Source organism: Paraburkholderia fungorum, from assembly GCF_902833645.1.
GTDB lineage: Bacteria > Pseudomonadota > Gammaproteobacteria > Burkholderiales > Burkholderiaceae > Paraburkholderia > Paraburkholderia fungorum.
In genome coordinates, this window is the sequence record NZ_CADFGE010000016.1 from 172,865 (window position 1) to 228,776 (window position 55,912).

General features: G+C 63.3%; 54 protein-coding genes and 1 pseudogene (2 of these 55 cut by a window edge). 31 read left to right on the top strand and 24 right to left on the bottom strand.

The window, feature by feature from the left end:
* Positions 1–51, top strand: partial view of an amino acid permease gene (locus HWX91_RS35780; RefSeq protein ID WP_028200021.1) — the final stretch only. It extends 1,377 nt beyond the left edge of the window; only the last 51 of its 1,428 coding nucleotides appear in the window; its start codon lies beyond the left edge, outside the window; its stop codon occupies positions 49–51.
* Positions 52–164: 113 nt separating this feature from the next.
* Here HWX91_RS35780 and HWX91_RS35785 read toward each other — a convergent pair whose 3' ends face one another.
* Positions 165–1,001 (bottom strand): IclR family transcriptional regulator, encoded by an 837-nt coding sequence (locus tag HWX91_RS35785; RefSeq protein WP_028200020.1) that lies wholly within the window; start codon positions 999–1,001, stop codon positions 165–167.
* Positions 1,002–1,223: 222 nt separating this feature from the next.
* Between HWX91_RS35785 and HWX91_RS35790 the strand changes: the two genes are divergently transcribed.
* From HWX91_RS35790 to HWX91_RS35805, 4 genes are all read left to right on the top strand, one after another.
* Positions 1,224–2,885, top strand: coding sequence for a GMC family oxidoreductase (locus tag HWX91_RS35790; protein ID WP_028200019.1), 1,662 nt, complete (start codon positions 1,224–1,226; stop codon positions 2,883–2,885).
* A 206-nt stretch (positions 2,886–3,091) separates the two neighbouring features.
* The gene (locus HWX91_RS35795; protein WP_028200018.1) at positions 3,092–4,396 is read left to right on the top strand and encodes an MFS transporter; all 1,305 of its coding nucleotides are present in this window, start codon (positions 3,092–3,094) and stop codon (positions 4,394–4,396) included.
* A 155-nt stretch (positions 4,397–4,551) separates the two neighbouring features.
* Complete coding sequence (locus HWX91_RS35800) at positions 4,552–5,541, top strand: AAA family ATPase (RefSeq protein ID WP_028200017.1); 990 nt, start codon at positions 4,552–4,554, stop codon at positions 5,539–5,541.
* Positions 5,541–7,328 carry a cobaltochelatase CobT-related protein gene (locus HWX91_RS35805; RefSeq protein ID WP_042277066.1) on the top strand — a complete coding sequence of 596 codons (1,788 nt, stop codon included), beginning with the start codon at positions 5,541–5,543 and terminating at the stop codon, positions 7,326–7,328. The genes HWX91_RS35800 and HWX91_RS35805 overlap by 1 nt, the downstream gene beginning before the upstream one ends.
* Before the next feature lie 31 nt (positions 7,329–7,359).
* Here the strand turns inward: HWX91_RS35805 and pta are convergent, their stop codons facing one another.
* The 5 genes from pta to tauA form a co-directional block, all read right to left on the bottom strand.
* The gene (pta, locus tag HWX91_RS35810) at positions 7,360–8,397 is read right to left on the bottom strand and encodes a phosphate acetyltransferase (RefSeq protein ID WP_042277063.1); all 1,038 of its coding nucleotides are present in this window, start codon (positions 8,395–8,397) and stop codon (positions 7,360–7,362) included.
* Positions 8,398–8,519: 122 nt separating this feature from the next.
* Entirely contained in the window at positions 8,520–10,322 is a 1,803-nt protein-coding gene (xsc, locus tag HWX91_RS35815) for a sulfoacetaldehyde acetyltransferase (RefSeq protein WP_028200015.1), read from the bottom strand.
* 186 nt (positions 10,323–10,508) lie between these two features.
* Positions 10,509–11,429 carry an ABC transporter permease subunit gene (locus HWX91_RS35820; protein ID WP_028200014.1) on the bottom strand — a complete coding sequence of 307 codons (921 nt, stop codon included), beginning with the start codon at positions 11,427–11,429 and terminating at the stop codon, positions 10,509–10,511.
* Positions 11,422–12,237 carry a taurine ABC transporter ATP-binding protein gene (locus tag HWX91_RS35825; protein WP_028200013.1) on the bottom strand — a complete coding sequence of 272 codons (816 nt, stop codon included), beginning with the start codon at positions 12,235–12,237 and terminating at the stop codon, positions 11,422–11,424. The genes HWX91_RS35820 and HWX91_RS35825 overlap by 8 nt, the downstream gene beginning before the upstream one ends.
* A 32-nt stretch (positions 12,238–12,269) precedes the next feature.
* Positions 12,270–13,328 carry a taurine ABC transporter substrate-binding protein gene (gene tauA, locus HWX91_RS35830; RefSeq protein ID WP_042277061.1) on the bottom strand — a complete coding sequence of 353 codons (1,059 nt, stop codon included), beginning with the start codon at positions 13,326–13,328 and terminating at the stop codon, positions 12,270–12,272.
* A gap of 298 nt (positions 13,329–13,626) precedes the next feature.
* Between tauA and pdxR the strand changes: the two genes are divergently transcribed.
* A complete protein-coding gene (gene pdxR / locus HWX91_RS35835; RefSeq protein ID WP_028200011.1) occupies positions 13,627–15,153 on the top strand; it encodes a MocR-like pyridoxine biosynthesis transcription factor PdxR in 1,527 nt (508 codons plus the stop codon).
* Positions 15,154–15,213: 60 nt separating this feature from the next.
* Here the strand turns inward: pdxR and HWX91_RS35840 are convergent, their stop codons facing one another.
* Together HWX91_RS35840 and HWX91_RS35845 are read right to left on the bottom strand one after the other, a co-directional pair.
* Positions 15,214–15,966: an IclR family transcriptional regulator gene (locus HWX91_RS35840; protein WP_028200010.1), complete on the bottom strand. Its 753-nt coding sequence runs from the start codon at positions 15,964–15,966 to the stop codon at positions 15,214–15,216.
* Between the two features lie 151 nt (positions 15,967–16,117).
* Positions 16,118–16,882: an IclR family transcriptional regulator gene (locus HWX91_RS35845; RefSeq protein WP_028200009.1), complete on the bottom strand. Its 765-nt coding sequence runs from the start codon at positions 16,880–16,882 to the stop codon at positions 16,118–16,120.
* Between the two features lie 201 nt (positions 16,883–17,083).
* Between HWX91_RS35845 and sauS the strand changes: the two genes are divergently transcribed.
* The 3 genes from sauS (at position 17,084) to HWX91_RS35860 (ending at position 21,671) form a co-directional block, all read left to right on the top strand.
* The gene (gene sauS, locus HWX91_RS35850; protein ID WP_028200008.1) at positions 17,084–18,535 is read left to right on the top strand and encodes an acylating sulfoacetaldehyde dehydrogenase; all 1,452 of its coding nucleotides are present in this window, start codon (positions 17,084–17,086) and stop codon (positions 18,533–18,535) included.
* Positions 18,532–20,196: an AMP-binding protein gene (locus tag HWX91_RS35855; RefSeq protein ID WP_028200007.1), complete on the top strand. Its 1,665-nt coding sequence runs from the start codon at positions 18,532–18,534 to the stop codon at positions 20,194–20,196. Before sauS ends, HWX91_RS35855 begins: the two co-directional genes overlap by 4 nt.
* A 92-nt stretch (positions 20,197–20,288) precedes the next feature.
* Positions 20,289–21,671 carry an MFS transporter gene (locus HWX91_RS35860; RefSeq protein ID WP_028200006.1) on the top strand — a complete coding sequence of 461 codons (1,383 nt, stop codon included), beginning with the start codon at positions 20,289–20,291 and terminating at the stop codon, positions 21,669–21,671.
* 77 nt (positions 21,672–21,748) lie between these two features.
* On the opposite strand, the gene HWX91_RS35865 is transcribed toward HWX91_RS35860, so the two are convergent.
* Positions 21,749–22,666, bottom strand: a complete 918-nt coding sequence (locus tag HWX91_RS35865; protein ID WP_028200005.1) for an NAD(P)-dependent oxidoreductase — start codon at positions 22,664–22,666, stop codon at positions 21,749–21,751.
* 240 nt (positions 22,667–22,906) lie between these two features.
* Between HWX91_RS35865 and HWX91_RS35870 the strand changes: the two genes are divergently transcribed.
* The 3 genes from HWX91_RS35870 to HWX91_RS35880 are packed head-to-tail and all read left to right on the top strand — an operon-like array spanning position 22,907 to position 24,198.
* The gene (locus HWX91_RS35870; RefSeq protein ID WP_028200004.1) at positions 22,907–23,368 is read left to right on the top strand and encodes a VOC family protein; all 462 of its coding nucleotides are present in this window, start codon (positions 22,907–22,909) and stop codon (positions 23,366–23,368) included.
* 3 nt (positions 23,369–23,371) lie between these two features.
* Positions 23,372–23,710, top strand: coding sequence for an ArsR/SmtB family transcription factor (locus HWX91_RS35875; RefSeq protein ID WP_028200003.1), 339 nt, complete (start codon positions 23,372–23,374; stop codon positions 23,708–23,710).
* Positions 23,707–24,198, top strand: a complete 492-nt coding sequence (locus tag HWX91_RS35880) for an SRPBCC family protein (RefSeq protein WP_028200002.1) — start codon at positions 23,707–23,709, stop codon at positions 24,196–24,198. The genes HWX91_RS35875 and HWX91_RS35880 overlap by 4 nt, the downstream gene beginning before the upstream one ends.
* Before the next feature lie 75 nt (positions 24,199–24,273).
* Here the strand turns inward: HWX91_RS35880 and HWX91_RS35885 are convergent, their stop codons facing one another.
* Both HWX91_RS35885 and HWX91_RS35890 read right to left on the bottom strand, forming a co-directional pair.
* Complete coding sequence (locus tag HWX91_RS35885) at positions 24,274–24,885, bottom strand: LysE family translocator (protein WP_028200001.1); 612 nt, start codon at positions 24,883–24,885, stop codon at positions 24,274–24,276.
* Between the two features lie 64 nt (positions 24,886–24,949).
* Positions 24,950–25,597, bottom strand: a complete 648-nt coding sequence (locus tag HWX91_RS35890) for a VTT domain-containing protein (protein ID WP_028200000.1) — start codon at positions 25,595–25,597, stop codon at positions 24,950–24,952.
* A gap of 133 nt (positions 25,598–25,730) precedes the next feature.
* Between HWX91_RS35890 and HWX91_RS35895 the strand changes: the two genes are divergently transcribed.
* On the top strand, positions 25,731–26,258 hold the full coding sequence (locus HWX91_RS35895) for a GNAT family N-acetyltransferase (protein ID WP_028199999.1): 528 nt from the start codon (positions 25,731–25,733) through the stop codon (positions 26,256–26,258).
* 165 nt (positions 26,259–26,423) lie between these two features.
* On the opposite strand, the gene HWX91_RS35900 is transcribed toward HWX91_RS35895, so the two are convergent.
* Positions 26,424–27,485, bottom strand: a complete 1,062-nt coding sequence (locus HWX91_RS35900; RefSeq protein ID WP_028199998.1) for an alkene reductase — start codon at positions 27,483–27,485, stop codon at positions 26,424–26,426.
* Between the two features lie 86 nt (positions 27,486–27,571).
* Positions 27,572–27,874 (bottom strand): ArsR/SmtB family transcription factor, encoded by a 303-nt coding sequence (locus HWX91_RS35905; RefSeq protein ID WP_028199997.1) that lies wholly within the window; start codon positions 27,872–27,874, stop codon positions 27,572–27,574.
* A 555-nt stretch (positions 27,875–28,429) separates the two neighbouring features.
* Here HWX91_RS35905 and HWX91_RS35910 point away from each other — a divergent pair.
* From HWX91_RS35910 to HWX91_RS35940, 7 genes are all read left to right on the top strand, one after another.
* Positions 28,430–29,914, top strand: a complete 1,485-nt coding sequence (locus tag HWX91_RS35910; protein ID WP_028199996.1) for a sensor histidine kinase — start codon at positions 28,430–28,432, stop codon at positions 29,912–29,914.
* Complete coding sequence (locus HWX91_RS35915) at positions 29,899–31,278, top strand: sigma-54-dependent transcriptional regulator (RefSeq protein WP_028199995.1); 1,380 nt, start codon at positions 29,899–29,901, stop codon at positions 31,276–31,278. Before HWX91_RS35910 ends, HWX91_RS35915 begins: the two co-directional genes overlap by 16 nt.
* 167 nt (positions 31,279–31,445) lie before the next feature.
* Complete coding sequence (locus tag HWX91_RS35920) at positions 31,446–32,258, top strand: hypothetical protein (RefSeq protein ID WP_028199994.1); 813 nt, start codon at positions 31,446–31,448, stop codon at positions 32,256–32,258.
* Positions 32,259–32,319: 61 nt separating this feature from the next.
* Positions 32,320–32,883, top strand: coding sequence for a hypothetical protein (locus HWX91_RS35925; protein ID WP_028199993.1), 564 nt, complete (start codon positions 32,320–32,322; stop codon positions 32,881–32,883).
* Positions 32,884–32,903: 20 nt separating this feature from the next.
* Complete coding sequence (locus tag HWX91_RS35930) at positions 32,904–34,136, top strand: MFS transporter (protein ID WP_028199992.1); 1,233 nt, start codon at positions 32,904–32,906, stop codon at positions 34,134–34,136.
* On the top strand, positions 34,133–35,386 hold the full coding sequence (locus tag HWX91_RS35935; RefSeq protein WP_028199991.1) for an arsenic transporter: 1,254 nt from the start codon (positions 34,133–34,135) through the stop codon (positions 35,384–35,386). The genes HWX91_RS35930 and HWX91_RS35935 overlap by 4 nt, the downstream gene beginning before the upstream one ends.
* Positions 35,387–35,628: 242 nt before the next feature.
* Positions 35,629–37,134 (top strand): sensor domain-containing diguanylate cyclase, encoded by a 1,506-nt coding sequence (locus tag HWX91_RS35940; protein WP_042277055.1) that lies wholly within the window; start codon positions 35,629–35,631, stop codon positions 37,132–37,134.
* A 203-nt stretch (positions 37,135–37,337) separates the two neighbouring features.
* Here the strand turns inward: HWX91_RS35940 and HWX91_RS35945 are convergent.
* The 5 genes and pseudogenes from HWX91_RS35945 to HWX91_RS35965 form a co-directional block, all read right to left on the bottom strand.
* Positions 37,338–37,562, bottom strand: a pseudogene (locus tag HWX91_RS35945) (acetate/propionate family kinase); the annotation flags it as partial.
* Positions 37,559–38,500, bottom strand: a complete 942-nt coding sequence (locus tag HWX91_RS35950; RefSeq protein ID WP_028199989.1) for a phosphate acetyltransferase — start codon at positions 38,498–38,500, stop codon at positions 37,559–37,561. The gene HWX91_RS35950 and the pseudogene HWX91_RS35945, both read right to left, overlap by 4 nt.
* A 296-nt stretch (positions 38,501–38,796) precedes the next feature.
* The gene (locus HWX91_RS35955) at positions 38,797–40,803 is read right to left on the bottom strand and encodes a bifunctional DedA family/phosphatase PAP2 family protein (protein WP_028199988.1); all 2,007 of its coding nucleotides are present in this window, start codon (positions 40,801–40,803) and stop codon (positions 38,797–38,799) included.
* A gap of 103 nt (positions 40,804–40,906) precedes the next feature.
* Entirely contained in the window at positions 40,907–41,626 is a 720-nt protein-coding gene (locus HWX91_RS35960; protein ID WP_028199987.1) for a ribonuclease E domain-containing protein, read from the bottom strand.
* A gap of 138 nt (positions 41,627–41,764) precedes the next feature.
* On the bottom strand, positions 41,765–42,409 hold the full coding sequence (locus HWX91_RS35965) for an HD domain-containing protein (RefSeq protein ID WP_028199986.1): 645 nt from the start codon (positions 42,407–42,409) through the stop codon (positions 41,765–41,767).
* A gap of 182 nt (positions 42,410–42,591) precedes the next feature.
* On the opposite strand from HWX91_RS35965, the gene HWX91_RS35970 reads away from it, so the two are divergent.
* On the top strand, positions 42,592–42,957 hold the full coding sequence (locus tag HWX91_RS35970) for a hypothetical protein (RefSeq protein ID WP_028199985.1): 366 nt from the start codon (positions 42,592–42,594) through the stop codon (positions 42,955–42,957).
* Between the two features lie 25 nt (positions 42,958–42,982).
* Here HWX91_RS35970 and HWX91_RS35975 read toward each other — a convergent pair whose 3' ends face one another.
* The gene (locus tag HWX91_RS35975) at positions 42,983–43,735 is read right to left on the bottom strand and encodes a GntR family transcriptional regulator (protein WP_244144182.1); all 753 of its coding nucleotides are present in this window, start codon (positions 43,733–43,735) and stop codon (positions 42,983–42,985) included.
* On the opposite strand from HWX91_RS35975, the gene HWX91_RS35980 reads away from it, so the two are divergent.
* On the top strand, positions 43,734–44,210 hold the full coding sequence (locus tag HWX91_RS35980) for an OsmC family protein (protein ID WP_028199983.1): 477 nt from the start codon (positions 43,734–43,736) through the stop codon (positions 44,208–44,210). The genes HWX91_RS35975 and HWX91_RS35980 overlap by 2 nt on opposite strands.
* A gap of 243 nt (positions 44,211–44,453) precedes the next feature.
* Here HWX91_RS35980 and HWX91_RS35985 read toward each other — a convergent pair whose 3' ends face one another.
* On the bottom strand, positions 44,454–44,687 hold the full coding sequence (locus tag HWX91_RS35985; protein WP_028199982.1) for a hypothetical protein: 234 nt from the start codon (positions 44,685–44,687) through the stop codon (positions 44,454–44,456).
* Positions 44,688–44,752: 65 nt separating this feature from the next.
* Positions 44,753–45,220: an Lrp/AsnC family transcriptional regulator gene (locus HWX91_RS35990; RefSeq protein WP_028199981.1), complete on the bottom strand. Its 468-nt coding sequence runs from the start codon at positions 45,218–45,220 to the stop codon at positions 44,753–44,755.
* A 154-nt stretch (positions 45,221–45,374) separates the two neighbouring features.
* Here HWX91_RS35990 and HWX91_RS35995 point away from each other — a divergent pair, with 154 nt between their 5' ends.
* Together HWX91_RS35995 and HWX91_RS36000 are read left to right on the top strand one after the other, a co-directional pair.
* The gene (locus HWX91_RS35995; RefSeq protein WP_028199980.1) at positions 45,375–46,004 is read left to right on the top strand and encodes a LysE family translocator; all 630 of its coding nucleotides are present in this window, start codon (positions 45,375–45,377) and stop codon (positions 46,002–46,004) included.
* Between the two features lie 206 nt (positions 46,005–46,210).
* A complete protein-coding gene (locus HWX91_RS36000) occupies positions 46,211–46,531 on the top strand; it encodes a YnfA family protein (RefSeq protein ID WP_025647716.1) in 321 nt (106 codons plus the stop codon).
* Between the two features lie 125 nt (positions 46,532–46,656).
* Here HWX91_RS36000 and HWX91_RS36005 read toward each other — a convergent pair whose 3' ends face one another.
* Complete coding sequence (locus HWX91_RS36005) at positions 46,657–47,166, bottom strand: DUF1993 domain-containing protein (RefSeq protein ID WP_025647714.1); 510 nt, start codon at positions 47,164–47,166, stop codon at positions 46,657–46,659.
* 304 nt (positions 47,167–47,470) lie between these two features.
* On the opposite strand from HWX91_RS36005, the gene HWX91_RS36010 reads away from it, so the two are divergent.
* The 6 genes from HWX91_RS36010 to HWX91_RS36035 all read left to right on the top strand — a co-directional run bounded on the left by HWX91_RS36010 (position 47,471) and on the right by HWX91_RS36035 (position 53,005).
* Complete coding sequence (locus HWX91_RS36010; protein WP_028199979.1) at positions 47,471–49,027, top strand: S53 family peptidase; 1,557 nt, start codon at positions 47,471–47,473, stop codon at positions 49,025–49,027.
* Positions 49,028–49,294: 267 nt separating this feature from the next.
* Positions 49,295–50,953 carry a S10 family peptidase gene (locus HWX91_RS36015; protein WP_025647710.1) on the top strand — a complete coding sequence of 553 codons (1,659 nt, stop codon included), beginning with the start codon at positions 49,295–49,297 and terminating at the stop codon, positions 50,951–50,953.
* A gap of 257 nt (positions 50,954–51,210) precedes the next feature.
* Positions 51,211–51,864, top strand: a complete 654-nt coding sequence (locus tag HWX91_RS36020) for a hypothetical protein (RefSeq protein WP_025647706.1) — start codon at positions 51,211–51,213, stop codon at positions 51,862–51,864.
* A 91-nt stretch (positions 51,865–51,955) separates the two neighbouring features.
* Positions 51,956–52,306 carry a hypothetical protein gene (locus HWX91_RS36025; protein ID WP_025647701.1) on the top strand — a complete coding sequence of 117 codons (351 nt, stop codon included), beginning with the start codon at positions 51,956–51,958 and terminating at the stop codon, positions 52,304–52,306.
* 277 nt (positions 52,307–52,583) lie between these two features.
* A complete protein-coding gene (locus HWX91_RS36030) occupies positions 52,584–52,730 on the top strand; it encodes a hypothetical protein (protein ID WP_167346800.1) in 147 nt (48 codons plus the stop codon).
* A gap of 5 nt (positions 52,731–52,735) precedes the next feature.
* Positions 52,736–53,005: a hypothetical protein gene (locus HWX91_RS36035; protein ID WP_025647699.1), complete on the top strand. Its 270-nt coding sequence runs from the start codon at positions 52,736–52,738 to the stop codon at positions 53,003–53,005.
* Between the two features lie 133 nt (positions 53,006–53,138).
* Here the strand turns inward: HWX91_RS36035 and nadE are convergent, their stop codons facing one another.
* The gene (gene nadE, locus HWX91_RS36040) at positions 53,139–53,999 is read right to left on the bottom strand and encodes an ammonia-dependent NAD(+) synthetase (protein ID WP_028199978.1); all 861 of its coding nucleotides are present in this window, start codon (positions 53,997–53,999) and stop codon (positions 53,139–53,141) included.
* Between the two features lie 414 nt (positions 54,000–54,413).
* Here nadE and HWX91_RS36045 point away from each other — a divergent pair, with 414 nt between their 5' ends.
* On the top strand, positions 54,414–55,466 hold the full coding sequence (locus tag HWX91_RS36045) for a L,D-transpeptidase (protein WP_028199977.1): 1,053 nt from the start codon (positions 54,414–54,416) through the stop codon (positions 55,464–55,466).
* 24 nt (positions 55,467–55,490) lie between these two features.
* Here the strand turns inward: HWX91_RS36045 and HWX91_RS36050 are convergent, their stop codons facing one another.
* Positions 55,491–55,912, bottom strand: partial view of a DMT family transporter gene (locus HWX91_RS36050; RefSeq protein ID WP_028199976.1) — the 3' end only. The gene runs 451 nt beyond the window's last position; only the last 422 of its 873 coding nucleotides appear in the window; its start codon lies beyond the right edge, outside the window; its stop codon occupies positions 55,491–55,493.

Sequence of the window (55,912 nt, forward strand, 5' to 3'; positions counted from 1 at the left end):
GCAGTTTCCACTGAGCCGGAATTCGTCGACTATCGGCCCCGTACGCATTGACGCATTGTCTATTGCACGTGGTCGGCGACATGCAGCGGCGGTTCGCTTGAGATCGCCGCTGCAAGGCAAACTGCAGCGATGCGCGGGCGGGTCTGCCGGGCGGCATCTCCCCGTTACTTCGACGCGCCCACTGCCGCTGCCGTTGCAGGCTGAAGCAGCGGTCCGATGCGCAACGCGACCTCCTTGAGCCGCGGCACCGCTTTCAGCAGATCTTCCAGACTGGCCCGCGCCGTGGGGGCATGAACGGCCAGTGCCGCGAGCACACGGCCATCGTCGACGTGGCGCACCGGCACCGCGACCGCCACCATTCCGCGTACGAATTCCTCGTTGTCGACGCCGATGCCGCGCACGGCGAGGCGGTCGAGTTCGGCCTCCAGCAGATCGATATCGGTCAGGGTGCGATACGTCATCGACTTGAGCGGCAAGCGCCGGATGACGAGCCCACGCTCGGGCGCTGCCATTTGCGAAAGAAACAGCTTGCCGCTGGCGGTGCAGTGCAGCGGCACGCGCGTGCCGGGTTGCAGATGCAGGCGCAACGGTTCGCTCGTCTCGACGCGTTCGACGTACAGCACGGTGTCGCCGTCGAGCACGGTGAGATTGCAGCTTTCGCCAAGCGACTCCACGAGTGTGCGCAGCAATGAGCGGCACGCCCGCGTGAACGTGCCGTTGGCGAGCGTGGTCAGCGCGAGCTGCGCGGCGCGTGGGCCGAGCGCGATGGCGCGATCGGCGCCGCGCGAGTCCGGCATATGGGTGACGTAGCCGCGCGCTTCGAGCGACTCGATCAGGCGCATCAGCGTTGCCTTCGGAATCTGCAGACGTGAGGACAACTGGGAAAGCGACGACGGTTGTCCCGCCGATGCAAGTTGTTCCAGCACGCTGAGCGCGCGCAGCACGCGGGTGTCGTCGGCGGGTTCGTGGGCAGGTGAGGGGAGATGCGTGGTGTCTCTCATTGTCCTTCCCGAGGCGGATGAGGGGGAATGCAGCCCGAACGGATCAGTGACAACCCGGATGAACGCGTTCGGACAGATTGAATAGTGAAACGAAAAAGTCGGTTTTCGTACCGGTTTATTCAATCGTAACCGGATTTGCTTGAAGTCGAAACTCTCATCCAATAAATTGGGACGAAATGATCCGGTTTTAAAAGAAAAGATATCGGCACGGAGACGTCATCAATGGTACGGAGTTTCGACTACGTGGTTGTCGGCGCGGGATCGGCGGGCTGTGTCCTCGCTAACCGCCTTTCCGAGAATGGCCGCTACTCGGTATGCCTGCTCGAAGCCGGTCCGCCTGACCGTTTTCTGTGGATCCATATCCCGATCGGTTACGGCAAAACCATGTTTCATCCGGTCTACAACTGGGGCTTTTATACCGACCCGGATCCGAACATGAACGGCCGCAAGCTCTACTGGCCGCGCGGGCGCACGTTGGGCGGCTGCAGTTCCATCAACGGCCTGATCTATATTCGCGGTCAGAAAGAGGATTACGACCAGTGGGCCGCGCTCGGTAATCGCGGCTGGAGCTGGAAGGACTGCCTGCCTTTCTTCCGGCGGCTCGAACACAACGAACTCGGCGAGTCGCCGACCCGTGGCGTGGATGGTCCGTTGTGGGCCTCCACGATCAAGCAGCGCCACGAACTGGTGGATGCATTCATTGCCGCGTCGAATCGCCTGGGTGTCCAGACGGTCGACGACTTCAATCAGGGCGATCAGGAAGGGGTCGGCTATTACCAGTTGACCACGCGGCGTGGCTGGCGGTGTTCGACTGCGGTCGCTTATCTGAAGCCCGCGCGCAAGCGTCCGAATCTGCAGATCGAGACTGACGCGCTGGCTTCGAAAATTCTCTTCGACGGGACGCGCGCAACGGGTATTCGCTATGAGCAGCACGGCAAGGTTCACGAAGTGCGCGCGCATCGCGAGGTGGTGCTGACGGCAGGCGCGTTGCAGTCGCCGCAATTGCTGCAGGTGTCGGGCGTCGGGCCGGCGAAACTGCTCAACCAACTGGGTATTCCGGTGGTCGCCGATCGGGCCGGTGTTGGAGAGAATCTGCAGGATCATCTGCAGATACGTCTGACCTATGAGGTGGCGCGGCCAATCACGACCAACGACCTGCTGCACTCCTGGACTGGCCGCGCCAAGATGGGGCTGCAATGGGCGCTGTTTCGCGACGGGCCGTTGGCCGTCGGCATCAATCAGGGCGGCATGTTCTGCCGCGCGTTGCCGGATGAGGCGAAAACGCCGGACATCCAGTTTCACTTCTCCACGCTGTCGGCCGATACCGCGGGCGGCGATGTGCACGCGTTTCCCGGCTGTACCTATTCGGTCTGTCAGTTGCGTCCGGAGTCGCGCGGAAACGTGCGGATTCGCACGGGCACTATGCGCGACGCTCCTTCGATCCAGCCCAATTATCTGGCGACCGATCTCGATCGCCGCACCACGGTTGCAGGGGTGCGTTTTGCGCGCCGCGTCGCTGCCACGGAGCCGATGGCATCGCTGATGAAGCGCGAAGTCCGGCCGGGCCGCGAAGCGCAAAGCGACGACGAACTGCTGCACTTTTGCCGCGAGTACGGCCAGACGATTTTTCATCCGTCCGGTACCGCGAAGATGGGTGTCGCGAGCGATCCGGGCGCCGTGGTCGACGAACGGTTGCGTGTGTACGGCACGCAGGGCTTGCGGGTGGTCGATTGTTCGATCATGCCGACGCTGGTTTCGGGCAATACCAATGTGCCGATCGTGATGGTCGCCGAAAAGGCGTCCAGCATGATCCTCGAGGATGCGCGCGCGGGCGACAGGCCGGCCGCACAGGTGCGATCGCCAAGCATGGAAGCACAGTATTGATGCGGGAACCTACGCAGGAGCGGACGCGAAAGCACCGAACCGAAGTAGCTGCAGGCAGTAAAAAGATCACCACCTGACTCGCTGCATCCGAAGCCGATAACAACAGCGTGCAGGCGGTGAAATTCGCGCCCCAGGAGGAGACAGACGGGGGCCTAGAAGTGCTGCGTTGCCGGCACGGCGCGCGGCCATCCATTGGAGGAGGCGCTATGGCAATCGATAAGCGGGTTATCCGCCGCGTTGCATTCGCGAGCGTGATTGGAGCGACGGTCGAATGGTATGACTTTTTTCTGTACGGTGTCGTGGCGGGCATCGTCTTCAACAAGCTTTATTTTCCTGCGCACGACCCGCTCGTCTCGACGATGCTGGCCTATGCCACATTCGCCGTCGGTTTCGTGACGAGGCCGCTCGGCGGCGTGATCTTCGGGCACTTCGGCGACAAGGTCGGACGCAAGTCCGCGTTGATCTGCACGCTCATCATCATGGGGATTTCGACGGCGGGCGTCGCCTTCGTGCCGACCTTCGCCCAGATCGGCATCTGGGCGCCGATTCTGCTGCTCGCCTTGCGGGTGTTGCAGGGCATCGGGCTCGGCGGCGAATGGGGCGGCGCGGTGCTGATGGCCTATGAGTATGCGCCGCCGAACCGGCGCGGTCTGTACGCGAGCTTGCCGCAGATCGGCTTGTCGATTGGCTTGTGCCTCGCGTCGGGCATCGTGGCGGGTATCTCCCGCCTGCTGCCGGAGGCGGCGTTCCTCGCCTGGGGCTGGCGGGTCGCGTTCGGCGCTTCGCTGCTGCTGGTGGTGCTCGGCCTCTACATTCGCCTCAAAGTGATGGAGACGCCCGAGTTTCTCGCGCTCAAGCGCAATCGCCGCGACGTGAAAATCCCCTTCGTCGACATGCTCACGCGCTATCGCAGTTCGGTGCTGCTCGGCATGGGCGCGCGCTGGATCGACGGGGTGTTCTTCAACATCTTCGCGGTGTTCATGATCGGCTACCTCACGCAACGTCTTTCGATGAGCCGCACGGAAGCGCTCACCGGCGTGATGATCGCGGCAATGGTGATGTGCTTCTTCATCCCGTTCTTCGGACGGATGTCGGACCTGATGGGCCGCGCGCGCGTGTATCGCTGGGGTTCGCTGATCTGCGGTGTTTCGGTGCTGCCGGCGTTCTGGCTGATGGAGACGCAGGCCGGCAATACGCTGGCCGTCTGGCTCGGCGTGGTGATCCCATTCGGCATCTTCTACGCGATGGTCTACGGCCCGGAAGCCGCGCTCTTTGCCGAGCTGTTCGACCCGGAGGTGCGCTATACCGGCATCTCGTTCGTGTACCAGTTCTCGGGCATTTTCGCGAGCGGCCTCACGCCGATCATCGCGACGGCGCTGCTGCGGCTGGATGGCGGCAAGCCCTGGTATGTGTGCGGTTATGTGATTCTGTCGGCACTGCTGTCGGCATGGGCCGCGCGGGCGATGGAACGGCGCGCGAAACCCTTCGACGAAATGGCGACCGTGCGTTGACGGCGAGGCCTGTGGGGTGAATGTGGACGGAGCGCTGCTCGAAGCGCCACCTGAAGCGTGAGATTCTGCGTATAATAAAACGGAACAAAACGTACCGAAAATTATCGTAATTCGGCGTCGCCCCATCTACATCCCGCAGCAGGGAGGAGCATGAAGTGACTGATATCGTGACTGGCAAACCCGACAGAATGGTCTCGGTGCGCACTGTGTTCGGCATTGATTCCAGTCTGATGGTGCCCGCTTTCAGCGAGCGCGACGACCACGTGCCGGAGATCGACGAGGTCTACCGTTTCAATCCGGAAGTGACGCTGGCCATTCTGGCCGGCTTCAGCCGGGATCGCCGGGTGATGGTGCAAGGCTTGCACGGTACCGGGAAATCGACGCATATCGAACAGGTGGCGGCCCGCCTCAATTGGCCCTGTGTGCGCGTCAATCTCGACGGTCATATCAGCCGTCTCGACCTGGTCGGTAAAGACGCGATCGTGGTGCGCGACGATCTGCAGGTCACGGAGTTTCAGGAAGGGATCGTGCCGTGGGCCTTGCAGCGTCCGGTCGCGCTGATCTTCGACGAATACGATGCGGGGCGCCCGGACGTGATGTTCGTGATCCAGCGCATTCTCGAGCGCGACGGCAAGTTCACGCTGCTCGACCAGAATCGCGTGATTCATCCGCATCCGTATTTCCGCATGTTCGCTACTACCAACACGGTCGGGTTGGGCAATCTGAACGGCCTGTATCACGGCACGCAGGTGCTCAATCATGCGCAGATGGACCGTTGGAACGTGGTGGCCACGCTCAACTATCTGCCGCGCGCGGAAGAGGCGGGCATCGTGCTCGCGCGGGTCCCGGAGCTCGGCGATGCAGCGGGGCGCGCGCTGATCGAATCGATGGTGAGCGTGGCGGAACTGACCCGCAAGGGTTTCGCCGCCGGCGACCTGTCGACGCTGATGTCGCCGCGCACGGTGATCAACTGGGCCGAGAACTGCCAGATTTTCCGCGATCCTGCGATGGCGTTTCGTCTGACCTTCCTGAACAAGTGCGACGAAGCCGAGCGTTCGATCGTCGCCGAGTATTTTCAGAGGTGCTTCGGTACCGAACTCGAGGCCGACGTTAAGGTTGAAGGCCACCCGGCGGGTAGTCGCTGATGACGCTGGACAGGCCCTCGCAGCAGGATCAACAGCAGACCCCGCAGCAGACCCAGCGGCAAGCGATCCTCCGCGCGGAGCAGCGTGAGGCGCTGTGCGCGGCGGCCGTGCGCGCGCTCACCGGCGACGCCGCGTTGCACTACCGCGAAGGCCGCCTATGCCGCGATCTGCGACCGTTGCCCCTGCATGCCCCCCATCTGCGCACCGACCCGCAACTGGACGATTTCGCGTCCTTGCGCGGCGCCGCCGATGGCGCGGCATTGCGGCTGATGCACTCCGACGCGGCGCTGCACAACCGGCTATGCCCGGCCGACTCCGTCGAACGGTTGCTATTCGAATTGCTTGAGCAGTTGCGCTGCGAGACCCGGACGCCACCCGGCATGCCGGGCCTCGTGCAGAACCTGCGCGAGCGTTTCGAGGCCTGGTCGCGGGCGTTCTATCGTTCCGGACTCGCCGAGGACCATCTCGGCATTCTCCTGTACACGGTCGCGCAGATTGCCTGGTCGCGCCTGACGGGCTGGCCTGTGCTCGAAGACACCGAGGGCCTGATCGAAGCCACGCGCGCGGCGATCGTGCCGGTGCTGGGCGTGTCGCTGGCGGGTTTGCGCCGGCATCGGGACGAGCAGGAGGCGTTTGCGGTTCATGCGCTTGAACTGGCGCGGCTGGTGGCCGGGATGATCCGAGCCGCTCGCGCCGCAACACTGGACGGTGCCGAAGATGACCCGCAGGAGAGCGACGATAAGGCGCCGCGCACGGCGTTCTCGCTCTGGTTCGACGTCGAGGACGACGAATACAAGGACATGGCCGTTGCGCTAACTGGGCAAAGCCGCGTGCTCGAGGCGTCGGAACAGGGTTATCGCGCCTATACGACACGGTACGACCGCGAGCTATTTGCGGGACCGCTGGTGCGCAAGGCCTTGCTCGGCGAGTTTCGCGAGCGGCTTGACGAACGCGTCGCCGCGCAGGGCATCAACGTGGCGCGGCTTGCTCACGCGCTGAAAGCGGCGCTGGCGCTGCCGCAACGCGACGGCTGGTCGTTCGGCGAAGAGCATGGCCGCATCGACGGGCGGCGTCTCGCACAGCTGGTTAGTTCTCCCGCTGAACGGCGCCTGTTCCGGCTCGAACGGAATACGCTCATGGCGGACTGCGTGATCGGTTTTCTGATCGACTGTTCGGGCTCGATGAAAGCGCATATCGAGCCGGTGGCGACCATGGTGGATATCCTCACGCGCGCGCTCGACCAGGCGGGCGTGACGACCGAGGTGCTGGGCTTCACCACCGGCGCGTGGAACGGCGGCCGCCCCCGGCTCGACTGGCTGGCGCAGGGCCGCCCGCATCACCCGGGCCGGCTCAATGAGCTGTCGCATCTGGTATTCAAGGACGCCGACCGCAACTGGCGACGCGCCCGCGCGGACATTGCCGCGCTCTTCAAGGCGGACCTGTTTCGCGAGGGCGTGGATGGCGAAGCGGTCGACTGGGCCTGCGCGCGTCTTCTCGCCCGTCCCGAGGCACGGCGGATTCTGATCGTGATTTCAGATGGCAGCCCGATGGACAGTGCGACGGGCCAGGCCAACGACGCGTTCTATCTCGACAACCATCTCAAGACCGTTGTGGCGCGCCATGAAGCGTCGCGCGATGTGGAGGTGCTGGGTCTGGGCGTCGGGCTCGATCTCAGCCCGTATTACCGCCGCTGTCTGGCAGTCGATCTCTCAGTGCCGCCCGACATGAAACTGTTTGCGCGGATCGTGAACTGGATTGGCGCGCGCGGGCAGGGCGGCAGGCGCTAGCCACGCCCGCGGCTGGATGACCGCGGCCGGGTCACGACGCGAGCGGTGTGGCGCGCGCGGTGAGCGGTTCAGCAGCGCTTTGCGCCTGCACCGCGGTGACCGCGATCACGTAGTAGATGTCGTCGGCGCTACAGCCGCGCGAAAGATCGTTGGCAGGCTTTTTCAGGCCTTGCAGCAAAGGGCCGATGGCTTTCGCATCGCCGATCCGCTCGGCCAGCTTGTAGCCGATATTGCCGGCTTCGAGGCTCGGGAAAATCAGTACGTTGGCGTGGCCTTGCACCTGCGAGTGTTCGATTTTGCGCATCGCGATCTCGGAGACGAGGGCCGCGTCCAGTTGCACGTCGCCGTCGATCGCCAGATGCGGGCGCGCGGCTCTCACCTGGCGGGTCGCTTCCACGACCTTGTCGACGGCCGCGTGCCGGGCGCTGCCGCTGGTCGAGAATGACAGCATGGCCACGCGCGGTTCCTCCATCAGCAGGCTTTGCGCGCTGTCAGCCGCGGCCATGGCAATCTGCGCGAGTTCGCCGGCGTCCGGATCCACCACCAGCCCGCAGTCGGAGAAGATCAGACCGCCTTTGAGCGTGTGGAAGGGCTCGCACAGCATCATCAGAAAGAAGCTCGACACCAGCTTGAACGACGGGTGAATACCAATGATCTGGATCGCCGTGCGCACCACGTCGGCGGTGGTGTGGACAGCGCCGGCCACCGAGCCGTCCGCGTGGTCGAGCCGCACCATCAGGTTCGCGAAGCAGAGCGGCTTGAGGATTTCCTGTTGCGCTTGCTCGAGCGTCATGCCTTTTTTGCTGCGCAGTGCGAAGAGTGCTTCGGTCAACGAGGGGGCGAGTGGCGAGGTCGCGGGGTCCACCAGCTCCATGCCGCTCAAGTCGATGTTGTGCCCGGCGGCCGCTGCGCGGATTCGCTCGCTCGGGCCTACCAGCACGATGTGGGCGATGCCTTCACGGCTCGCGCGTTGCGCGGCCTCCAGCATGCGGGGATCTTCCGCCTCGCAGAGCACGATGCGTCTCGGCGAAGTGCGGGCGCGTTCGATGATGCGATTGATGGCTTTCATGGCACAGGGCGGCGGTCACGGTTGAAAAAAACGGCCGGAAACGGCAGGGGAAGCCCCGTTTCCGGCCTGCCGGGCACGCAGCAAGCTGCGCCTTGCGCCCGGGCCTTCAGACAACGGATGAATCAGACATAGTCCTTGTACTTGTCGAGCAGGCGTACCGGTTTGGCCAGCGCATCGCGGCGGAACGGATCGCCGAGCTCGCGGGTGCACATGATTTCAATGATGGTGGTCTTGCCGTGGTTCATCTGCGCATCGATCGCCCGCTTCAGTGCCGGGCCGACGTCCTCGAGCCGGTCCACCGTGACACCCTCGGCGCCCATCGCGCGCGCGATGCCGGCGAAGCTCTGGTTGTCGAGTTCACCGGCGACGAAGCGGCGGTTGTAGAAGTCGACCTGGTTTTTCTTCTCCGCGCCCCATTGCCGGTTGTGGAAAACCACGGCGGTGACCGGAATGTTGTGACGCACGCAGGTCATGGTTTCCATCAGGCTCATGCCCCACGCCCCGTCGCCGGCATAGGAGATCGCCGGGCGATGCGGTGCCGCGACCTTGGCGCCGATGATGGTCGGGAACGCATAGCCGCAATTGCCCCAGCTCATCGCGGCGAAGAAGCTGCGCGGCTTGTTGAAGCGCAGATAGCTGTTGGCCACGGAGTTGATATTGCCGATGTCGGTGGAGACCATCACGTCTTCCGGCATGGCCTTTTCGAGTTCGCGCAACACCTGGCGCGGATGCAGATAGTTGCCGCCGCCGGGAGTGCGCTCGCCTTTTTGCTCCTCGATCATGTCCATGCTGTAGGGGTCGCGCTCATGCGTCCAGCCATCCAGTTCCTTTTCCCAAGCAGCCTTCTCGGCGGCGATCTCGCCGGCGCGTTCTTCACGCGAGGCGTCGCAGACGAGGGTGCGGCCTTCGAGGCGCTGCGTGAGCGCTTTCGCGGCGGCCTTGGCGTCGCCGCAGATGCCCACCGAGATCTTCTTCACCAGGCCGAGCATTTTGTGATCGGCATCGATCTGGATGATCTTGGCGTTTTGCGGCCAGTAGTCCATGCCGTGCTGGGGCAGCGTGCCGAACGGTCCGAGCCGCGAACCGAGCGCGACCACCACGTCGGCGCGCTGAATCAGCTTCATGGCCGCCTTCGAACCCTGATAGCCGAGTGGGCCGCACCACAACGGGTGGTTGGCGGGGAACGAGTCGTTGTGCAGATAGCTGTTGACGACCGGCGCGCCAAGACGCTCGGCCAATGCCTTGCATTCCTCGATCGCGTCGCCCATGACCACGCCGCCGCCGGAGATGATGACCGGGAACTTCGCCTGAGCGAGCAGTTCGGCCGCTTCGTCGAGACGTTGATCGCCGCCGGGGCCGCGGTCGAGGCGTTGCGGTTGCGGAATCTCGGCCTTGATCTGGCCGTAGAAGTAGTCGCGCGGAATGTTGAGCTGGGTCGGGCCCATTTCGGCCAGTGCGCGGTCGAAGCAGCGGCCGGTGAATTCAGCCATGCGCGCCGGATGGGTGACGTGGCCCTGATACTTGGTGAACTCCTGGAACATGGGGAGTTGCTTCGCTTCCTGGAAGCCGCCGAGGCCAATGCCCATGGTGCCCGCTTCGGGCGTAATCATGACCACGGGGCTGTGCGCCCAGTAGGCCGCGGCGATGGCGGTCACGCAATTGCTGATGCCCGGGCCGTTCTGGCCGATCACCACACCGTGGCGGCCCGACACGCGGGCATAACCGTCGGCCATGTGGCCGGCGCCCTGTTCGTGCACCACGGGAATCAGCCGGATGCCGGCGGGCGCGAAGATGTCCATGGCGTCCATGAAGGCCGAGCCCATGATGCCGAACATCTCGGTCACGCCGTTTGCGGCCAGGGTTTCGACGAACGCTTCCGACGGGGTCATGGCCTGCGGGCCGCTGATGGGGGTGTGATCGCTCATGGGTTGCCTCCGATGTTTAATGAAACCGGAACAATTTGTTCCGAAAAGTAGTTATCTAAAATGTAGAGCATGCACCGGGGATGGTCAATAGGTGATGAGAAATAAACGGTACGTTTTGTTCTGAAAATTAGTGGGGAATATGAGGGGGCGAGAGGCGCGCCGCTCGCTGGCGGCCGCGCCCGACCATCAGACCTTGCCTTTCCACGGCACCAGCACGCGTTCGAGGTGGCGCATCAACAGGTCGAAGCACAAGGCAAAGAAGCCAATCACGATGATCCCCATGATCACCACGTCGCTCGCGAGGAACTCCGCGGCGTTGAGCACCATGAAGCCGAGGCCGCTGGTGGACGCCACCATTTCCGCGGCAACCAGCGTGGTCCAGCCGACCCCGATGCCGATTCGCATGCCCGTGAAGATCTCCGGCAGCGCGGATTTCAGAATTACGTACAGCACGACCTGGGTGCGCGAAGCGCCCATCGAATAGGCTGCATGAATCTGTTCGATCGACACGGAGCGCACGCCCGAGCGCGCGGCGATGGCGAGCGGCGCAAAGATGGCGAGGTAGATGAGAAAGACCTTGGAGAATTCACCAATGCCGAACCAGATGATGATGAGCGGCAGATAGGCGAGCGGCGGCAGCGGCCGGTAGAACTCGATGGGCGGATCGAAGACGCCGCGAGCAAACCGCGAGACACCCATCATTACGCCGATCGGAATCGCGGTCACGCAGGCGAGTGCAAAAGCGCCGAACACGCGCAGCAAGCTGATGCCGGTATGTTGCGCGAGCGTGGAATTGGCGAAACCCTCGGTGGCCACGAACACAAACTTGGCATACACCGCTTGCGGCGACGGCAGAAAGAGCGGCTTGATCCAGTGCAGGTTGGTCGCGGCAAACCATAGTCCGACGAATAGCGCGACCGTCACGAGGCTCGTGACGACGCTGCTGCCCTGGCCGGGTACGCCGAAGGTGTCGCCTGGCCGCGCCGGCTTCTTGGCCAGAAGCCGTGGACGTTGACCAGGGGTGCGAGGCGGTTGGACAGGCAGGTCGGTTCCGAGTGGGGCGTCATGGCCGCGAGGGAAGGCCGGGGCCCGTTTTGAGCTAAACATGTGTCACCTCGGCTGCGGCGCCGTGCATTTTCTCGTCGCCGTAAATGATGCTGAGCACGCGCTCGCGCATTTCGATGAAATCGGGACTCGACTTGATGGCGCGCGCATCGCGTGTGTCGAGAAAGCGCCGGTTGAAATCCAGCTCGTAGGTATGCGTGATACGCCCGGGGCGCGGCGACATCACGATCAGGCGGCTCGCCAGAAAGAGCGCTTCCTCGACGCTGTGCGTGATGAAGAAGAACATCTTGTTCGTCTTCGTCCAGACGTCGAGCAGCAGTTCCTGAATCGTTTCGCGGGTCAGCGCGTCGAGCGCGGCCATCGGCTCGTCCATCAGCAGCATGGCGGGGTCGCAGGTCAGCGCGCGGGCAATGCCCACACGCTGCTGCATTCCTCCGGAGAGCTGATAGATCATGTGCTTGTGAAAATCCTGCAAGCCGACCAGCGCCAGATTGCGCGCGGCGATTTCGCGCCGCTGCGCTTTCGGTACGCCCTGAAGCTTCAGGCCGAACTCGGCGTTGTCGATTACGTTGAGCCAGGGCAGCAAGGCATGCTTCTGGAACACGACGCCACGATCGGAACCCGGCCCGGCGATCGGCGAGCCGCCGAGCAGCAGCTCGCCGCTGCTGGGCGCGATAAAGCCCGCCATCAGCGAGAGCAGGGTGGTCTTGCCACAACCCGATGCCCCGAGCGCTACGACAAAGTCGCCCGAGTTGATCGTCAGATTGATGTCGTCGAGCGCGTGCACCGTCTGGCCGGACTTGCGGCCCGGAAAGACCACGCTCACATTCTTGACTCTCATGCTTTCCATGTTGCCTCCTGATTCGACGGAACCGGCTTGCGTCACTTGAGTTTCATTGCTGCTTCAGCATATGCCGGGGTCACGAACTTCGAATAGTCGGGCAACACCGCGCTGATCTGTTTCTGGTCCTTAAGAAAATTGGCCGTGTCCTTCAGCGCGAACGTCGCGCGTCCGGCACTGCCGCCGCCGAGCCATTGCGAGGAGGCCTGCTCCTGGAGTGTCGGGAACGCATAGAGCGAGAGCGATTCCGGCACGTCGGCCGGCGAGCCGCCGATCATCTTCGCGATGGCGGCCGCTTGGGGCGACGTGGCATTCCATTGCGCCGTATTCTTGCGGTACTGATCGTCCGCGTCGGCGATGGCTTTCACGAGTTTTGCCATGAAGTCCTTATGCGCCTCGCCCCATTGGCGATCGACGGCAATGCCGTCGAAGGTCGGTTTGCCGAGCTTGGACAGGTCGCCGGACGTAATCAGAACCTTGCCGCTCTTCTTCAATTGGGCGAGCGCCGGGTCCCACACGTAAGCGGCGTCGATATCGCCGCGCTCCCATGCCGCGACCAGCTGGTTAGGCTGCATGTTGAGGATCTTCACCTCGGACGGATTGATGCCCCAATGCTGCAGCGCGAACATGGTGTGATAGTGCGTGGTGGACACGAACGGCACGCCGATCGTCTTGCCCTTCAGATCAGCCGGTTTGTTGATGCCGGAGCCGTTGCGCACCACCATCGCCTCGGCCTGATTGATGTTGTCCAGAATCCAGAATAGCTGCAGATCGAGCCCCTGGCTGACGGCCGCGGCAAGCGGGCTCGAGCCGATCACGCCGACCTTCACGTCGCCCGAGGCCATGGCGGTCGCCACCTTCGCGCCGGATTCGAATTGCCGCCAGTTGATCTTGTAGCCGGTTTCTTTCTCGATGGAGCCGTTCGCGATCGCGACGACCCATGGGTCGACGATCTGCTGATAGGCTATCGTGACTTCCTTGTCCTGCGCATGGCTGGCCGGCGCCACCACGCAGGCGATTGCGGCGAGCGCCGCCACAGTCGCACGGCGAGTCAGATCGCCGAACCAGCGGGACAACTTCGTGTGTGTGTCGCTTTTCATCGTAGGTCTCCAGAATGGCCGTGCAGGTACGCGAATAACACGTGAATCGAACGCCCGCCGACGGGGGCTTGTCCCAATCGCAGAGATTGGGTTGATGCGAGTATCGTCAGTAAAAAATGTTGCGGGTTAGGGCCAGACGTGGCTGATCGTTGAGTCCAACCGCTGCACCAGAACGGGCCGTGGCGCCAGTCCCGCCGGCGGGCCGCTCAGGGCGGCTGGCAGGCGCTTTTGGCGCGTACAGAATGACGGTGTCCGCCTTCGTGCGGACGGGCTTCGTGTGCAAAAAACAGGAGATAGAATGGCAAGTCGCACCTCGGTGGCCCTATGGAGCCAGCGGTTCCAGCGTTCACCCGAGTCGAACATGAGCCTCCAGGGCCAGATTCGCCAGATGCTGGTCGCCGCGATTCTGGACGGGCAACTGTTGCCGGATCATGCGTTGCCGTCCAGCCGCGAACTGGCCGACCAGTTGAGCGTTGCCCGCAATACGGTGGTGCTCGCGTATCAGCAACTGGTTGAGGAGGGCTATCTGATTTCGCGCGAGCGCAGCGGCCATTTCGTCAATCCGGCCATTCTCGAAGGGCGGCACGAATTCGCGCCGTTGCAGACGGTCCCCGGGCAGGCGGCCAATGAGGCGCTTGCAAGGCCGGATTGGGACCACCGTCTCAGAAGGCGGCCGTCCTCGCAACGCAACATCGTCAAGCCGGGCAACTGGCTGAGCTACGAATACCCGTTTATCTACGGACAATTCGACCAGTCGCTGTTTCCCACCAACGATTGGCGCGAATGCTGCATGAAAGCGCTGTCGGTCATGGAGATCCGCAACTGGGCGCCGGACCTGATCGAGCGCGACGACGATACGCTGATCCAGCAGATCCGCACGCGCGTGTTGCCGCGGCGCGGTGTGTTTGCGATGCCGGACGAAATCGTCGTGACGATCGGCTGCCAGCAGGCGCTTTATCTGATTGCGGACCTGCTGGCGAGCGAGCGGACCACGATCGGCTTTGAAAACCCCGGTTATCCGGATGCCCGCAATATCTTCGAGAATCGCAATGCGCGGCTGCAGCCGCTGCCGGTGGATAGCGGCGGCGTGCGCCCGGTCGAAGACGCCGACCTGCTCGCGCAATGCGACTACGTCTACGTGACGCCGAGCCACCAGTGTCCGACTACGGCCACCATGCCGATCGAGCGGCGCCATGCGCTGCTGGAACACGCGCAGGCCCATGACTTCGTGCTGATCGAGGACGACTACGAAAGCGAAAACAACTTCTCAGGCGCACCGCATCCGGCGTTGAAGAGCCTGGATACCGCGGACCGGGTGATCTACATCGGCAGTCTGTCGAAGACTTTCGCGCCGGGATTGAGATTGGGTTATATCGTCGGGCCGCGTGAGCTGGTGCGCGAGTTGCGCGCGCTGCGGCGCCTGATGGTGCGGCACCCGGCAGCCTATATTCAGCGCGCGTTCGCTACCTTTCTGGCGCTCGGCCACCACGATGCATTGCTGCGGCGCCTCGCACACGCCTATCGGGAGCGCGCCCAGGCGCTGATGACCGCGCTCGACACACACTTGCCGGAAGCGCGCTATCTGCCGATGTCGGGCGGCGCGTCGTGCTGGGTCGAGGGGCCGCCGTGGCTCGATGCGACACGCCTTGCGGCGGATGCGCAGACACACGGCATTCTGATCGAACTGGGGCGGGTCTTCTTCATGACCGGACTGGAGCAGAACCACTGCTTCCGGATGGGCTTTTCGGCGATCAAGCTCGAAAAGATCGACGAAGGCGTACGGTTGCTCGCGCAGCTTGTGCGCGCGCAGCAGCCTGATGAGTAGGCGGCAGGCGCGGCGCCGCCGCGACCCGTGGTGTCAGCTATTCGCCGCGCAATCGGCAAGCTAGAACGTTTTGGCGAGTTGCTGGGCCGCTTCCTGCAGACGCGGCACGAATTCGAGGGCGCGCGACAGCGGCGCGCGCGAGACCGGCGCATGAACGGCGATTGCTGCGATGCAGGTATTGTTCTCATCCATCACCGGCGCGGCCACGCACGCGATGCCGGCGACGAATTCCTCATTGTCGATGGCGATACGCTTGTGTGCGGTACGGTCGAGTTCCGCTTCGAGAAGCTCGGGATCGGTGATGGTATTCGGCGTGAAGCGTTCGAGCTTCAAGGTGTGCACGAGGGCGGCGCGCTGTTCGCGCGGCAGCATGGCCAGCAGCAGCTTGCCGCTCGCGCTGCAATGCGCCGGCACGTGCGAGCCGGGTTTGAGATCGAGCCGCAACGGCCAGGGCGCTTCGAGCCGGTCCAGATAGAGCACTTCGGTTTCGTGCAGCATCGTGAGATTGCAGGTCTCGCCGAGATCGGCCACCAGATTCGACAGGATGGCATGCCGCAGCCGGCGTGCGCCCGAATGCATCATAACGCCAAGGCCGAGTTGCGCGAGACGCGGCCCGATTACGTAGGCATTCTTCTGACCCGGTTCGCGGATCACGAGGCCGCCGGCCTCGAGCGAAGCCAGCATGCGATGCAGTGAAGCCTTGGGCAGATCGACATCCTGCGCGATGTCGGCAAGCGACACCGGACCTTCGGCGCGCACGAGATGCTCGAGCAGCGCGAACGCGCGCAGGGTAGGGGTATCCGCTTTGGTCATATTGGCCGTTCCGGAAAATGGATCGGCGTCATTGTACCGCGTGGCCTTGCCGGCCTTGGTTTTTGTGGGTAATCGGCTGATTTAGATGGGCGATTCCGGCGAGCAGGGTTCCGTTTTTCGGAATGCCCGGCCGCGGGCACACCGCGACACGCTACTGCCGGAACGTCTTGGCGGTTTCCTCCGCCGCGAACCGCAGATCGGGCAGGAAGGCCAGCAGGTCGTCGAGTACCACCCGCCCGACCGGCGCCTGCACGGCAATCGCCGCGCACGCGCGATTGCGGTCCAGCATGACCGGCACCGCGATGGCGATCAGCCCCTGCAGGTGTTCCTGATTGTTGATCGCAAGCTGGCGCCGCCGCGTAATGGTCAATTCGCGGCGCAATTCAGTGCGATCCGTAATGGTTCGCTCGGAATAGGCGCGTAGCGGCAAGGTTTCGATGACCCGTTCACGCCGTTCCTTCGGAAGAAAGCTGAGCAGCAGCTTGCCGCTCGCCGAGCAGTGCAGCGGCACATGCGAGCCTGGTTGAAGGTGCATGCGCAGCGGCCATTCCGTTTCCACCCGGTCGACATAGACCACGTCGTTGCCGGCCAGCATCGTCAGATTGCAGGTCTCGCCGATCTTGGCCACCAGTTGCTCCAGCAGCACATGACGGGCCGCAGCCGGGCCCGCGTGCATCAGCACGTTGACCGCCAGCATCCGCACGCGCGGCGAGCACTCGTACAGCCGGTCGCTGGCGCTGCGCGTGACCAGCCACGCATCCATCAACTGCACCAGAATCCGGTGCACGGTCTGCTTGGGCAGTTCGAGGGCATTGACGAGATCCGTCATGGAAAGCGGGCCGCTTGCCTCAGCGAGGGTTTCGAGTACACGAAATGCACGCACGGCCGCTGCATTCGATTGATTCGAAGTCGACACGCTGTCTCCTCAACATCGTAGTTATACGTTCGATTGTGCATCGGTCTGTTTAGTTTTCGGGACTATGGAAAGTCCCGAATATTGCACTTTTCGATTCTCGCCAGCCTCGCGCGAGGGATAGTTCAAAAAACGGGACTCCGAAGCAGGTGCGGCTCACTAGATTGGTATCCATACCCATCTTTTCCGTCCGGAGTGAACCGTATGAATGTCAGGGCCACAGAAGCCGAAGCTGCCCACGTGGGCGAGGGCGCGCATCGCGAAGTCGAAAGCGTTGTCTCGTCATTGGTGGCGCGGGCGCGCGCCGCACAGCGCATCTTCGAGGTCGCGGGGCAGGAAGTGCTCGATGCCGCCGCCGCCGCCGCCGCGTGGGCGATCATGGAGCCCGGGCGCAACCGGCAGCTTGCCGAGCTGGCGGTGCGCGACACCGGTCTTGGCAACGCGGACGACAAGTTCCGCAAGAACTATCGCAAGACGCTCGGGCTGTTGCGCGATCTGCACGGGCAGAAAACCACCGGCGTAATCGAGCGTCATGACGCCAGCGGGATCGTCGAGATCGCGCGGGCGGTGGGCGTGGTAGCGGCGATCACGCCGTCCACCAACCCGGCGGCCACGCCGGTCAACAAGATCGTCAACGCGCTCAAATGCGGCAATGCCGTGATCGTCGCGCCTTCGCCGAAAGGGTATTCGTCGTGTGCGTTGCTGATCGATTTCATTCACGCGCAATTCGCCAAAGTCGGTCTCTCGCCCGATCTCGTCCAGATGTTGCCCGCGCCGATCAGCAAGGCGGCCACCGCTGAACTGATGCGGCAGTGCGATCTGGTCGTCGCGACCGGTTCGCAGGCGAATGTGCGGATGGCCTATGCAAGCGGGACGCCTGCGTTCGGCGTGGGGGCGGGGAACGTGGCCTCGATTGTTACCGCGTCGGCCGATTTGCACGATGCAGCGCACAAGATTGCACGCTCGAAAACCTTCGACAACGCGACGAGCTGTTCCTCCGAGAACAGCATGGTCATTGAAGCTGCGGTGTACGCAGACATGCTGGCGGAATTGACCGCTTGCGGCGGCGTGCTGCTCGACGCCGCGCAAAAGGCGCGCTTGCAGGACACGATGTGGTCGAACGGCAAGCTGTCCGCACACTGCACCGCGCGCTCGGCCACGGAAATTGCACGGGCGGCCGGTCTCGACGAAATCGCCGCGCGCGAGCCCGCATTCCTGATGGTCGAAGAAACCGGCTTCGGCGCGGATTTCCCGTTCTCGGGCGAGAAGCTCGCGCCGGTGCTGACCGTCTATCGCGCGCAGAGCTTCGACGGCGCGGCCGACATTGTGCGCGGCATCTACGCGTATATGGGCGCGGGGCATTCGGTCGGCCTGCACTCCACCGACCCGGAGCAGGCCTTGCAACTCGCCGCGACGCTGCCGGTGGCGCGCGTGATCGTGAATCAGGCGCATTGCCTCGCGACCGGCGGCAACTTCGATAACGGCTTGCCGTTTTCGCTTTCAATGGGATGCGGCACGTGGGGACGCAACAATTTCTCGAGCAATCTTAACTTTCACCACTACCTGAATATCACGCGCGTGGCTTACCCGATCGAAGAGCGCGTCCCCGAACTGGACGACGTACTTGGGGATTTCTTCGCGAGGTACGGCAAATGAACACGCCTCGCACCATCCGCGCGCTGATCGACGCGCGCGCCGCGCAGTATCCCGACAAGCCGTTCCTGCTGTCGGCCCCCGAATGTGACGGGGACGGCGGCGCTGCTGCGCGTGCCGACGTGCTGACCTTCGCTGAACTGCGCGACGACTGCCGCGCGCTCGAGACGGTCTTTCATGAAGCCGGCATGCGGGCCGGCGACGTGGTGTCGGTCTTCATGAGCAATGGCATCCATACGGCAAGGCTGCTGCTCGCGGCGATGTACAGCGGGCTCGTCGCCAATCCGCTCAATCTGCTGTGCCAGTCTTCGCAGTTGCGCTACATCGTCGAGCATTCGGACACGCGCATGGTCTTTGTTTCCGGCGAAACGCACGAGGCGATGTCGGGCGCGCTCGCGCAGTTGCGTGCGGAGGGCCTGACTCGCCCCATTGCACTGATTCGCACGGAGCCGGATGCCGTCGTGGCTTCTGTGCCGGTGTGCGCCGAAACGGCGCTGGTGGAAGCGGCCGACGTGAGCGCCGCGCAGAGGGGCGCGGCGGAGCGCGCGACATGTACACCATCTCTAACCGCCTGGGATTCCAAAGCGTTGTCGGACAGCGAAACCGATGCGAGCGATGTGGCACTGCTGATGTACACGTCCGGTACCACAGGGGCGCCGAAGGGCGTTCTGCTGGACCATCGGAATCTGCTGGCCAATGCGCGCAACATCTCGCGCGAACACCGGCTCGATACCGGCGACCGGGTCTTTGCCGCCTTGCCGCTTTATCACATCAACGGGCTGGTGGTGACGCTGCTTGCGCCGCTTTTTCATGGCGGCTCCGTGGTCATGGCGCCGCGTTTTTCGGCGCGCACTTATTGGCGCGATGTCGCGCGCCACGGTTGCACATGGATCAATGTCGTGCCGACGATTGTCGCCTATCTGCTCAATAGCGACGAAGCGTGCACCTTCGATCTGTCCGCGCTGAGGTTCTGCCGCAGCGCGTCGGCGGCGCTCCCAGCCGATCATCATCGGGCGTTCGAGGCGCGTTTCGGCATCGGCATCATCGAAACGATGGGCATGACCGAAACCGCGGCGCCGGTGTTCAGCAATCCATATGATCCGACGGCCCGGAAAATCGGCAGCATCGGCCTGCCTTCAGGTGGTGAAGCGAAGGTGATCGATCGTGACGGCCGCGAATGCGCACCTGACGAATGCGGTGAACTGGTGTTGCGTGGCGAACAGGTCATGCGCGGCTATTACAAGCGTCCCGAGGAAACGCGTGCGGCGTTCACCGTGGACGGCTGGCTGCGTACCGGCGATCTCGGCTATCGCGACAGCGATGGTTACTTCTACATCAACGGCCGCGCGAAGGAACTGATTATCAAGGGCGGTGAAAACATCGCCCCGCGCGAGATCGACGAAGCGTTGCTCAAACACCCCGGCGTGCTCGATGCGGCGGCGGTGGGTGTGCCGGATGCCGCCTACGGGCAGGAGATCGTCGCCTTTATCGTACCGCGCGTAGCGCAGGGGCAGGAGCAGGGCGCGCTCGACATCGCGGATCTACGTGAGCACTGCGTGCGCGAACTGGGCCGCTACAAGACGCCGAAGGAGTTTCGCTTCGTCGAGGAACTGCCCCGTGGACCCTCGGGCAAGGTGCAGCGCCTGAAACTCGTGCCCATCTGACGGCGCGTGAATCGACACGGTTTCGCTGCACGACGTACGGATCGAACGACCACAGACGCCCCAGGCGTCATATAAGAGACACAGGAGACAGCATGCAAACGCACAAGCGGCGTGTGAAGACGCGCCACATCATTCTGGCGGTCATGTGCCTGATGTATTTCATCTCGTACATCGACCGGGTGAACATTGCCGTGGCCGGTCCGATCATCCGGCACGAAATGGGGCTGACGACGGTTCAACTCGGCCTCGTGTTTTCCGCCTTCGCTTATCCGTACGCGTTCATGCAGGTGATCGGCGGCTGGCTGTCGGACAAGTACGGACCCAAACTGGTGCTGACGGTGCTCTCGTTGATCTGGGGGGCGGCGACGCTCGCCACCGGATTCGCCGGCAGCGTGGCGATGCTTGTCGCGTTGCGCTTTGCGCTCGGCATCGGCGAGGGTGGCGCGTTTCCTACGGCGACGCGCGCGTTTACTTACTGGATGCCAGTGGCGGAGCGGGGGTTTGCCCAGGGCATCACGCATAGCTTCGCGCGTCTTGGCGGCGCGGTCACGCCGCCGCTCGTGCTTGCGATCGTGGTGGCGGGAGGTTGGCGCGACGCGTTCATCCTGCTCGGCGTCGCAAGTCTCGCGTGGACGGTGCTGTACCTGTGCGTCTTCACGAATTCGCCGGAGCAGAACCGGCGCGTGACGCCCGAGGAGACTGCGGAGATCGGCTATCGTGTTGGCGATTGCGAGCGCGCCAAACGTGCGGCTACGCCATGGCGCAAACTGATCCGCCGTATGTGGCTCGTCACGTTCGTGGACTTCTGTTATGGCTGGCTGCTGTGGGTTTATCTGACCTGGCTGCCTTCGTACCTGAAGGAGGCGCGCGGCTTCGATCTCAAGCAACTGGCGCTGTTCACAGCGTTGCCGCTGCTCGCGGGCGTGATTGGCGATACCTTGGGCGGGGTCGTTTCGGACCGGCTCTACAAGCGTACCGGACGGCTGCGTTTTGCGCGTTGCGCGGTGCTTGTCGTCGGCATGGGCGGTTCGCTCGCCTTTCTGCTGCCGATGGTGTCCGCGACCAATCCGCTGATGGCGGTGCTGTTTCTTTCAGCGTCGTTCTTCTTTCTCGAGATCACCAATCCGGTGTTGTGGACTTTGCCGCTCGATATCGGCGGCCGATACGCAGGCACGGCGGGCGGCATGATGAACACGGGCTTCGGTATTGCCGGCATGATCTCTCCCGTGGTGTTCGGCTATCTGATCGAGACCACCGGCAGTTACAACGTGCCGTTCACGATTTCCGCGTGTTTGCTGGGAGTGGGGATCGTGGCCGCGCTTTTCATCGACCCGGCCAGGACGGTCGAGGCCGACGAGGAACGCGAACGGCGCGAAGGCGGCCAACTCGACGGCGTGCCCACGTTCCTGCAGGCGGGCGCCGCGGTGCGGCTGGAGCGGCACCATCTGCGCCGTCCGCTGCGCTGGCGCAGATAAGGCGTGCTCCAGGCGAGCGAGTGCGCTGCAATGTCATGGTCATGGTCCGCTTGCTCGCCCGCCGGCGCCGCGGGCAGTTAGCCGGCGCCTTTGAGTTTGCGTAGACGCCAGATGAGGCTCGAGGTGTCGTAGCGGTTGCCACCCAGTGCCTGTACGTCGCCATAGAACTGATCGACAAGCGCGGTGACCGGCAGCGACACGCCGACGCGCTTCGCTTCGTCGAGACAGAAACCGAGGTCCTTGCGCATCCAGTCGACCGCGAAGCCGTAATCGAAGCGGCCTTCGATCATCGTCTTGCCGCGATTTTCCATCTGCCAGCTAGCCGCCGCGCCCTTGCCGATCACCTCCAGGACGCGCGTCATATCGAGCCCCGCGTTCTGGCCGAAATTAATCGCTTCGGACAAGCCTTGCACCATGCCCGCGATGCAGATCTGATTGACCATTTTGGCCAGTTGCCCGGCGCCGGTCGAGCCGATCAGCGTGACCGCAGCCGCGTAATGATGCAGGGTCGCCGCGCAACGCTCGAAGGCCGCCGCGTCGCCGCCGCACATGATTGTCAGCTTGCCGTTTTGCGCCCCCGACTGGCCGCCGGAGACCGGCGCGTCGATGAAGTGCAAACCCTGCGTGCCCGCGATGTCCGCGAGTTCACGGGCGACGTTGGCCGAGGTGGTGGTGTGGTCGACGAAGGGCGTGCCCCGCGTCATGCCCGCAAACGCGCCGCGCTCACCGAGGGTGATGCTGCGCAAATCGTCGTCGTTGCCCACGCACGCCAGCACCAGATCGGCGCCGTCCGCGGCTTCGCGCGGCGTGGCTGCGGCGCGTCCGCCGTATTCGGCAACCCATTGTTCGGCTTTCTGCGCGGTGCGGTTGTAGACCGTCACGTCGAGGCCGGCTTGAGCCAGATGTCCGGCCATGGGGTAACCCATGACGCCAAGGCCAAGGAAGCTGACGCGGCGCACGGTATCGCTAGGGGAGGAGGCTGCTAGATGGTTCATTGGGGTTCCTCGGGGCTGAGGGGGGTATCGGGGAAATCAATTATGTCAGCGATGTCTCCGAGGCGCGAGAAGCCGCGCTCCCCCGGCTTGCCGTCTGTAGACTCAGGGAAGGTTGCGTTTTTGGAGCCACGCCGGGACGCGACGCGATACGAATACGCTACGAATACGTCCCCTTGCTTTTTCGATTTGTTTAACTATGATGTTAAATATCAACCGGAAGGTTAATAAAAGGAGGCAGTCATGACCGAACCGTATCATCGCCCTTCGCTGGGTGCGGCCGTGGTCTACAAGGATCCGTTTGCCGCGCTCGATTTCCTCGAAAAAGCGTTCGGCTTCGAGCGTCAAATGGTGATTACCGAGAGCGACGGCCAATTGGCTCACTCGGAAATGCGGTTCGGCGACAGCTACATCATGATCGGCCGCGAATGGTCGGCGGACATGGCGAGCCCGGTTTCGGTCGGCGGTAAGAATACGCAGTCGGTGCACGTGCAACTGCGCGAAGGAATCGACGAACATTGCGCCCGGGCGCGCGCCGCGGGCGCCGTGATTACGCGCGAACTGGCGGATCAGTTCTATGGCGACCGCGTCTACGCGGCACGCGATCCGGAAGGGCATGTCTGGAGCTTCGGCCAAACGGTTCGCCAGGTCTCGCGCGAGGAAGCGGAGCGCGTGAGCGGCCTGAAAGTCGAAGGGTGGGTCTAACCGATGGGACTGCCCGCCAGCGTTTCGCTTGATCGCACTCTGGCGGCGCTCGCCGATCCAAACCGGCGTCAGGTGGTGGATCTGCTCAGCGTACAGCCGATGCGGGCCGGCGAACTCGCGCAGGCCACCGGCCTGTCGCCGCAGGCGATGAGCCGGCATTTGCGGGTGCTGCGTTCGAGCGAACTGATCGAGGAATCGCACGACGGCGTCGACGCGCGCGTGCGTCTCTACGTGCTGCGATCCGCGCCGATGAACGAACTGAAGGCATGGCTCGAGCAGACCGAGGCTTTGTGGTCCGAGCAACTGCTGTCGTTCAAAGCGCATCTGGAGCAGCAGCAATGAGCTCACGTGTGCAGGTGTCGCTGCGCGTCGCGGCCTCGCCGCTGCGCGCGTTCGAGGTGTTCACGCGCGAGATCGGCAAATGGTGGCGCCCCAACGGCTTGTTTCAGTTCACGCCGCAAGGCGCGGGTGTGTTGTCGTTCGAGCAGGCGGCGGCGCCTCGTACGTCCGGGGAATGCGGCCGCCTGATCGAAACGCAGCCGGACGGGAGTGTGTTCGAGATCGGCAAAGTCACGGCCTGGGAGCCCGGCGAACGTTTGGCATTCGGCTGGCGTCAGGCCAGTTTCACGGATGCGCAGCACACGCATGTGGAGGTGCGTTTCGAAGCGGTGGGCGACGAAACGCGCGTGACGGTTGAGCATCGAGGCTGGGATACGGTGCCGCAGGAGCATGTGGCACGCCACCATTTTCCGGAGCGCGTGTTTCTGTTGCGGCATGGCGAATGGTGGCAGGCTTTGCTGGCGTCTCTGCGCGATGCGGTGCAAGCCTGAGCTTTAGATTTAAAGACTGAGATGCGGCCACGGCGCCGCCAGGTTCAGCGTCTGGCGGGTGCGCTTACCTTCCAGTCAGCGTGTGGCGATGGCGGCGGCGACGCCGGCCATGAGGGTGGCGCTGGCGCGGTTGGTGATCTTCACCGCGCGGCGAGTGGTCAGCAGTTTGCGCGCACGGGTAGCGAGCAGGGCCCAGCCGAAGTCGACGGCCATCAGCACGATCAGCATGGTGAGCGTCAGTTCGAACCACGCGATGGTGCCGATGCGTGAGAGGTCGATGATGGTCGGCAGCAACGCGAGATAGAACACCATGATCTTCGGATTGCCGAGCGTCACCAGCATGCCGGCGACAAACATGCGCCACGGCGACTGGCCGCTCGGCAAGTCGTTGCCCTGCACGTCGGCCGGTGCGCGCCACATCTTCCATGCAAGGAACAGCAGATAGGCGACGCCGGCAAACTTCAGCACGATGAATACCACGCCGAAGCTGCGCGCGATCACCGCGAGGCCGGCCACCGCACAGGTGAGCCACAATGCTTCGCCGAGCCACATCGCCGCGAGAAACGGCAATACGTCACGAAAGCCGTTGGTCAGAACGCGGGCAACCAGCGCCGCGACGCTGGGGCCTGGCGTGCCGGCAGCGATGATCAGCGCCAGTGCGAAGACGAGCAAAGCAGACAGCGACATAGCGGTTCTCCACGAAATTCAATGAGCGTACAAGCATCGGCTTCACAAGCCTGCAGACGCCGGTTCAGCGGGTATGCAACCTTCGGTTGACGAAACGCCACACGGCGCTGACCAGCAGCGATCCTACACCGAGCGAGACGCCCAGCAGCACGATCGAACTCATATGATCGCGCACCAGCGGCACGTTGCCGAACAGATAGCCGGCCGTTACCAGCGAGACGATCCACAGCGCGGCGCCGCCCGTAACGAACGACACGAAACGCGCGAACGTCATGCGCGAAACGCCGGCGACGAACGGCGCGAATGTCCGCACGACGGCAATGAACGGCGAGAGCAGGAAGGTCAGGCCGCCGCGTGCTTCGTAAAACGCGTGCGCCTTACGCAGCGCATTCTTGTCGAGCCAGCGATAGTCGGCGGTATAGACCTTTTCGCCGATCGCGCGGCCGATCGCATAACAGACGACGCTGCCGGCTACCGTGGCGGCGAACAATACGGCAGTCACGAACCAGACGTTCAGCGCGCCGGTGGCGGCGAGACCGCCACAAATGAAAATCAGCGGATCGCCAGGTAAAAAGAATAGCGGCAGGAAGCCGATCTCGACGAATACCACGAGAAATAGCATGGCATAGACGGCAGCGCCGTATTGCACGATCAATCCGCTCAGGTGCTGGTCGAAGTGCAGGGCGACCTGCAGCACATGCATGAAATCCATCTTGGTTCGAAAGGAAGTGAGGTGTTCAGGAGTTTAGTCCCGTGGCGGCGCGGACACTTGTTTATTTCGAAGGGGTGATGTCAATATCGGGGATGTCGTTCAGAATCGCCCCTAAAAAGCCTACGAAACGCCTATGCAATACGCTTCCAATCTTACGTTCCGCATTGCCGCGCCGCACGATGCGCAGGCGATCCGCGCGATCGAATTCGAGGCTGGCCAGCGCTTTGCCAGCGTCGGCATGACCGGTATCGCCGATGCACCGCCGATGGCACTGGAAATCGTCAAGCGCAAGATCGACGCGCAGCAGATCGTCGTCGCCGTGGCTGCCGATGGTAGCTGTGTGGGGTTTGTGATGTTCGAGCCGCAGCCCGCGTGCTTCTATGTCCAGGAGCTCGACGTGCTGAGCTCGCATGCCGGGCAACGCATCGGCGCCGCGCTGATCGAACAGGTCGCGCAACGGGCGCGCGCGCAACAGATCACGCAGCTCACGCTGTCGACGTATCGGGAGGTGCCGTGGAACGCCCCGTACTATCGCCGGCTTGGCTTTCGCGATATCGAGGAGGCCGATCTCGATGCCGTACTGATCGCGCGGCGCGACGCGCATATCGCGCGTGGCCTCGACGAATCGAAGCGCGTCTTTATGCGGCGTGACCTCGCTTGACGCGAGCGCGCCGCGCACAGCGGCCAACGCATGAAAAAACGCGGAGGATGTGACCAGATATCGTTCCGGTCACATCCTCCGCGTGGTCCTGCAGCGTGCTACGAGTAAGCAGCCGCTTTAGCGAAGCGGCTTATGCTTCTACCGACCTCCGCTGACGCTACAGGCTTACTCGACGGTTTCCAGCGCCGGATAGTCCACATAGCCGGTTTCGCCACGTGCATAGTACGTCGCCGGATTCGGCTTGTTCAGCGGCGCATTCGTTGCGAAGCGGCGTACCAGATCCGGATTCGCAATGAACAGTTGACCCCATGCCACCGCGTCCGCTTCGCCCGCGTCGAGCACCTGCTGCGCGGTTTCCTTCGTGAACTTTTCGTTCGCGATATACGGGCCGCCGAATGCTTTCTTCAGTTGCGGGCCGAGGCGGTCGTCGCCGAGTGCTTCGCGTGCGGCGATGAACGCAATCTTGCGCTTGCCGAGCTCGCGCGCCACGTAGCCGAAGGTGGCCGCCGGGTCCGAATCGCCCATTGTGTGTGCGTCGCGCCGCGGTGCAAGGTGCACACCGACACGGTTCGCGCCCCAGACGTCGATACAGGCGTCGGTGATTTCGAGCAGCAGGCGGGCACGGTTTTCGATCGGGCCGCCGTAGGCGTCGGTACGCTTGTTGGTGCTGTCCTGCAGGAACTGGTCGAGCAGATAGCCGTTCGCGCCGTGTACTTCCACGCCATCGAAACCGGCTGCCTTCGCGTTTTCGGCGCCCTTGCGGAACGCTTCGACCACACCGGCGATTTCGTCGAGTTCCAGTGCGCGCGGCGTTACGTACGGACGCTCCGGGCGCACCAGGCTCACGTGGCCTTGCGCTGCAATCGCGCTCGGCGCGACCGGCAGTTCGCCGTTGAGAAACAGCGGATCGGAAATGCGGCCGACGTGCCACAGTTGCAGGAAGATCTTGCCGCCGGCTTCGTGCACAGCCTTCGTGACGATCTTCCAGCCTTCTACCTGTTCCTGCGACCAGATGCCCGGCGTTTCGGCATAACCGACACCTTGCGGCGTGACGGAAGTGGCTTCGCTGATGATCAGGCCTGCCGTGGCGCGTTCAGCGTAGTACCTCGCCATCAGCGCGTTTGGCACGCGGATTTCTTCGGCACGCTGGCGTGTAAGCGGCGCCATGATGATGCGGTTCGGCAACGTGATGTCGCCAATCTGAAGCGGATCAAAAAGTGTCGGCATATGAGTTCACCTTAGGTGGCGGGCGCGCGGCCCGGGCCTTAAAAAAACTGCACGATGAGAGAAGCGCGGCGATGCGGACGAGCCGTTTAGAGCCCGGTGTTCATGTACTCGAGAAACGCCTGAATGACGGCCTCGTTGCGTTTGAAAAACACCCATTGACCGACCCGTTTCGACGTGACGAGTCCCGCGCGCTGCAAGGCGGCGAGATGCGCCGACACCGTGGACTGCGACAGGCCGCAGCGCGCGTCGATCTTGCCGGCACACACGCCGTAGTCGAGCGGCAGGTCCTGGTCGGCGAAGTGCGCATACGGCTCGCGCAGCCAGCCGAGAATCTCCCGCCGTACAGGGTTGGCAAGCGCTTTGTGAATCGCGTCGATATCGAGCGTCATGAGACAGTTTTCAGGGCATGAACAACACGCAGACATGGCGCCGGTTGGCGCTCACGCATCTGCATCGCTACAGAACGAATTATATATCGTATTTTAACGATATGCATGAAGCCATCACTGGCAGTGGGGTCGCTGACTGTGAAACGCGCTGCACCGCTCGCCAGCGAGATATTGTCCCGGCTTTCTGATGTCGCTTTACCCTTCCCAAGTCGCTGCCAGGCCAATGCAGCGCGATCTGAAGGGTCGAATTTTTAGCATGCTGCATTCTGGGCGCGTTTTCACCCATCCCAGCCATCGGCGGGCACGGGTCCCGAGTCGTTGAGCGCCCACCTCGAGCGGCATGGCGGTCGTCACTCGACTCTTCCAACAGTTGTTGTTCTGATATCGTTCGGATCGTTGATTTTGGGGCGAGACCCATTAGGCAATCGTTACCATGAAGCGGCCGACCGTCGCATCGTCGGGGCTGGCTAGCGCCGCGGGTACGGTCGCTCGTCCCTATGTGCAGGCAAGAATTTTGCGTCTGAAGTTCCGCTCCAGTTCCCTTGCAGGCCCCTCATGCCGAGACCTTCGTTTTCCACCCAGCTTTACGCGCTGTGGATTCTGATCGCCATACTATGCAGCCTGCTGAGCGCCACCGTATGGCTGATGCTGTCGTCGGCGCTCGGCGAGCGCGTCGCGGATGCGAAGCAGCAGGCCACCATGACCTGCGCGGCGGTCGCGTCGCGTTACGACATGTCGGTGCAGCGGCCGGACGAAACGAATGTCGATCTCATGCACGCCGTGCTCGATCTCGTCCTGATCCGCACCGAGGGTATCGAAGGCGGCTTCTGGACTTCCGCACCCGCGCCCGGTGCACCGGGCGGCTTTCTCGCCTACGCGTTTCCCACCTACGAAGGCAGCGGTGTCAAACGCGATATACCCGAGGCCGAGACGCCGCTCATTCTTCGCACGCTGCGAAACGCGGTCAGCACCGGCCAGATGCGCGCCGACGTCGTCTCTGGCGGCGCCGATGCAGTGGTCGCCGTCGCCTGTCCGGTTCCGCGGCATGCCGGCCTGCTCGCCTGGATGCTCACGCGCGCGAGGCCGCCGCTTGGGCCGTATGGACAGCAGGCCGCGACGTTCCTTGCGGGCGTGCTCGCGATCATCGTGGCGTTGGCGCTGCTGCTCGCGCTGGCGCTCAGACGCTGGAAGCGCAACCTCACGCGGCTTGAACAGGCGCTTGCGCCGGACGGCCGGCTCGAGCAGGGCAAACGGATCGATCGGCTTGGCGAGCGCGATCTGGACCATATCGTCGACGCGCTGAATCGTTATGTCGAACGCGCAGAGCACCTGCAACGCGAGGCGAACGGGTTGAGCGCAAAACTCGCGCAGGCGGAACGTTTCGGCGCGCTTGGGAAGATGGCCGCTCAGATCGCCCACGAAATCCGCAATCCGGTGGGCGCCATGCGGCTCAAGGCGGAAAACGCGCTGGCGGGCGACGCTTCACGACGCGAAGCCGCGCTGAAGATCATCATCGAGCAGGTGGGCCGCATCGAGTCGCAGTTGTCGAGCCTGCTCGCGCTTACCCAGCCCGTCACCGTCCGCGCGCAGCAAGTCGACCTGCGCGCGTGGCTTGCGGGACTGGTCCGTACGCATGAATCGCGGGCGGAAAGCCGGCGTGTGATCTTGCAGGCCGACATTGCATCCTGCACCACCCAGCCGGTCTTCGATGCGGCGCAAATGGCGCGCGCGCTCGACAACCTGATCGTCAACGCGCTGCGTCATGCGCCGTCCGGCGGACACGTCACGGTCAGGGCGCGCGCCATGCCGGACGCTAACGGCGAGCGGCTCCGGCTCGAAGTGATCGACGACGGCCCCGGCGTGAATGCGAGCGAGCGTGAACGCATCTTCGAGCCGTTCGTCACGGGCCGGCCCGACGGGTCGGGTCTGGGCCTCGCTGTCGTGCGCGAGATCGCATCGGCGCACGGCGGCCGCGCGTGGCTCGAGGACAATCCGAACATGACCTGTTTTGTGATCGATATCCCATGGCGACCATCCTGATCATCGACGACGACGACGCCTTCCGTGACGGCCTCGCGGAAACCATCCAGGACCTTGGATACACGCCGCTCGAAGCACGTTCAGGCGAAGAAGCGATCCAGCGTCTGCGCGAGGAGGCGTCGCCCGAATGCATTTTTCTCGACTTCCGGCTGCCGGGCGCGGACGGCCTATCCGTGCTCGAAACGCTGCGCGGCATGGCTGGTCTGCAGGACGTGCCGGTCGTGATGCTGACCGCGTACGCGACCAGCGACAACACGATCGGCGCGATGCGGCTCGGCGCCTTCGAGCATCTGACCAAACCGGTTGGCCGCGACGAAATCGCCGCGCTCCTCGCGCGCATCCTCGCAACCCGCGCCGCGACACCCGCTCCCCAGGCGATCCACAGATTCGCGGATGACACGCCTTCGCATGAACCGCAGTTGCTCGGCATCAGCGAAGCCATGCGCGACGTACAGAAGCGTCTTGGCCGCGCGGCCGGCACCAACTCGACGGTATTGATTACCGGTGAGACGGGCACCGGCAAGGAAGTGGCGGCGAGCGTGCTGCATCGTGCATCGGCGCGTGCGGGCGGACCGTTTGTCGCCGTGAACTGCGCGGCGATCCCGGAAGACCTGCTCGAGAGCGAACTCTTCGGCCACGCCCGGGGCGCATTCACTGGCGCGCATTCGGAGCGGCGCGGTCGTTTCGAAGAAGCGCATGGCGGCACGCTCTTTCTCGACGAGATCGGCGACATGCCGCTCGCGATGCAGGCGAAGCTGCTGCGCGTGCTGCAGGAGCGGCAGGTCACGCCGCTCGGAACCAACCGGCCGCTTGCTGTCGACGTGCGCGTGGTGGCCGCGACGCATCGCGACCTGGCGGCGATGGTCGCAGCGGGCACGTTCCGGCAGGATCTGTCGTATCGGCTCAGCGTGATTCCGTTGCACATGCCGCCGCTACGCGAGCGCGTAGCGGACATTCTGCCGCTGGCGGAGCATTTCCTCGCGGCCGTCGCCGGTCCCTCCGAGGCGGCGCGCAAGCGTCTCTCCGCAGACGCACAGCGCCTGCTGGTCGGCTTCAGTTGGCCCGGCAACGTGCGGGAACTCGCCAACGCTATCGAACGCGCGAGCGCGCTGGCGCCCGCCGCGCTGCTGACTCGCGAAGATTTCGCCTTCCTGTTCGATCCGGCCGCGAACGATGCCTATGCGATTCCCGCGGGCGTCATCGACCTGCCGCTGAACGACGCCCTCGCACAACTCGAACGCGCCATGATCGTCCGGGCGCTTGCGCTCGCCGATGGCAATCGCGCCGATGCGGCGCGCAGGCTCGGCATCAGCCGCCAGTCGCTCTATACGCGTCTGGCGAATCTCGGCCTGTCCGATTCCTGACCGTTCGAAGGTGTCCGAGGTGTCCAGGTGTCAACAAACCGGACGGCACCTGTCCGGTTTGTTGACATCGCAGCCGTGCTTCGTCGCGTTGCTGCCCGGCCACATGGGATTTCCGGCCGATGGCATAGGCCTTGCAAAAAGCTCCTCGTCTTACGAAGGAGTGGACCATGCAAGCGATTCCGAATCACTCACCAAGCCGCATCGCCGCGCGCATCTTGAGCGCGATGAGCCTCGCAGCGCTCATGGCAGCGAGCAACGGATGCGCCGCCCAGACTCAACCTGAGCCCCCAACCGCACCTGCGCCTGCGCCGTCGCCGGCCGCGACCGGCACGGCACCGCCCGTGCCGCCACCCGGCGTCGCTGCCATGACGCCGCCCCCGCCGCCACCCGGCGGCCCGGCGCCGCGCGCCGATGCCGGAAATTTCACGACCGCGCAGGGCACCGTCGCGCGTTTTCTTACCAATCCGGATGGCGACGTCGACGGCTTGCTGACAAGCGACGGCCTGCTCGTGCGTGTCCCGCCGCACATGGGCCCGCAGCTTACGTCGATGGTTCGCCCGGGCGACAGCGTGCAGGTGAGCGGAAGGCGCGATGCAGGCGGCACGCTCGCGGCGCAGCAGATCACCGACACGCGCAGCGGCCAGCAACTGGAGAATCAGCCGCCACCGCGGGGCGCCCGGCCGCTGCCGCGTGAGCTACGCGGCGTCGCGCTATCGCGCCTCAGCGCGCAGGGCCGGGTCGCGCATGTCACGACCGCGCCACGCGGCGAGCCGGACGGCGTGATCCTCGCCGACGGCACCGTGATCCGCCTCACGCCACCGATCGCCCAGCAGTTTCCGGCGCTCGTGCAAATCGGCGCGAACGTCTCGGCGCAAGGTTACGGCACACGCACCCAGTACGGCACGGCGCTGCAGGCGACGGCATTCGGATCGCCCGGCAATCTGACCCGGCTCTACGATCGCGTGCCACCGGCCCCTTGAGCGCGCCCGATAACGGCACCTGACATTCACCCGTTCAACCATCATCGAAAAGGACCAGACCATGCATTGGATCGATCCCAACAGCCTTCCCGAAACGCGCGGCACGGTAACGCGTTTTCTTTTGAATCCGCACGGCGAACTGGACGGCTTCGTGCTCGGCTCGCGTCAGTTGCAGCAGGTGCATTTTCCGCCCCATCTGTCGCGGCAGGTCGCGCGGCTCGTGGCGGTGGGCGACACGGTGCGCGTACGCGGCGTCAAGCCGCGTGGCGCGGACATGATCGCCGCTGTCTCGGTCATGTCGAAGACAGGCAAGGTCATTCTCGACGAAGGCCCGCATCGCGACGGCGAGAAACATCATCACCCTGACGCTGAGCGCACGCCGATGGAGGCGAGCGGCGAAGTGCTGCTGTCACTGTTCGGTCCGAAGGGCGAGTTGCGCGGCGCGCTGCTGGACGATGGCACGTCGTTGCGCATGCCGCCGCATGCCGCCGCCGAGCTGGCGTCGTACCTCGCGCCTGGGGCGCATGTCCATGCGTGGGGACGTGGCATCAGGAACCGGCACGGGCGAACCGTTGAAGTGGACGAGATCGCCGAACTCGTCGATGCGCAAACCCAACAGGAATAGCCACCGAGGGTGATCGAACCATGAACCCCCAGTACGCGCTCGAAGGACTCAACTTCTTCATGGCCGATGTCCAGGCAGGCATCGGGCCGTTTCTCGGCGTCTTTCTGCAGGCGCAGGGCTGGCACCCCGACGCGATCGGCACGGTGATGACGCTCGGTGGCATAGCGGGCATGCTCGCGACTTCGCCGGCCGGCGCGCTCGTCGATGCGACCCGTCACAAGCGCGGCGTGATTGTCGCGGCGGGTGTGTTGACGACGCTCGCCTCGCTCGTGCTATGGGTGGCACATACGTACTGGATGGTCGCCGCCTCGCAGATCCTCACGGCAGTGACAGGCGCCGCGCTCGGGCCGGCCGTGGCGGGCGTGACGCTCGGCATGGTCCACGAGCGCGGCTTCGACCGGCAGTTTGGGCGCAACCAGGTGGCCAATCACGCGGGCAACGTGGTTGGCGCGGCGCTGTCGGGCTGGCTTGGCTGGCGCTATGGTTTCGGCGCGGTGTTCGCGCTCGCGGGCGTCTTCGGCGCGCTGTCGGTCGTCTCGACGTTGCTGATCCGGCCTGATTCCATCGATCACGACCGCGCACGGGGCCTTGCCGCCGCTTCGACGAAGGAGCACGAACAGGCGAGCGGCTTTCGCGTGCTGCTGACGTGCCGCCCGCTGCTGCTGCTGTCCGCCGCGCTCGCGATGTTTCACCTCGGTAATGCCGCGATGCTGCCGCTCTATGGCCTCGCGGTTGTCGCCGCGCATAAGGGCAACCCGAGCGCCTTCACCGCGCAGACAATCGTGGTCGCGCAACTGGTGATGGTCTTCGCGGCGTGCTTTGCCAACCGGTTGATCCAGCGCGTCGGCTACTGGGGTGTGATCCTCATCACCTTTCTTGCGTTGCCGCTGCGCGGGCTGGTCGCGGCGCTGTTCATCTCGGCCTGGGGGGTATGGCCCGTGCAGGCACTCGATGGCATTGGCGCGGGACTGCAAAGCGTGGCTGTTCCCGCGCTCATCGTGCGGCTTCTGCAAGGCACGGGGCGTGTCAACGTCGGACAGGGCGTGGTGATGACCGTGCAGGGTGCGGGTGCAGCGCTCAGTCCTGCACTCGGCGGTGTCCTCGCGCAGCACTTCGGCTATGCGGCGGCCTTTCTCGTGCTGGGCGCCGTGTCGATGGGCTCGCTTGCGCTGTGGCTGCTGTTCGGCACCTCCCTGAAAAAGGCCTGTGGCATTCACAACGATCTCGCTAACCAGAATCCTCTCGTTACATGAATCCGATTTTCCTCTCCTGGGGTATCGCGTTTGCCGCTACAGCCGGCGTTATCCTGCGTCCCTTCCGATGGCCGGAAGCGATCTGGGCAGTGACAGGCGCGGTGCTACTCGTCGTGCTCGGGCTGCTTCCGGTCGGCCTCGCGCTGCAGGCGGTCGCCAAAGGCACCGACGTCTATCTGTTTCTCATCGGCATGATGCTGCTCTCGGAACTGGGTCGCCGTGAAGGACTGTTCGACTGGATCGCAGTGCTTGCCGTGAATCACGCGAAGGGTTCGCCGCGCAGGCTCTTTCTGCTGGTGTACCTGGTCGGCGTCGTCGTGACGACGTTTCTGTCGAACGATGCCGCTGCCGTCGTATTGACGCCCGCCGTGTTCGCCGCAGCGAAGAAGGCGAATACGAAGCCGTTGCCTCTGTTGTTCGTCTGCGCGTTCATCGCCAATGCGGCGAGTTTCGTACTGCCAATCTCGAATCCCGCCAATCTCGTGCTTTACGCGAATCACACACCGGCGTTGGACTTGTGGGTGGCGCGCTTCGCCGTGCCGTCGGTCCTGTCGATCGTCGTGACATTCTTCATGCTGCGCTGGACGCAACGTCGGGATCTGCAAGGGGCGTGCGCCTCTGGTCTGCCGGTGGACAGGCTCAGCGCGAGCGGCAAGGTGGCGCTCGCGGGCATCGGCGTGACGGCGATCGCGTTGCTTGTCGTCTCCGCTCTCGATCTACAGCTTGGCCTGCCGACCGCCGGGCTCGGCATCCTCACCACACTGGTGGTGCTCGTCAAGGAACGCAAGTCGCCGGTGGAACTGGTGAGCGGCATCTCATGGAGCGTGCTGCCGCTGGTGGCGGGACTTTTCGTGCTGGTGGAGATGCTCGCGCACACGGGCGTCGTCACCCAACTGTCGCAACTGCTCGCGCAGGCGACGCAGCAGAGCCAACTGGCTGCGGCCGCGACATCGGGGTTCATCGTCGCGCTGGGCAGCAACGCGATCAACAATCTTCCGGCAGGGCTGATCGCCAGCGCGACCGCATGGCAGGCGCATAGCCCCGAGCGGGTCATCGACGCCATGCTGATCGGCGTGGACCTTGGTCCGAACCTGTCGATTACCGGCTCGCTCGCGACCATTCTGTGGCTGCTTTCAATCCGCCGCGAAGGCGAAGAGGTGAGCTTCATGCAGTTTTGCAGGATCGGCATGGTCGTGATGCTGCCTGCGCTCGTGCTCGCGATGGCCGCACGGCTTTTGAGCGGACATTGATAGAACCTTACGGAGGAGCGTGATGAACGGCGCGCGGCGCAGCAGGAAAATTGCCCATCGAATGGACCCGAGGGTCCATTTTTTTTGGATGCTGCCGTTAACCGGGTCATCGGCGATCCGCGAAACCCAGGTAACTCTTCGCCGCTGAATCCGTTTACCCCAACCTCACTCCACCGCTGCGACCGCGGGATAACGTTGTGAGGACCGGGTGCAACCATTAAAGCCTTACCGTGTCTCTTTCCATGACCACCGGAAAACTGGCTGTTCTCGCCGGCCGTCATCCTTTGATCGTCGGCATGCTCGGTAGTTTGATGTCATTGGGCGTGTTGGCGATCAGTCTGATCACGCTTCTGGCCTCCCGTGAGGCCGCCGTCGAACATGCCCATGAAACGTCCAGAAACGTCACTGCCGTGTTGGTCAGCAATATCGCGAGGACGATTGAAACGTCAAATAACTCGCTTCTCGCCTTGATTTCGGCGCTGGATAAGCCTGTGGTCCAAAGCATGGATCCTGACCTGCGTCACGAATTGCTGTTTGACCGCACCGCGGCCATGTACGTCACGGGGATGGGAGTGACGGACGATCGAGGTCGCGTTGTCGACGGCTGCTGTTCCAGCTCCCATACATGGGATTTCAGCGATCGGGACTATTTCATCGTTCATCGCCAGTCGGCGAATGTCGGGCTCTACGTGTCATCAGTCTATCGGGCGCGGTCGCGGCCAGGCGCGCAGTCAATCGCGATCTCGAGAAGGATGAACCGGCCCGACGGGTCATTCGGCGGGGTAGCGATTGTCGCTATAGACGTCGAGTATTTCAGGCAACTCCTTACCAAACTGGACGTGGGGCCTAAGGGTGTCACGGCGATCGTACGGACGGATGGCAGCCTGGTGGCCAGAAATCCCCCAAGCAGCCGGGCTGGGCAGGTCAATGTGGGTACGTCTGCGGTGTTTCCGCGGATGGTGAACCAGGATTCCGGGTTCTATGCCGCCCGATCGATCTCGGACGGCGTACTTCGTCTGTATACATTCCAGCGCATTCCCGGCACGCCACTCATCGCCGTCGTCGCACCGGCGGAAAGCGACGTACTGGGCTCCTGGAAGCAGTTGTCATGGATAGTCGGGATTGCCGCATCGTCCGTTAGCCTGGCGTTCTGCGCAGCGGTCTGGTTGCTTGCGTTTGCACTGCGGGACCAGGTAAAGACTCAGGTGCTGCTCACAGAGCTGACGCAAACCGACGCGTTGACAGGGCTCAAGAACCGCCGTGCCCTCGACGAAGTGCTCGAAAACGAGTGGAGCAGACTTCAGCGCCATGATGGCTACCTGTCACTGCTGTTCGTCGATGCGGATAACTTCAAGAAATACAATGACAGCCACGGCCATGCTCAGGGCGATATGGCATTGCAACATCTCGCGGAGTGCATCAAGCGTCACGCGCGTCGTCGCGGCGACGTCGCCGCACGATATGGTGGCGAAGAATTTGTCGTGGTGTTACCCGACACGGACGAAACGGGCGCGGTTCAGATTGCTGAAGCCATACGTCGTGAAGTCGAGCATGGGCGACATGCTGTAGCCTCCGCGAAAATTTCGCCCTTCACAGTGAGCATTGGATGTGCGACCGGTCGACGCTCACGTCCCTCGTCACTTGATGAATTGACTAATTCAGCCGACGCAGCGCTGTATGCGGCCAAAAGAAGTGGAAGGAATGCTGTCGTCTCCGCGGGTGATATTGTCGCTGACTCAGCCGCATAATTGATTGCATTCCTTGGGCGGCCCGTCTCGTTCTGACATCGCAGCGGCCAGTCGGCTTATCACCGGGACGATGCGTGATTAAATGCGTTCGTGAGAATGGGGACTGTCAGGAGAGGGGAGCGGGAGCAGTGGGTAGGGTAATGGTGCAAATTACGGGCGAGAACGAAAAACGGCGTAATTACCGTTCAATAGGGTTTAGCCGTTCATGACTCCAGCCGGTGCCAGGCGTGCCGGGCGATCATCGGTTCTTTGTTGGTCGGAATGACCCACACGTCGACGGCGCTTTGCGGATCGCTGATGCGCGGTCCGTGCTGCGCATTCGCCTGCGCATCGAGCGGGACGCCCAGCCACGCGACCGCGCGGCACACCCGTTCGCGCACGGGCGCCGCATATTCGCCGATCCCCGCCGTGAAGACGATCGCGTTTAGACGATGGCCGCGGAAGGCTTCTCGCGCCGCGCGAGCGCGACGAGCGAGGCGACCGCGCACGACGCGAGCCGCGTCATCACCGAGTCGGCGCGACTGGTCAGGATGATCGGCACCTTCGCGCCCAGCACGATGCCGGCGGCATCGGCACCGGCGAGAAACGACAGGCTTTTGGCGAGCAGATTGCCGGCTTCGAGATCCGGTACGACCAGCACGTTGGCATGACCGGCAACAGGCGACGAGATGCCCTTGATTTTCGCGGCCTCTTCGCTGATCGCGTTGTCGAGCGCGAGCGGGCCGTCCAGAATCCCTCCCGTAATCTGCTTGCGGTCGGCCATTTTGCACAGCGCGGCGGCGTCGAGCGTGGACGGCACTTTGGAGTTGACGGTTTCCATGGCGGAGAGGATCGCCACTCTCGCGGCCGGAAAACGCAAGGCGTGCGCGAGGTCGATGGCGTTCTGCACGATATCGCGTTTCTCGTCGAGTGTCGGTGAGATGTTCACGGCCGCGTCGGTGATGATCAAGGCATCCTCGCGGCCGGGCACGTCCATCACGAAGCAATGGCTGACGCGCCGCTCGGTGCGCAGCCCCGTGCCTCGCGCGACGACCGCGGCCATCAGTTCGTCCGTGTGCAACGAGCCTTTCATCAGCGCCTCGGCCTTGCCTTCATGCACCAACTGCACGGCCATTTCCGCCGCCGCATGACTGTGGGGCACGTCGACGACAGGCAGATCGCCGAGCTCAAGTTTTCCTTCTCGCGCGAGAGTCTCGAGCCTCGCGCGCGGCGCCACGAGGATCGGCGCAATCAGGCCGAGGCGGGCGGCTTCGATCACCGAGGACAGGGCGTCGTGATCGCATGGATGCGCGACAGCGGTTGGCAATGGCGGTAGCGTCGCGGCGAAAGCGACCAGCCGCTCGTATTTTTCGCGTTTATGTTCCATCCTGTATGCCTCCGGCTAGCTGGGTTGCAGTTTAGGTGGTGACGATTGGGCTGGCAATTGGAATCGGTGGGAATCGGTGGCAATCGGTGTGAATCGGAGCGCTTTCGATCATGCACCGGCAGTCGATGCCATTAAGGCACGCCTGCTCTCCTGCATGAGGCTCACAGGCGAAATTTTTCTGGCCGCGATGAGACCGTCGATGTGAGGACTACGATGCATATCGATTCAATCCGGCATCGTCATGCGGATGTGATGCGCGCCTTGTCTGGCGTGCGAGTTCATCGGCATAACGCGGCTCATTCCACCGGAGAGGCCAGCAGCGACACCGGCACACCGTGGCAACTCACTCTGGCCACAAGCGCCGCGCCAAGTCCGGCGCTCGCTTTTGCGGGAGCGTTGAATGACGACACTTCCCTGTCGACCCGCAGAATGTTGAGCGGCCACGATGCCCGGGAGAGCCTTTCGTGCGCGAAAGCCCCGACCCATAGCGGGGCGCTCGACGCACCGTTATCCACGGCATAGCCGGTCGGCCAGAAGCGCAGGACGTCGCGTTCGTCGCGCGCGTTGCCGGGACGCATGAAAACCAGCGACGAAGGCACGCCGTTGTTCAGCTTCGGCAAGACCGGCAGCGATACCGCGGCGACGTTCGGCGAGGCGAGCGAGAGAAGGCTATGCGCGGACACGTCGGTACCCTCAATCCATCCCTGCGCGCGCAATTGTCCTTTGATCGAATCGAGGTTCGACACCCATTGCAGCGTGAGCGGTTCCTTGCGGTCGCCGCCCATGTCGGAGCGATAGCATGGCAGCATCTTCCATAGCGAGCCCGTCCACTGCGCTTGCGTGACGAGCACGGGCGGCGGGCGCTGCGCATTGTCCGGCGGCGGCGCCGGCGGATTGACGCCCAGTTGCACGCCCACGCTCACCAGCATCACCACCAGAACCACGAGCGGCATGAGGCCGCGTGAGGGCGGCACCTCCGGGTGACGCAACATCGCCGTCAGTGCGACGATGGCCACCCAGATGTACGCAAGCGCGGCGCCGCCGATCGCATCGGAAACCCAGTACCTGCCGAAGTAAAGGCCCGCCAACGCGACCACGAACACGACGACCGTACTCACGGTCGTCACGAGCAGGCCTTCGAGCATGCCGACCCGTCGCGCCAGCAGAAACGCGAGGAACCCGTAGACGATCACCGTCGCGGCAACATGGTTGCTCGGAAACACGTAGGCGTCGGACAGCAGTTCGTTGGGCGGCGCGCGGTGCATGGCGAACTGCAGCGCGAAGATCAGCAATTGCGAAAACACGACTGCGGCGAGCCAGTAACCGATGGTGCGCCAGCGCCGTTCCACCAGCATCCACAGCACCACCGTCACGACCAGTGCAGTCAGCGTGAAGACGCTGCCGAGCGTGGCGAGCCCCGCAAGGACGGTGTCGCTCCATGGCGTGCGCACCGATTGCAGGAAGTGATAGACGGAAAGATCGACGCCGACCAGCGGGTCGCCGCTGATGACGTCTTCGAGGACGCCAAAGAACAGTGCGCCCGACGCCAGCACGATCAGCGACGTCACTACGATGCTGCTGGCGTCCGGCTGCTCGGGGTCCAGCAGCCGCCGCGCGAGCCGGCCGAAAGGCCCGGGGTGGCGGCAAGCCCAACTGCCCAGATAGCGGCCCGCCGCGCTCGACCACGCACTGGCATGCGAAAGCAGGAAACCCATCGCGCGAAAGCTCAGCCAGACGATGCCCACCAGTAACACGATGACGACGACGAGCCGGAACGACACCGCGCCGGCGAGCAGCACCGAGGCGCCGAAAACCACGCCCGGCAGGATGTGTGCGGGAGCCCATAACAGCGCCGACAGCACATTCATCGCGTAGAAGCGCGTCGGCGTCATGCCCAGCATGCCTGCCACCACCGGCACGATCGCCCGCAATGGTCCTATGAAGCGGGCGAACACGACGCTTTTGGCACCGTGTTTCTGAAAGAAGCGGTGGCCGGCGTCGAGTACCTGGGGATGAGTGCGGAACGGCCAGAGCTGGACGATTCTGGCCTTATAGCGCTTGCCGATCCAGAAGCTGATGCCGTCCCCGGCGATGGCGCCGGCGATCGCCGACAGCAAAGCCCAGCCAAGGCTCAGCGACCCGGTGCCGACCAGCGCGCCGGCGAGGAACATGGCCGTACTGCCCGGAACAAAGGTGCCGATGACGGCAATGGCCTCCAGAAAGGCGGCAAGGCAGATGACCGTGAGAGTCCATGCCGGATGGCCGGCAAGCAGATGCAAGAGGTGGATGTAGGCGTGCTCCATCGTGCGCGATCAGCCGTTCTGGACTAACGGTTGATCATAACGCGCACGACGTTTCCTCACATTCTTGCTGACAGGCAGCCGGTGCAATACCGGCTGCACGACCTCACGAAGCCGTCAGCGAATCGCCGGATACGTGAACCCGCTCGCCGATCTGAACGTCCGGCTGAGTCGGGTAGCTGAAGTTGCGATAGCTGCCGTCCTGCATGCGCACCTGGACCTGATAGGTGGTCTGCTTGCGCACGGCGTGCTCGATGCCGTTGCCGGCCAGGCCGCCGCCGACCACACCCGCAATGGTGGTGAGAATCTTGCCGCGTCCACCGCCGATCTGATTGCCGACGAGGCCGCCCGCGACCGCGCCACCCAGTGCGCCGAGGCCGGTAGTGGGCTCAGGCGCCTGAACCGTATTGATGGCGACGACTTCACCCGCATAAGGATCGGCAAGCGGTCTTGCCGGCGCGGCCTGATACGGTGCCTGGTAGCCCTGATTGTTTGCGTACCTTGGGGCGTCCCCGGTGGGTGCGCTGTGCGTGTGATGGACGCGCGGATGAGCCGGCGCGGTCTGCTGGACGGTTTGCTGAACCGGTCGCTGGGCCGTTTGCTGAAGCGCGGACGGCTGGGGCACGGCAACCGGAGCGCTGGCCACCTGCGCCGCGGCCGTGGTGACTGGCTGCGCGGGCTCGGTGACGGCGTGCGAGGTGGGCAGAAGACCGGTCATCGCCGCGACGCCGGTGGCGCTCGCAAGAATGACGGCTACCGCTGCGCCGGCGATCAGGGGATGAATGCGATTGCGTTGCGGATTGCTAGGTGTGAGATTGGTGTTCATTGCGGGCTCCGCGGGTAGATGCCTGCAATAACGCGGCAGCAGCGTGGGCGGTGTACGCCGATCGCATGCTGCTTTGTAAGCATTTGTACAGCTTGCCGATTTGCCGACTTGCCGGTTTGCCCACAAAAGCGGGCGTGCTCAGATCTCGTCGGTAAATTCGTCGAGGAAACGCTGCAGACGATCGTGGCGAATTCTGGCCAGACGCGCGCCGGTCGGCGTCTGGAAACCGGATGCCAGTTTCAGCAGCTTCGTGTGGAAATGGTCGAGCGTGTACGCCGTGTCGTCCAGGGGACGCGCTGTCGCGTGCGGGTCGGCGGGATCGTACAGGGCACGGCCCATCCGGCCGGCCACGTAAAAGCAACGCGCGACACCTAGCATGCCGATCGCGTCGAGCCGGTCGGCGTCCTGCAGCGTTTTTGCTTCCAGCGTGGTCGGTGCGATGCCGGCCGAAAAACTATGTGCTTCGACCGCGTGCGCCGCGGCCTGAACTTTCGCTTCCGGCCAGCCGAGCGATGCAAGAACGCGCGCCGCCTTTTCTGCCGACAGACGCGAAGCCTGCGCGCGCAGCGGCGAATTCTTTTCTACCGCGACGCAGTCATGTAGCAGCGTCGACGCGAACAGCACCTGTGCGTCGCCACCTTCTTCCGCGTGGATGGTGGCCGCGTTTTTCCAGACGCGCTGCAGGTGCGAGGTGTCATGCGAGCCGTCGCCGTTATCGTCGTTCGCGTGGGGCAACAGGATCGCTGCCAGTTCCTGAAAGGGGGCGAAGGCGCGTTGGGTCATTATGGTGCCGGGTGAGAAAACAGGGCCGTGGATTATCGCCGATCGTCCGTCAATTCTTAAGTTTCAGCGATGAACAAAGGTGGCCGGCGGCCGGTCTTACTATTTGATCTGGCTTCTTCATGAGCGTCGTTGGCGAGTGGGAGGCGTTCGGTGGGTAATTCAATGGCATCACGGAGTGGGCTATGAAAATCGCGACAAAGGGTGTTTTAACGTCGGTGTTGATGATGGGGCTGATGAGCGTAGCTTATGCCCAGTCGGCGAACCTCGGCGTCAACGGGGCGAATGGGTTGAACGGGTTGAATGGAACGGGCGGTTTGCAGGCCGGTGGGGCCAATGGTGCAGGGCAGACCATGAACCCGGGGACGGGCTCAGCAAACCCGAGCCCGACGCCGGGACTGGGTACGGCGGGCAGTCCGCCGGCAATCGGAGGAACCGGCGGCGTGGGGTCGGGTCCCGTGCTCAACAACATGCGGGCGAACGGCACCAGCCTGAACATGAGCCCGAATCCCCGGGCGCCGAATGTGACAGGAAGAGCGTTCGGACAGTAGCCCTTACTCAACCATCATTCAACCATCATTCAGCCATAACCAGTTGCAGAACGACACGCTTTGCCGAAGCGAGATGTTCCACCGTCATCGATCGCGCGAGGCGTGCGTTCCCGGCCTCGCATGCTTCGAGAATCTTCAGATGCTCGTCCTGGAAGGCAGCGGTATCGGCGAGCAAGGTGCTTTGCAGGCGTTCGTAACGCTCAACCTGGGCGCGCAACTCGCGGATCGCTTTCAACTGCCGCCCGTTCGCGCACGGGCGGTATAGCAGTTCATGAAACTCGCGATTCAGTTCGCCCTGTTTTTGTGCGGTGTCCGCGTCTCCCAAAAGCCGGTGAACGAGTTCGGCGCGCGATAGCGTCTCACTGTCCATACGTTTGACCGCATGGAAAATGGCGTCTCCTTCAAGCAACATTCGCAGGCTGTAGATCTCGTTCAGGTCTGACTGGGTCAAGGTTCGCACGACGGCGCCGCGATTGCGCATGAGCTCGACCAGCCCCTCGCCCTCGAGCTTTTGTATGGCCTCTCGCATCGGCACCCGGCTCACTCCGAATCGATCGGCGAGCTCGCGCTCGACCAGCCGCGCGCCGTCCTCCAGGTCGCCGGCTGCGATCAGTTCGCGCAGTGAGACGGCGATGGCGTCGGCCGTCGAATCCAGTTTGTGATCCATGTGCGTTGAGTCCTTGTCATCTGGAATAATGGTATACCAAATTGGCCGTGCACATATAAAATGCGTGTGTTGCGAATTCAGTTTCGGCTCAACAGCAAAGGAGAGCGGCATGGCGCACGGCGAGCACAAGTACACGGTATCGGTGCAATGGACCGGCAACCGCGGCAGCGGCACTGCGGGATATCGTGAGTATGGTCGGGATCACATCATTGCCTCGGGGAACAAGCCAGACATTGCTGGATCTTCCGATCCAGCGTTTTTGGGCGACGCGAAGCGGTGGAATCCGGAAGATCTGCTGGTCGCCTCGGCGTCCGCCTGCCACAAGCTCTGGTATCTACATCTTTGCTCGGATGCGGGCGTTGTTGTTCTGAGTTATCGCGACAATGCCGAGGGTACGATGCTCGACAGTCCGGAGCAGGGGCGTTTTTCGCAGATCGTTTTACGTCCGCAGGTTGTGATTCAGCCCGGTGGCGATCTCGAACTGGCGAAGCATTTGCATCATGTGGCGCATCAGAAATGCTACATCGCGAACTCGGTCAATTTTCCGATTGTGTGCGAGCCGGAAATTTCGACGGAACGGGCGTGACAGACGCACAGGCGTGGGCGTGACCGTCGAGATCGTATAGCGCGACTACAACGCAGTTGATCGGGCTGGGGAGGGTGGGTCCGGCTTTGCGGGATTCTCGTATCCCGAACCTCAATACGCAACTAACGGTCAAGTCCGCCTCGCGACTCCAGATAACGCGATGGCCGTCCCAGCGGAAACTGAAGACGGCCATCGCCCGCGTGTTACGCCGCAGCTACGCAGTGAACAGACCGGCTATGTCACTCAACGATTGCCGTCAAGCAGATCGCCGAGAATTTCGTCGAATGCTGCCTGCGCGTCTTCAAGCTCCTGCAGCGCGGCGTCGAAGGTTTGCAGCGCAAACTGCGAAGGCTGGCCGCTGCCGGCTGGCGGGAATTGCGATTGCAGCGACGCGAACGCCGCCTGCACCCGTTTGGTCGCGGTCAATACACGCTCCATCGCGGCGGTTTCTTCGGCTCTCGCCTTTTCGTGATCCATGAGAACTCCGTGCTCGTCTGGTCGGCTCGCGCCGTATCAAATGGGTGACTATGCCACGTCCGCGTTCAGGACAGCGGCAAGCCGCCGTTAGCCTTGATTTCCCGTAGCGACAAGGCCGATTCCACCGACGTCACGCCCGGCAGGCTACGCATCTCGTCGCGCATGAACGTGCCGTAGTCGTCGAGATCGCGCGCGACCACCTGCAAGATGTAGTCGGCGCTGCCCGACACGTTGTGGCACGCCAGAATCCGCGGAATAGCCTGCACCTCGCGCTCGAAACGGGTCGCCACCGCGCGGTCGTGCACGGCGAAACGCACGTAGACGAACGCGACCACACCGAGGCCGAGGGCGGCGCGCGACAGCATCGCGCGGTATTGGTCGATATAACCGTCGTTTTCGAGGCGCTTGAGGCGCCGCGCGCAAGGCGTCTCACTTAGGCCGACCGTCTCGGCCAGCCGCGCGTTCGACATGCGGCCGTCGTTCTGCAGCGCGGCGAGGATCGCGCGGTCTGTTTTGTCGAGCTCAGGTGTCATGGTTTTAGGCCATTTACGGTGCGTTAGCGGAAAACATGATTGGAGACGCAGATGTTAGCGCATTCCGCCAAAATTTCATCCTGCACCTCTGTATTTCGCCAGAAAACTCTCCGTCGGTGATAGCAAGATAGAGCCCTTAAAACAAGAGGTTTCTATGATTTCCGCACACCTTCTGATCGTCTATATCGCTGCGCTGGCCGTCGTCTACGCGATTCCCGGACCTGATATGGCGCTGATTCTGCAAACCAGCATCGGACGTGGCGCGCGCAGTGGCTTCGCGGCGGCCGGCGGGCTGGGTGTGGCGCGGGCAACGCACGTCACGCTATCGGCATGCGGGGTGGCCGCACTGTTGCGCAGCGCGCCCTGGCTGTATGACGTGGTGCGCTACGGCGGCGCGGTTTATCTCGCGTGGGTCGGCGTCCAGATTTTCCGCTCGCCCGTATTCGCGTTGCCTGAAGGTGGTGTGGCGGGTGGCGAATCGCAGCCGTTGCGGGCCGCTTTCGTAAAGGGCCTGCTGACCAATCTGCTGAACCCGAAAGCGCTGCTGTTCTGCTCGGTGCTCCTGCCGCAGTTCGTGCGTCCTGAGGCCGGACCGGTTGCGCTGCAGATGGTTGAGCTGGGTTTGGTGCTGCTCGCGATCGGCGTATGTTTCGACGCCGTCTATGCGATCGGCGCGGCGCGCATCGCCAACTGGATGCGGGCTCATCCTCTCGCGCAGACACTGCAGCGTTGGACTTTCTCAGCGGCGTTGATCGGCTTTGCGTTGCGGCTCTCGCTGGACTGATTGATTGCCGGATTGCCGACGCCGACGTAGATGCCGATACGGGACGGCGCGATATTTACGACCGGTAGCGAACAGGTATCTGCTGCGCGGCGCGTCGCACGCGTCATGCCCGTGCGCAAAATGGTTGTGTTAATAAAGTTTATAAAAGTCGATAATCTGCCGCGCATCGTCTCGCGGCAACACAACTATTTGCTTCTACCCGTTCGATGAAAACTTTTCTGCTTTATGCCGTGACCGCCGTTGCCGAAATCGTTGGGTGCTATTTGCCGTGGCGTTGGCTGAAGGAGGGTGGCTCCATCTGGCTGCTGGTTCCCGGCGTGCTAAGCCTGGCCCTGTTCGCCTGGCTGCTGACGCTGCACGGCACCGCCGCAGGCCGTGTGTATGCGGCTTACGGCGGCGTGTACGTGGCGGTGGCGATTGCGTGGCTATGGTGCGTCGACAAAGTGCGCCCAACGCTGTGGGACGCGGCCGGCGTGGCATTCACCCTGGCCGGCATGGCGATCATCGCTTTCCAGCCGCGTGTTTGACCCGGTTCCTGCGGCGCCCCCACGTAGGTCCTGTTTTGCCGACGCGTGACCGCGCGCGACCTGTCTGGAAGACGCGCGGCGTTCGCACAATGGCCGACCTGCCCGCGTTACCTGATCTGCCCGCGTTACCTGATGCCGCCCAGGTAGTCGAGCTTGCCAAGTTCGACACCGTTGTGACGCAGAATGTCGTACGCCGTGGTGACGTGAAAAAAGAAATTCGGCAACACGAAACCGAGCAGATATGACAAGCCCGTGAACTCGATCGGGCCATTACGCATTTTCAGCGTGACCGGACGTTCTTCCGACCCGTCGATCTGTTCGGCGTTGAATTCCTTCAGATAATCAATCGTCTTTTGAAGGCGGGCATCGAGTTCGTCGAAAGTCTGCTCGACGTCGTCGTACTTCGGCGCTTCGACGCCGGCGAGACGCGCGGCGCAACCCTTCGCCGTGTCGCTCACGATATAGACCTGGCGCACCAGCGGCAGCATGTCCGGTGCGAGCCGGGCGCTCAGGAACACGGACGGGTCGATCTGTTTCTCGGCAGCGTGCGCCTCGGCCTTGCCGAGGATGACTTGCAGGTTAGTCATGCCGCGCACCAGCACGGGCAATGAGGCTTGATACATTGAAATTGACATGGGTTCCTCTGATTCTTCGATCGTGCGCGCGCGTGGCGTGCGAGGCGTTGCGACGGCTGGATTGCCGCTTCAGCATCATAGCGCGGGTGCCGCACGATGCGCATTGATCCAGCCCGGCGTTAGCCATTCGGACAACTGCCACGGATGCCGGAACTGTGGTCGAATGCAAAGGTCGGACGTTTGGCGAAGTCCTTGAAACAGCGGTCCGCTGCCGGTCGCCATGCGGCGGATTCGTGCAGACGCGTGCCGTGCCCGGGGGCCGCCTTGTGGCCCACGCCGTCACGCTAACAGGAGAATCGACACCATGGTCAATAGACAACCTCTGCCGGGAAGCGAGCGAACGGCAGTGCAAGGTTCGACGGTTGTTGGGCAATGCAATCCGGCTGAACGGATCGAAGTTTTCGTAATACTGCGCCGTCAGCGGCAGGCGCAGTTCGACGCACTGATGAGCAGGATCGAAGCGGGTGACCCAGGCGTCAAGCCGCTCTCGCGTGAGGCGTTTGCAAAAGAATACGGCGCCGCGCCGGACGACATCGCCAAGGTCAAAGCTTTTGCCGTCGCACACGGCTTGACGGTGGTGCGGGAAGATCCGGCGGCGCGCCAGGTATTGCTGAGCGGCACGATCGCTCAATTCCAGACCGCGTTCGGCGTCAAGCTGGAACATTACGAGCACCACACGGCGGGCCAGTTCCGCGGCCGCACCGGCACGATCAGCGTTCCGGACGATCTGCATGGCATCGTGCAAGCCGTGCTCGGGCTCGATAACCGGCCCCAGGCCCGGCCGCACTTTCGCATCCGGCCGCCGTTTCAACCGGCTAAAGGGCATCAGGTTTCCTTTACGCCGCCGCAGCTCGCCTCGCTGTATCAGTTTCCGCAGGGCGACGGCAGCGGGGAATGCGTCGGCATTATCGAACTCGGCGGCGGGTACAGCACATCCGACCTCAAGAGTTACTTTGCCAGCCTTGGCGTGGCTTCACCGAAGGTGACATCGGTCGGTGTCGACGAGGGCAGCAATCAGCCGAGCGGCGACCCGAACGGGCCCGACGGCGAAGTCACGCTCGACATCGAAATTGTCGGTGCGATCGTGCCGGGCGCCAGGATCGCGGTCTATTTCACACAGAACAGCGACGCCGGCTTCATCGACGCGGTGAGCACCGCGGTGCATGACACCACCAACAAACCCTCGGTCATCTCGATCAGTTGGGGCGGCCCGGAGTCGAGCTGGACCAGCCAGTCGTTGCAGGCATTCAACAACCTGCTGCAAACGGCGGCGGCTTTGGGTGTGACCGTTTGCGCGGCGTCGGGCGATAGCGGTTCGAGCGACGGGTCGGGCGGCGATCAGGTCGACTTTCCGGCCGCGAGCCCCTACGTGCTGGCATGCGGCGGCACGAACCTGACCGCGTCGGGCACCTCGATTGCGCATGAGGTGGTGTGGAACGACGGCGCGCAAGGTGGCGCGAGCGGCGGCGGCGTGAGCCGGGCGTTTCCGGTCCCCGTGTGGCAGCGGGGCTTGTCGGCCACTTCGTCGCGCGGCGCCAAAACGGCGCTCAGCGGGCGCGGCGTGCCGGACGTGGCCGGCGATGCATCGCCCGTCACCGGCTATAGCGTGCTGATCGACGGCACGCAGACGGTGGTCGGCGGCACCAGCGCGGTGGCACCGCTATGGGCGGCGTTGATTGCGCGGATCAATGCGGCGAAAGGGCAGCCGGCGGGTTTCATCAACCCGAAGCTTTACAAGGCGCCGGGCGCGCTCAATGACATTACTCAGGGCAACAACGGCAGCTTCGCCGCGTCGCCGGGCTGGGATGCGTGCACGGGACTTGGCAGCCCCAATGGTCAGAAGGTGGCGGCCGCACTATAGTCTGAAAACTCGCGGATTGTTGCGGATGGCGCCCGGTGGATTATCGGCCCGGGTGCTCACCGGCTATCCGCGTCGGTTTCGCGGTGCGCCGCGGTCAGGCCGCTGGCAGTACGGTGCGGGACTTGAGGAGACGCTGGCCAAGCTGGATACAGCAGGGACATCAGGGCAGCCAGGACGCATCAGGAAAAACAGAGACAGCGAGAAAATTCAAGTCGCATCGAGACGCATCGAGACAGATCAAGAGGTTAACGAACCCATGGAGCGATCATGACGAACACCGAGTCAGCTTCCGTTAGTCCGCAGTCGTCACACAGCACTCACGCTTCGCCCGCAACGGCCACCGGCGCGTCGCACAAAACAGCCGATCAGCCGTTCTTCGATCCGGTTGCTTATGGCAACGGGCCGGACGATTCGGTCACCGATACCACTGAAGCCGCCGCGATTACGCATCATTCGACGACCATCGGTGGCCAGAAGATCAACTACACGGCGACGGTGGGTCACCTCGTGATCGTCGACCCGAGCAGTTCGCAGCCCGAGGCCAAAATGTTCTACGTCGCGTTCACGCAGGACAACCAGAAGGAAGAGACCCGCCCGGTGACGTTCTTCTACAACGGCGGCCCGGGTTCGTCTTCGGTGTTCGTGCTGCTTGGCTCATTCGCGCCGCGCCGCATCAAGACCTCGATGCCGGGCTTTACGCCGCCCGCGCCGTATTCGATGGAAGACAATCCGGACAGTCTGCTCGACAAGAGCGACCTCGTGTTCATCAATCCGGTCGGCACGGGCTACTCGGCGGCCATCGCGCCGAAGACGAACCGGGCCTTCTGGGGCGTCGACCAGGACGCGGACTCGATCAAACAGTTCATCAAACGTTTTCTCACCAAGAACAATCGCTGGAATTCGCCGAAGTATCTGTTCGGCGAGTCCTACGGCACGGCGCGCAGTTGCGTGCTGGCCTACCGGCTGCATGAAGACGGTGTCGATCTGAATGGCATCACGCTGCAATCGTCGATTCTCGATTACACGCAATCCGGCAACCCGGTCGGCGTATTACCCACGGCCGCTGCGGACGCGTGGTATCACAAGAAACTCGGCATCGCGCCGCGGCCGACCGACCTCGGCACGTTTGCCGAAGAAGTCGCCCAATTCGCTCGCACCGACTATCTGGCAGCGTTGCGTAAATTCCCGACTACGGATTCCGCAACCGTCGAAAAGCTCAGCGAATACACCGGCATCGACAAAACTACGCTGCTCGCCTGGAGCCTCGATATCGCGTCGTACGACAGTCGCGGCAATTCGCTGTTTCTGACCAGCTTGCTGAAAGCGCAAGGTCTCGCGCTCGGCGAATATGATGGGCGTGTGACGGCGATCAATACCGGTATCGCCGGCAAGATCGACCCGAACTCGGGCGGCAACGATCCGACCATGACGGCGGTGACCGGCGTCTATACGACGATGTGGAACGTGTATCTGAACGAGCAGTTGAAGTACACGTCGAATTCGGCGTTCACGGACCTCAACGATCAGGCATTCCAGTATTGGGACTTCAGCCATATCGATCCGACTGGCGCGCAGAAGGGGCTCGATGCGAAGGGCAACGTGATTCTGTACACCGCCGGCGATCTGGCCGCCGTGATGGCGCTGAACCCCGATCTGAAGGTGCTGTCGGCGAATGGTTTCTTCGACTATGTCACGCCGTTCTATCAGACCGTGATCGATCTGCAGCAAATGCCGCTGGTCAGTCAGCAGGTGCGGCAGAATCTGGCGGCGCGTTTTTATCCGTCGGGGCATATGGTCTATCTCGACGGCGGGTCGCGTACCGCGCTCAAAGCGGATCTCGCCAAAATGTATGACGCAACCGTGTCCAATACGCAGGCGCTCGGGCGGATCCGTGCCTTGCAGGCTCGGGTGGCGAGGCCTGGTTGACCTTGCTTGCCGCCGGCGCCGCGCGTGAGCGGTGTGCAGGCGGAGGCGGTGTATTCGCCTGGTGATTCGGCGCTGTCTTGCAGTGTGTATCAACGTGTATTCGTGCACGGCAAGACAGCGTCGGCAGACGGCTGCGAACGCAACGGCACGCCTCTTTACCCTGTTGCGCCTGTGCACCTTTTCACACTCGAATATTGAATGTGTTTTAATTAGTCTGCGAATTGAACTATTGCGCGCCGCTCCCGGCGCGCCGACGAATGAACGCAGGCATTGCAGACAGGCGTTGCATCACTCTTTACAGCGACGCAACCAGCAGGACATATCAGGCGACTCTGTCGGCGCTCACGCGCCGGTGCGGCGCCGCGCGTCCCGCCCGCAAGGTGCGTTTTGCGATTCTCTTCGGCTGTGCCGCCGTCCTCGCACTGCGCGCCAGTCAGGTATGGGCTCAGGACGCGGGGATGCTCGACGAGCGCGTTACGCAGGAGTCAATCGGCGAAACCATTTGCCGACCCGGCTACGCCGACATGGTCGCTCCGCCGTTCGCCGATTTGATGGCTCACAAGGACCGCATGCTTGCCGCGCGCGGCATCGAGGCTGACAACGGCCCGGCCTTTGCACTCGACAGGCGCGTGCCGGTTGTCCTTGGCGGCTCGCCGAACGCCCCCGCCAATCTCGATCTCCTGCCGTGGGCGGGCCCGCAGGGCGAGCGTCGCAAGGCACGCGCCGCGGTCATGCTCAAACGTTGCGTTTGCGAAGGGAAGCTGGGTCTCGCGGAGGCGCAAGCGGCGATTGTCGGTAACTGGTCGGTGATCTACTCGGGCTTCAGCCAGACGTCTTGCGACGTGAGCCGTCTCGACGTCGCGACCGGCGACAGCAACGGCCGGAGCGAAGGTCGCGACAGCGCGCCATGAGGTTGTCTGCCTCCGCGAGTTCCGTTCATTCAGGCGTATTCAGTCGTGCCATCAGCCGCGCGCTGTCCCAACTTATTCTCGGAGAATCACCATGACCTACTCACGCCTTACCGTACTGGCGCTGGCTTTCGGCTGTCTGTCCGGCAGCGCCGCGGCGTTCGCTGCAGAACCCGCGCACTGCGGCAAAGCTGAGTCACTGCAGATTCGCGGCGATGTACCCGCGGCCATCAGTTTCGACGTGTACCGGCAACTGCGGCCGTTGAACGCGCAGCGCGTCGCGCTGTTCCAGGCGGCGGGCGAGGTGAAGCACCTGCCGGACGGCCTCGCGGTGTGTGAAATCGCCGACGATGGCGTTGACGATCCTTCCGCCGTGCTGGTTCACGTGCCGCAGGGCAAGAATGCATGGTGGGTGAGCGCGGCCAACGTGCAAGCGGCGGACTGATCTCGACGACCAGCCCGCCCTTTGCACACGTCCCCCGCAGGATGCCGGCGGCGATGCGTGTCGCGGCCCGGTTTTTGCGTCCAGTGTCCGCTACTGGCGCTTACCGGGCTTGCACCACTGAATGAACATGTGTTTTGCTACTTTTATCTCTGCTTATTCAGGTACAGTGCATTAACGGACGTTTTAAAGTCCGTTTTTTACGACATCGTGTCGCATCGCTTTTGTCGTCGATTGTGGCTATCCTGAAAACAGGACGAAATTCGAAGGGGAGATTTAAATGATTGCCTTCTATCTGTCATTGGCTGCTTTGGCCGCGGCCGGCGCTGCATTGATCCGCCAACTCGCGGCGGCTCAGGCGAAACAGCGCGCGGCGCTGCGTCCGGTGCGGGTGCATGCCGCGGATCGTAACGCGCGTCGAGGGTAGGCGGCATGAACCTGATCGTGCGCAATATCGCGGAATCGTGTAGCGCGCAGGAAGTGCAGGAGTTCCTCAAACGTGAACTCGGGCATTACGCGAAAAGCGTCGAGGTGGTCGACGCCGGCAAACCCGGCGCCTACGCCACTGTCGAACTGGACGCGAACGTGCCGTATGTGGGCGATGTAATTGCCCGGCAGATTCACGGCAAGCATCTGGGTGGCCTCGCACTCGAGGCGAGTGCGGATCTGTTCAGCGACGACACGTCGCCGCCTGCGCACTGAACCTGTCGCCACTGCGCCGCGCTTACTGAACGCTTCAAACGCTTCGAACGGCTCCAGGTGAAGAGAATGCGCTGCGACTGGCGCATTTTTAACGCGCATCCTCGCCGCACAGCCGTTTTTTACATCGCGTCTGTCATTCCCCGCCTGTCTTCACCGGCCAATCGAATGGCGTGTAGGGCAACGCCCGCTTGTGCCGCGTGACATCGTAGAAACGCAGGATCGTCTCGCGCGCGGCGGCGCTTACCGGTTTGCCTTCCAGAAAGTCGTCGATATCGTCGTACGGGATGCCATATGCGTCCTCGTCCGGCCGTAGTGGGCGCAACATTTCGAGGTCGGCGGTCGGCACCTTGTGCGCGAGCGCTTCCGGCGCGCCCAACGCTTTGGAGAGTGCCCGCACTCGGCGCTTGTTCAGCCCGGTGAGCGGCAACACATCGGCGCCGCCGTCACCGAACTTCGTGAAAAATCCCATCACCGACTCAGCCGCGTGATCCGTGCCGATCACCACGCCGGCACGCGCGCCGGCCACCGCATATTGCGCGATCATTCGCTGCCGCGCCTTGATATTGCCGTGGATAAAATCCTGTTGGGCGTCGTCGTTGAATCGCAGGCCGCTGGTATCCAGCGCGGCGAGCATTGCGTCGGCGGCGGGTTTGATATCGATGGTGAGATTTTCATCCGCGCGAATGAAATTCAAGGCCTGCTGCGCGTCGGCCTCGTCTTTCTGCACGCCGTACGGCAAACGGATCGCGATGAAGCGCGCGTCATAATGCTCGGCCCGCAGCCGTTCGACCGCGAGTTGTGCCAGCCGCCCGGAAGTTGTCGAATCGACGCCGCCGCTAATGCCGAGCACGTAGGTTTTCAGGCCGCTGGTGCGCAAATAGTTCGCCAGAAAGGCGACCCGGCGCTCGATTTCCTGTGCGGCGTCGAATTCGGCAGCAACGTGCATTTCCGCTGCGATACTTGCCTGGCGTGCGCCTGAATCGTGTTGCGTCATAGTCCTCTTTCCTCGGTATACGATAGCGCGAGTGTCGACGATGGACGCTCGCGCGGATTGCACAAGTCATCACCCGCGCACGTCACGGCCGTGCGGGCATGGTGTGACAAATCGGTCTCGCGGTTAAATCGCGAATATCGGCGTTAAATTTACATTACGCAGCTTTTAAACCGCTACGCGAATTGCTGAATATTGACGGTCAATACAGTGATATTGATGAATCGGCCCATTCTTCATCGACAGGTGCCGGTGTGCTTAGTAACATCCTGGTTCCGAGCGCCGCATGAGCCGGCGAGCAGTCAATAATAATCAGGTTTGCTCAAATACGCGATGAACTACCCCAATCGGCCTGGCCAGTCTGCAACGGACCGTAGCACTTCCACATCGGCAGATCGTCTAACTCTAATGGTGTGTATGTCGGATTTACTCTCTGTGCCGCGTTTCGCGCGCGCAGTTCTTTCCGTGCGCTATTTGACGCGTACGTTGGGCGCCGCTTTTTGCGCGCTGTCATGTAGCGTCGCTCTCGCGGCGTCGGGTACGGCCTCAGTTGCCGGCTCAGTTTCCGCTTCAGTTTCCGCTTCAGTTTCCGCTTCAGGCGCGGCATCCGCCCGGGCACCGGCATCCGTGGCGGCGAAGCGCCCGGCACCCGCTGTTGACGCGTCGGCCGTCGCCGCGCCCGACGCGGGCGGCGTGGTTGATCCGCGTCGGGCGTTGCTGCTGCGGGAGGTATTCGCGCAAGACGTAACACGCCGGTTGAAAGTGCCGGCTGCTGAGCAGCGCGCCTACGCCGAGCGCCTGCAAACGGCATTGAACGAGCACACGCTCGGCAATCTGTCGGGTGAGTATGTCGTGATGGTGGACCGCAATGCCAACGTTCAGGCGCTGTTCATCTATTTCCGGGCCACCCCGGCGGATAGCTGGCAAATGATCGGCGCGTCGCCGGTCTCAACGGGCCGGCCGGGCGAGTACGACCACTTCATCACGCCGCTCGGCGTGTTCGAGCATACGCCGTCAAACATGGATTTCCGCTCGGAAGGCACGCTGAACGAGAACCGCATCCGCGGCTACGGCAAGCGCGACATGCGAATCTTCGACCTGGGTTGGGCCCAGGGCGAGCGGGGCTGGGGCAAGGGCGGCATGTCGCAGATGCGTTTCCAGATGCATGCCACCGACCCGGACCGGCTCGAGCCGCTACTCGGTATTCGCCATTCGAAGGGCTGCGTGAGGATTCCCGCGTCGCTCAATGCCTTTATCGACCACTACGGCATTCTCGACGCCGAATATGCCGCGCTGGTCGAGTCCGGCAAATCGCTGTGGGTGTTGAAGAGCGACCGCCAGGTGACGCCATGGGCGGGGCGCTACATCGTCGTGGTGGATTCGGAGCGCAAGAGCCGTCCGGGCTGGGCTCCGGCGCCGGGCAGCAAGGTACGCGCAAAAGTGCCGGCCGGCGCCGACACGGCGGATTGAGCCGCGGGCGTGCCGCTCGAACCTTCACGAACGCGCCAGCAGCACGCCCACCAACGCCACCCCGAATCCGGCGATCTGTACCGGTAGCAGTGTTTCGCCGAAGCCGACATACCCTTCGAGCGCGGCGAGCGGCGGCGCGAGAAACATCAGGGCGGTGGCGCGCGCCGCGTCGCCGCGCCTGACCATCCACACCAGTAAGGTGACGCTGATTCCCGACAGCATGACGATGCCCCACGCAAGCGACCCCCACAAAGTAGCCGATGCAATCCAGCGATGCTCGCCGAGCGCCAGCGCAAGAATCGCCGCAACCACCGCCGCGCCGAAATTCTGCACGGCACTCGCACTGCGGATGTCGGCCTTCGCCAGCGAAGTCTTCTGAAACAACGTGCCGGCTGTGATTGCGCCGACTGCGACGATCGAGATGAGCACGACCAGCCAGGGCGGCG

Coding starts and splice junctions, on each gene's coding strand:
- HWX91_RS35785 (WP_028200020.1), bottom strand. CDS start 1,001: ATGAGAGACACCACGCATCTCCCCTCACCTGCCCACGAACCCGCCGAC.
- HWX91_RS35790 (WP_028200019.1), top strand. CDS start 1,224: ATGGTACGGAGTTTCGACTACGTGGTTGTCGGCGCGGGATCGGCGGGC.
- HWX91_RS35795 (WP_028200018.1), top strand. CDS start 3,092: ATGGCAATCGATAAGCGGGTTATCCGCCGCGTTGCATTCGCGAGCGTG.
- HWX91_RS35805 (WP_042277066.1), top strand. CDS start 5,541: ATGACGCTGGACAGGCCCTCGCAGCAGGATCAACAGCAGACCCCGCAG.
- pta (WP_042277063.1), bottom strand. CDS start 8,397: ATGAAAGCCATCAATCGCATCATCGAACGCGCCCGCACTTCGCCGAGA.
- xsc (WP_028200015.1), bottom strand. CDS start 10,322: ATGAGCGATCACACCCCCATCAGCGGCCCGCAGGCCATGACCCCGTCG.
- HWX91_RS35820 (WP_028200014.1), bottom strand. CDS start 11,429: ATGTTTAGCTCAAAACGGGCCCCGGCCTTCCCTCGCGGCCATGACGCC.
- HWX91_RS35825 (WP_028200013.1), bottom strand. CDS start 12,237: ATGGAAAGCATGAGAGTCAAGAATGTGAGCGTGGTCTTTCCGGGCCGC.
- tauA (WP_042277061.1), bottom strand. CDS start 13,328: ATGAAAAGCGACACACACACGAAGTTGTCCCGCTGGTTCGGCGATCTG.
- pdxR (WP_028200011.1), top strand. CDS start 13,627: ATGGCAAGTCGCACCTCGGTGGCCCTATGGAGCCAGCGGTTCCAGCGT.
- HWX91_RS35840 (WP_028200010.1), bottom strand. CDS start 15,966: ATGACCAAAGCGGATACCCCTACCCTGCGCGCGTTCGCGCTGCTCGAG.
- sauS (WP_028200008.1), top strand. CDS start 17,084: ATGAATGTCAGGGCCACAGAAGCCGAAGCTGCCCACGTGGGCGAGGGC.
- HWX91_RS35855 (WP_028200007.1), top strand. CDS start 18,532: ATGAACACGCCTCGCACCATCCGCGCGCTGATCGACGCGCGCGCCGCG.
- HWX91_RS35860 (WP_028200006.1), top strand. CDS start 20,289: ATGCAAACGCACAAGCGGCGTGTGAAGACGCGCCACATCATTCTGGCG.
- HWX91_RS35865 (WP_028200005.1), bottom strand. CDS start 22,666: ATGAACCATCTAGCAGCCTCCTCCCCTAGCGATACCGTGCGCCGCGTC.
- HWX91_RS35870 (WP_028200004.1), top strand. CDS start 22,907: ATGACCGAACCGTATCATCGCCCTTCGCTGGGTGCGGCCGTGGTCTAC.
- HWX91_RS35875 (WP_028200003.1), top strand. CDS start 23,372: ATGGGACTGCCCGCCAGCGTTTCGCTTGATCGCACTCTGGCGGCGCTC.
- HWX91_RS35880 (WP_028200002.1), top strand. CDS start 23,707: ATGAGCTCACGTGTGCAGGTGTCGCTGCGCGTCGCGGCCTCGCCGCTG.
- HWX91_RS35885 (WP_028200001.1), bottom strand. CDS start 24,885: ATGTCGCTGTCTGCTTTGCTCGTCTTCGCACTGGCGCTGATCATCGCT.
- HWX91_RS35890 (WP_028200000.1), bottom strand. CDS start 25,597: ATGGATTTCATGCATGTGCTGCAGGTCGCCCTGCACTTCGACCAGCAC.
- HWX91_RS35895 (WP_028199999.1), top strand. CDS start 25,731: ATGCAATACGCTTCCAATCTTACGTTCCGCATTGCCGCGCCGCACGAT.
- HWX91_RS35900 (WP_028199998.1), bottom strand. CDS start 27,485: ATGCCGACACTTTTTGATCCGCTTCAGATTGGCGACATCACGTTGCCG.
- HWX91_RS35905 (WP_028199997.1), bottom strand. CDS start 27,874: ATGACGCTCGATATCGACGCGATTCACAAAGCGCTTGCCAACCCTGTA.
- HWX91_RS35910 (WP_028199996.1), top strand. CDS start 28,430: ATGCCGAGACCTTCGTTTTCCACCCAGCTTTACGCGCTGTGGATTCTG.
- HWX91_RS35915 (WP_028199995.1), top strand. CDS start 29,899: ATGGCGACCATCCTGATCATCGACGACGACGACGCCTTCCGTGACGGC.
- HWX91_RS35920 (WP_028199994.1), top strand. CDS start 31,446: ATGCAAGCGATTCCGAATCACTCACCAAGCCGCATCGCCGCGCGCATC.
- HWX91_RS35925 (WP_028199993.1), top strand. CDS start 32,320: ATGCATTGGATCGATCCCAACAGCCTTCCCGAAACGCGCGGCACGGTA.
- HWX91_RS35930 (WP_028199992.1), top strand. CDS start 32,904: ATGAACCCCCAGTACGCGCTCGAAGGACTCAACTTCTTCATGGCCGAT.
- HWX91_RS35935 (WP_028199991.1), top strand. CDS start 34,133: ATGAATCCGATTTTCCTCTCCTGGGGTATCGCGTTTGCCGCTACAGCC.
- HWX91_RS35940 (WP_042277055.1), top strand. CDS start 35,629: ATGACCACCGGAAAACTGGCTGTTCTCGCCGGCCGTCATCCTTTGATC.
- HWX91_RS35950 (WP_028199989.1), bottom strand. CDS start 38,500: ATGGAACATAAACGCGAAAAATACGAGCGGCTGGTCGCTTTCGCCGCG.
- HWX91_RS35955 (WP_028199988.1), bottom strand. CDS start 40,803: ATGGAGCACGCCTACATCCACCTCTTGCATCTGCTTGCCGGCCATCCG.
- HWX91_RS35960 (WP_028199987.1), bottom strand. CDS start 41,626: ATGAACACCAATCTCACACCTAGCAATCCGCAACGCAATCGCATTCAT.
- HWX91_RS35965 (WP_028199986.1), bottom strand. CDS start 42,409: ATGACCCAACGCGCCTTCGCCCCCTTTCAGGAACTGGCAGCGATCCTG.
- HWX91_RS35970 (WP_028199985.1), top strand. CDS start 42,592: ATGAAAATCGCGACAAAGGGTGTTTTAACGTCGGTGTTGATGATGGGG.
- HWX91_RS35980 (WP_028199983.1), top strand. CDS start 43,734: ATGGCGCACGGCGAGCACAAGTACACGGTATCGGTGCAATGGACCGGC.
- HWX91_RS35975 (WP_244144182.1), bottom strand. CDS start 43,735: ATGCCGCTCTCCTTTGCTGTTGAGCCGAAACTGAATTCGCAACACACG.
- HWX91_RS35985 (WP_028199982.1), bottom strand. CDS start 44,687: ATGGATCACGAAAAGGCGAGAGCCGAAGAAACCGCCGCGATGGAGCGT.
- HWX91_RS35990 (WP_028199981.1), bottom strand. CDS start 45,220: ATGACACCTGAGCTCGACAAAACAGACCGCGCGATCCTCGCCGCGCTG.
- HWX91_RS35995 (WP_028199980.1), top strand. CDS start 45,375: ATGATTTCCGCACACCTTCTGATCGTCTATATCGCTGCGCTGGCCGTC.
- HWX91_RS36000 (WP_025647716.1), top strand. CDS start 46,211: ATGAAAACTTTTCTGCTTTATGCCGTGACCGCCGTTGCCGAAATCGTT.
- HWX91_RS36005 (WP_025647714.1), bottom strand. CDS start 47,166: ATGTCAATTTCAATGTATCAAGCCTCATTGCCCGTGCTGGTGCGCGGC.
- HWX91_RS36010 (WP_028199979.1), top strand. CDS start 47,471: ATGGTCAATAGACAACCTCTGCCGGGAAGCGAGCGAACGGCAGTGCAA.
- HWX91_RS36015 (WP_025647710.1), top strand. CDS start 49,295: ATGACGAACACCGAGTCAGCTTCCGTTAGTCCGCAGTCGTCACACAGC.
- HWX91_RS36020 (WP_025647706.1), top strand. CDS start 51,211: ATGAACGCAGGCATTGCAGACAGGCGTTGCATCACTCTTTACAGCGAC.
- HWX91_RS36025 (WP_025647701.1), top strand. CDS start 51,956: ATGACCTACTCACGCCTTACCGTACTGGCGCTGGCTTTCGGCTGTCTG.
- HWX91_RS36030 (WP_167346800.1), top strand. CDS start 52,584: ATGATTGCCTTCTATCTGTCATTGGCTGCTTTGGCCGCGGCCGGCGCT.
- HWX91_RS36035 (WP_025647699.1), top strand. CDS start 52,736: ATGAACCTGATCGTGCGCAATATCGCGGAATCGTGTAGCGCGCAGGAA.
- nadE (WP_028199978.1), bottom strand. CDS start 53,999: ATGACGCAACACGATTCAGGCGCACGCCAGGCAAGTATCGCAGCGGAA.
- HWX91_RS36045 (WP_028199977.1), top strand. CDS start 54,414: ATGTCGGATTTACTCTCTGTGCCGCGTTTCGCGCGCGCAGTTCTTTCC.